The 57,671-nt window shown below is 44.9% G+C and carries 51 protein-coding genes and 1 tRNA gene (2 of these 52 cut by a window edge); 40 read left to right on the forward strand and 12 right to left on the reverse strand.

Annotation, left to right across the window (positions count from 1 at the left end):
* Together sucC and sucD are read left to right on the forward strand one after the other, a co-directional pair.
* Positions 1-49 carry the end of an ADP-forming succinate--CoA ligase subunit beta gene (gene sucC, locus AB4274_RS00540; protein ID WP_010436793.1) on the forward strand. Its footprint begins 1,118 nt before the window's first position, so the window shows 49 of its 1,167 coding nt (coding positions 1,119-1,167); its start codon lies off the left edge, out of view; it ends in the stop codon at positions 47-49.
* Complete coding sequence (gene sucD, locus AB4274_RS00545; RefSeq protein ID WP_017061945.1) at positions 49-921, forward strand: succinate--CoA ligase subunit alpha; 873 nt, start codon at positions 49-51, stop codon at positions 919-921. The genes sucC and sucD overlap by 1 nt, the downstream gene beginning before the upstream one ends.
* A 119-nt stretch (positions 922-1,040) precedes the next feature.
* Here the strand turns inward: sucD and znuB are convergent, their stop codons facing one another.
* Entirely contained in the window at positions 1,041-1,826 is a 786-nt protein-coding gene (znuB, locus tag AB4274_RS00550) for a zinc ABC transporter permease subunit ZnuB (protein WP_372110545.1), read from the reverse strand.
* Positions 1,826-2,605, reverse strand: a complete 780-nt coding sequence (gene znuC / locus AB4274_RS00555; protein ID WP_017061943.1) for a zinc ABC transporter ATP-binding protein ZnuC — start codon at positions 2,603-2,605, stop codon at positions 1,826-1,828. Before znuC ends, znuB begins: the two co-directional genes overlap by 1 nt.
* Positions 2,606-2,688: 83 nt before the next feature.
* On the opposite strand from znuC, the gene znuA reads away from it, so the two are divergent.
* The 5 genes from znuA to AB4274_RS00580 all read left to right on the forward strand — a co-directional run bounded on the left by znuA (position 2,689) and on the right by AB4274_RS00580 (position 10,562).
* Positions 2,689-3,579, forward strand: a complete 891-nt coding sequence (znuA, locus tag AB4274_RS00560; RefSeq protein WP_017067380.1) for a zinc ABC transporter substrate-binding protein ZnuA — start codon at positions 2,689-2,691, stop codon at positions 3,577-3,579.
* Between the two features lie 269 nt (positions 3,580-3,848).
* Positions 3,849-7,211 carry a helix-turn-helix domain-containing protein gene (locus AB4274_RS00565; RefSeq protein WP_372110642.1) on the forward strand — a complete coding sequence of 1,121 codons (3,363 nt, stop codon included), beginning with the start codon at positions 3,849-3,851 and terminating at the stop codon, positions 7,209-7,211.
* Between the two features lie 628 nt (positions 7,212-7,839).
* Positions 7,840-8,061, forward strand: coding sequence for a FeoA family protein (locus tag AB4274_RS00570; RefSeq protein WP_004734203.1), 222 nt, complete (start codon positions 7,840-7,842; stop codon positions 8,059-8,061).
* The gene (feoB, locus tag AB4274_RS00575) at positions 8,062-10,335 is read left to right on the forward strand and encodes a Fe(2+) transporter permease subunit FeoB (RefSeq protein WP_017061939.1); all 2,274 of its coding nucleotides are present in this window, start codon (positions 8,062-8,064) and stop codon (positions 10,333-10,335) included.
* Positions 10,332-10,562 (forward strand): FeoC-like transcriptional regulator, encoded by a 231-nt coding sequence (locus AB4274_RS00580; protein WP_017061938.1) that lies wholly within the window; start codon positions 10,332-10,334, stop codon positions 10,560-10,562. Before feoB ends, AB4274_RS00580 begins: the two co-directional genes overlap by 4 nt.
* Before the next feature lie 132 nt (positions 10,563-10,694).
* Here the strand turns inward: AB4274_RS00580 and AB4274_RS00585 are convergent, their stop codons facing one another.
* Both AB4274_RS00585 and argS read right to left on the reverse strand, forming a co-directional pair.
* Complete coding sequence (locus AB4274_RS00585) at positions 10,695-11,123, reverse strand: HIT domain-containing protein (RefSeq protein WP_017061937.1); 429 nt, start codon at positions 11,121-11,123, stop codon at positions 10,695-10,697.
* Positions 11,124-11,513: 390 nt separating this feature from the next.
* Entirely contained in the window at positions 11,514-13,247 is a 1,734-nt protein-coding gene (argS, locus tag AB4274_RS00590) for an arginine--tRNA ligase (RefSeq protein WP_017070297.1), read from the reverse strand.
* A gap of 347 nt (positions 13,248-13,594) precedes the next feature.
* Here argS and AB4274_RS00595 point away from each other — a divergent pair, with 347 nt between their 5' ends.
* Positions 13,595-14,191 (forward strand): VOC family protein, encoded by a 597-nt coding sequence (locus tag AB4274_RS00595; RefSeq protein WP_017070298.1) that lies wholly within the window; start codon positions 13,595-13,597, stop codon positions 14,189-14,191.
* 315 nt (positions 14,192-14,506) lie between these two features.
* On the opposite strand, the gene purU is transcribed toward AB4274_RS00595, so the two are convergent.
* Complete coding sequence (gene purU / locus AB4274_RS00600; protein WP_372110548.1) at positions 14,507-15,340, reverse strand: formyltetrahydrofolate deformylase; 834 nt, start codon at positions 15,338-15,340, stop codon at positions 14,507-14,509.
* A gap of 301 nt (positions 15,341-15,641) precedes the next feature.
* Here purU and AB4274_RS00605 point away from each other — a divergent pair, with 301 nt between their 5' ends.
* From AB4274_RS00605 to rnd, 8 genes are all read left to right on the forward strand, one after another.
* The gene (locus tag AB4274_RS00605; protein ID WP_372110550.1) at positions 15,642-15,842 is read left to right on the forward strand and encodes a hypothetical protein; all 201 of its coding nucleotides are present in this window, start codon (positions 15,642-15,644) and stop codon (positions 15,840-15,842) included.
* A gap of 160 nt (positions 15,843-16,002) precedes the next feature.
* Positions 16,003-17,931 carry an ATP-dependent DNA helicase gene (locus AB4274_RS00610; RefSeq protein WP_372110552.1) on the forward strand — a complete coding sequence of 643 codons (1,929 nt, stop codon included), beginning with the start codon at positions 16,003-16,005 and terminating at the stop codon, positions 17,929-17,931.
* A gap of 59 nt (positions 17,932-17,990) precedes the next feature.
* On the forward strand, positions 17,991-18,692 hold the full coding sequence (gene tsaB / locus AB4274_RS00615; protein ID WP_017062379.1) for a tRNA (adenosine(37)-N6)-threonylcarbamoyltransferase complex dimerization subunit type 1 TsaB: 702 nt from the start codon (positions 17,991-17,993) through the stop codon (positions 18,690-18,692).
* A 72-nt stretch (positions 18,693-18,764) separates the two neighbouring features.
* Complete coding sequence (locus AB4274_RS00620) at positions 18,765-19,070, forward strand: chromosome partitioning protein ParA (protein WP_372110554.1); 306 nt, start codon at positions 18,765-18,767, stop codon at positions 19,068-19,070.
* A gap of 35 nt (positions 19,071-19,105) precedes the next feature.
* The gene (locus AB4274_RS00625) at positions 19,106-19,666 is read left to right on the forward strand and encodes a Slp family lipoprotein (protein WP_017067373.1); all 561 of its coding nucleotides are present in this window, start codon (positions 19,106-19,108) and stop codon (positions 19,664-19,666) included.
* A gap of 48 nt (positions 19,667-19,714) precedes the next feature.
* Positions 19,715-20,566 carry an alpha/beta fold hydrolase gene (locus tag AB4274_RS00630; RefSeq protein ID WP_372106505.1) on the forward strand — a complete coding sequence of 284 codons (852 nt, stop codon included), beginning with the start codon at positions 19,715-19,717 and terminating at the stop codon, positions 20,564-20,566.
* Between the two features lie 106 nt (positions 20,567-20,672).
* On the forward strand, positions 20,673-22,367 hold the full coding sequence (gene fadD / locus AB4274_RS00635; protein WP_372110556.1) for a long-chain-fatty-acid--CoA ligase FadD: 1,695 nt from the start codon (positions 20,673-20,675) through the stop codon (positions 22,365-22,367).
* 142 nt (positions 22,368-22,509) lie between these two features.
* Positions 22,510-23,628, forward strand: a complete 1,119-nt coding sequence (gene rnd / locus AB4274_RS00640) for a ribonuclease D (RefSeq protein WP_032500282.1) — start codon at positions 22,510-22,512, stop codon at positions 23,626-23,628.
* A 113-nt stretch (positions 23,629-23,741) separates the two neighbouring features.
* Here the strand turns inward: rnd and minE are convergent, their stop codons facing one another.
* From minE to minC, 3 genes are read right to left on the reverse strand one after another with little or no spacing between them, the layout of a single operon-like run.
* Positions 23,742-24,005, reverse strand: a complete 264-nt coding sequence (gene minE, locus AB4274_RS00645) for a cell division topological specificity factor MinE (RefSeq protein ID WP_010436847.1) — start codon at positions 24,003-24,005, stop codon at positions 23,742-23,744.
* A 6-nt stretch (positions 24,006-24,011) separates the two neighbouring features.
* Complete coding sequence (gene minD / locus AB4274_RS00650) at positions 24,012-24,824, reverse strand: septum site-determining protein MinD (protein WP_009848498.1); 813 nt, start codon at positions 24,822-24,824, stop codon at positions 24,012-24,014.
* 21 nt (positions 24,825-24,845) lie between these two features.
* Entirely contained in the window at positions 24,846-25,508 is a 663-nt protein-coding gene (gene minC, locus AB4274_RS00655) for a septum site-determining protein MinC (protein ID WP_017084080.1), read from the reverse strand.
* 219 nt (positions 25,509-25,727) lie between these two features.
* Between minC and AB4274_RS00660 the strand changes: the two genes are divergently transcribed.
* From AB4274_RS00660 to AB4274_RS00680, 5 genes are all read left to right on the forward strand, one after another.
* Positions 25,728-26,018, forward strand: coding sequence for a YcgL domain-containing protein (locus AB4274_RS00660; RefSeq protein WP_017062372.1), 291 nt, complete (start codon positions 25,728-25,730; stop codon positions 26,016-26,018).
* Between the two features lie 30 nt (positions 26,019-26,048).
* Positions 26,049-27,047: a lytic transglycosylase domain-containing protein gene (locus AB4274_RS00665; RefSeq protein ID WP_372110558.1), complete on the forward strand. Its 999-nt coding sequence runs from the start codon at positions 26,049-26,051 to the stop codon at positions 27,045-27,047.
* Between the two features lie 135 nt (positions 27,048-27,182).
* Entirely contained in the window at positions 27,183-28,103 is a 921-nt protein-coding gene (locus tag AB4274_RS00670) for a LysR family transcriptional regulator (protein ID WP_017063421.1), read from the forward strand.
* Positions 28,104-28,308: 205 nt separating this feature from the next.
* Positions 28,309-29,508, forward strand: a complete 1,200-nt coding sequence (locus AB4274_RS00675) for a NupC/NupG family nucleoside CNT transporter (protein WP_017063422.1) — start codon at positions 28,309-28,311, stop codon at positions 29,506-29,508.
* Positions 29,509-29,702: 194 nt separating this feature from the next.
* The gene (locus tag AB4274_RS00680) at positions 29,703-31,517 is read left to right on the forward strand and encodes a cation:proton antiporter (RefSeq protein ID WP_372110561.1); all 1,815 of its coding nucleotides are present in this window, start codon (positions 29,703-29,705) and stop codon (positions 31,515-31,517) included.
* Positions 31,518-31,643: 126 nt separating this feature from the next.
* On the opposite strand, the gene folD is transcribed toward AB4274_RS00680, so the two are convergent.
* Positions 31,644-32,501, reverse strand: a complete 858-nt coding sequence (gene folD, locus AB4274_RS00685) for a bifunctional methylenetetrahydrofolate dehydrogenase/methenyltetrahydrofolate cyclohydrolase FolD (RefSeq protein WP_017062367.1) — start codon at positions 32,499-32,501, stop codon at positions 31,644-31,646.
* A 211-nt stretch (positions 32,502-32,712) separates the two neighbouring features.
* On the opposite strand from folD, the gene AB4274_RS00690 reads away from it, so the two are divergent.
* A tRNA-Arg gene (locus AB4274_RS00690) sits at positions 32,713-32,789 on the forward strand.
* Positions 32,790-33,058: 269 nt separating this feature from the next.
* On the forward strand, positions 33,059-34,144 hold the full coding sequence (gene aroC / locus AB4274_RS00695) for a chorismate synthase (protein WP_029235357.1): 1,086 nt from the start codon (positions 33,059-33,061) through the stop codon (positions 34,142-34,144).
* A gap of 150 nt (positions 34,145-34,294) precedes the next feature.
* On the opposite strand, the gene AB4274_RS00700 is transcribed toward aroC, so the two are convergent.
* Positions 34,295-34,918: a trimeric intracellular cation channel family protein gene (locus AB4274_RS00700; RefSeq protein ID WP_017062358.1), complete on the reverse strand. Its 624-nt coding sequence runs from the start codon at positions 34,916-34,918 to the stop codon at positions 34,295-34,297.
* A 298-nt stretch (positions 34,919-35,216) separates the two neighbouring features.
* Between AB4274_RS00700 and AB4274_RS00705 the strand changes: the two genes are divergently transcribed.
* From AB4274_RS00705 to AB4274_RS00715, 3 genes are all read left to right on the forward strand, one after another.
* Complete coding sequence (locus tag AB4274_RS00705) at positions 35,217-35,747, forward strand: elongation factor P hydroxylase (protein WP_372075010.1); 531 nt, start codon at positions 35,217-35,219, stop codon at positions 35,745-35,747.
* A gap of 9 nt (positions 35,748-35,756) precedes the next feature.
* Entirely contained in the window at positions 35,757-36,020 is a 264-nt protein-coding gene (locus AB4274_RS00710) for a YfcL family protein (protein WP_017063425.1), read from the forward strand.
* Positions 36,021-36,196: 176 nt separating this feature from the next.
* Positions 36,197-36,718: an NADPH-dependent FMN reductase gene (locus AB4274_RS00715; RefSeq protein ID WP_017062355.1), complete on the forward strand. Its 522-nt coding sequence runs from the start codon at positions 36,197-36,199 to the stop codon at positions 36,716-36,718.
* A gap of 116 nt (positions 36,719-36,834) precedes the next feature.
* Here AB4274_RS00715 and mnmC read toward each other — a convergent pair whose 3' ends face one another.
* Entirely contained in the window at positions 36,835-38,913 is a 2,079-nt protein-coding gene (gene mnmC / locus AB4274_RS00720) for a bifunctional tRNA (5-methylaminomethyl-2-thiouridine)(34)-methyltransferase MnmD/FAD-dependent 5-carboxymethylaminomethyl-2-thiouridine(34) oxidoreductase MnmC (protein ID WP_206361185.1), read from the reverse strand.
* Between the two features lie 128 nt (positions 38,914-39,041).
* Between mnmC and fabB the strand changes: the two genes are divergently transcribed.
* From fabB to purF, 10 genes are all read left to right on the forward strand, one after another.
* Positions 39,042-40,253 carry a beta-ketoacyl-ACP synthase I gene (gene fabB, locus AB4274_RS00725; RefSeq protein ID WP_017062353.1) on the forward strand — a complete coding sequence of 404 codons (1,212 nt, stop codon included), beginning with the start codon at positions 39,042-39,044 and terminating at the stop codon, positions 40,251-40,253.
* Between the two features lie 485 nt (positions 40,254-40,738).
* Positions 40,739-41,872, forward strand: coding sequence for a 4-phosphoerythronate dehydrogenase (locus AB4274_RS00730; protein ID WP_017062351.1), 1,134 nt, complete (start codon positions 40,739-40,741; stop codon positions 41,870-41,872).
* Between the two features lie 12 nt (positions 41,873-41,884).
* The gene (locus tag AB4274_RS00735) at positions 41,885-42,898 is read left to right on the forward strand and encodes an aspartate-semialdehyde dehydrogenase (protein ID WP_017062350.1); all 1,014 of its coding nucleotides are present in this window, start codon (positions 41,885-41,887) and stop codon (positions 42,896-42,898) included.
* A gap of 207 nt (positions 42,899-43,105) precedes the next feature.
* A complete protein-coding gene (locus AB4274_RS00740; RefSeq protein WP_372110562.1) occupies positions 43,106-47,971 on the forward strand; it encodes a FimV/HubP family polar landmark protein in 4,866 nt (1,621 codons plus the stop codon).
* A gap of 194 nt (positions 47,972-48,165) precedes the next feature.
* Positions 48,166-48,960: a tRNA pseudouridine(38-40) synthase TruA gene (gene truA / locus AB4274_RS00745; protein WP_004734161.1), complete on the forward strand. Its 795-nt coding sequence runs from the start codon at positions 48,166-48,168 to the stop codon at positions 48,958-48,960.
* Positions 48,961-49,136: 176 nt separating this feature from the next.
* A complete protein-coding gene (gene accD, locus AB4274_RS00750; protein WP_017062348.1) occupies positions 49,137-50,063 on the forward strand; it encodes an acetyl-CoA carboxylase, carboxyltransferase subunit beta in 927 nt (308 codons plus the stop codon).
* A 42-nt stretch (positions 50,064-50,105) separates the two neighbouring features.
* A complete protein-coding gene (gene folC / locus AB4274_RS00755; protein ID WP_372110564.1) occupies positions 50,106-51,368 on the forward strand; it encodes a bifunctional tetrahydrofolate synthase/dihydrofolate synthase in 1,263 nt (420 codons plus the stop codon).
* Positions 51,369-51,944, forward strand: coding sequence for an SPOR domain-containing protein (locus AB4274_RS00760; RefSeq protein ID WP_372110567.1), 576 nt, complete (start codon positions 51,369-51,371; stop codon positions 51,942-51,944). It abuts the gene before it with no gap.
* 61 nt (positions 51,945-52,005) lie between these two features.
* Positions 52,006-52,497 (forward strand): CvpA family protein, encoded by a 492-nt coding sequence (locus AB4274_RS00765; protein ID WP_009848678.1) that lies wholly within the window; start codon positions 52,006-52,008, stop codon positions 52,495-52,497.
* A gap of 34 nt (positions 52,498-52,531) precedes the next feature.
* Positions 52,532-54,046, forward strand: coding sequence for an amidophosphoribosyltransferase (gene purF / locus AB4274_RS00770; RefSeq protein ID WP_017062345.1), 1,515 nt, complete (start codon positions 52,532-52,534; stop codon positions 54,044-54,046).
* A 100-nt stretch (positions 54,047-54,146) separates the two neighbouring features.
* On the opposite strand, the gene AB4274_RS00775 is transcribed toward purF, so the two are convergent.
* The gene (locus AB4274_RS00775) at positions 54,147-55,022 is read right to left on the reverse strand and encodes a LysR family transcriptional regulator (protein WP_017062344.1); all 876 of its coding nucleotides are present in this window, start codon (positions 55,020-55,022) and stop codon (positions 54,147-54,149) included.
* Positions 55,023-55,250: 228 nt separating this feature from the next.
* Here AB4274_RS00775 and AB4274_RS00780 point away from each other — a divergent pair, with 228 nt between their 5' ends.
* The 4 genes from AB4274_RS00780 to apt all read left to right on the forward strand — a co-directional run.
* The gene (locus AB4274_RS00780; protein WP_102332530.1) at positions 55,251-56,354 is read left to right on the forward strand and encodes a response regulator; all 1,104 of its coding nucleotides are present in this window, start codon (positions 55,251-55,253) and stop codon (positions 56,352-56,354) included.
* A 148-nt stretch (positions 56,355-56,502) separates the two neighbouring features.
* Positions 56,503-56,640 carry a hypothetical protein gene (locus AB4274_RS00785; protein ID WP_017067606.1) on the forward strand — a complete coding sequence of 46 codons (138 nt, stop codon included), beginning with the start codon at positions 56,503-56,505 and terminating at the stop codon, positions 56,638-56,640.
* Positions 56,641-56,714: 74 nt separating this feature from the next.
* The gene (locus AB4274_RS00790; RefSeq protein WP_029225617.1) at positions 56,715-57,086 is read left to right on the forward strand and encodes a YbaN family protein; all 372 of its coding nucleotides are present in this window, start codon (positions 56,715-56,717) and stop codon (positions 57,084-57,086) included.
* 161 nt (positions 57,087-57,247) lie between these two features.
* On the forward strand, positions 57,248-57,671 hold the 5' portion of the coding sequence (gene apt, locus AB4274_RS00795; protein ID WP_017062340.1) for an adenine phosphoribosyltransferase. The gene runs 122 nt beyond the window's last position; 424 of the gene's 546 nt are visible here — the first part of the coding sequence; its start codon is at positions 57,248-57,250; its stop codon lies off the right edge, out of view.

Raw genomic sequence — 57,671 nt, forward strand, 5'->3', positions numbered from 1 at the left:
TCTAACAGATGCTGCTCAGAAAGTTGTTGCTGCTGCGGAGGCTAAATAATGTCTGTATTAATTAACAAAGACACTAAAGTAATCTGTCAGGGTTTCACTGGCGGTCAAGGTACATTCCACTCAGACCAAGCTATCGCATACGGTACGCAAATGGTTGGTGGTGTTTCACCTGGTAAAGGTGGTCAAACTCACCTAGGCCTTCCAGTATTCAACACAGTACGTGAAGCGGTAGAAGTAACTGGCGCAACAGCAACAGTTATCTACGTACCAGCTCCTTTCTGTAAAGATGCAATCCTAGAAGCGATTGATGCAGGTATCGAACTGATCGTAACGATCACTGAAGGTATCCCTACAACAGATATGATCGACGTTAAAGTGAAGCTAGAAGAAACTGGCGTTCGCATGATCGGTCCTAACTGTCCAGGTCTTATCACTCCAGACGAGTGTAAGATTGGTATCATGCCTGGTCACATCCACAAGAAGGGTAAAGTAGGTATCGTATCTCGTTCAGGTACTCTGACATACGAAGCAGTTAAGCAAACAACAGATGAAGGCTTTGGTCAGTCTACATGTGTTGGTATCGGTGGTGACCCTATCCCAGGTTCAAACTTCATTGATATCTTGAAACTTTTCCAAGAAGACCCAGAAACTGAAGCAATCGTAATGATTGGTGAAATCGGTGGTACTGCGGAAGAAGAAGCGGCTGATTTCATCAAAGCAAACGTAACTAAGCCAGTTGTATCTTACATCGCTGGTGTTACTGCTCCTCCGGGCAAACGTATGGGCCACGCAGGCGCAATCATCTCTGGCGGTAAAGGTACTGCTGAAGATAAATTCGCAGCACTAGAAGCAGCAGGCGTTAAGACTGTTAAGTCTCTTGCTGACATCGGTAAAGGCCTACGTGAAATCACGGGTTGGTAATCAGCTGGCTTTTATCGATTGAGATAGAAGTTAACTGAACGATATAAAAAAGGCTTGGTCACTGACCAAGCCTTTTTTATGTTCTCGGGATACGAGATTAGAAATCGTCCTGCTAAGTGCTAAGCTCGGCTTCTAACCATTTGAGATAGCATAAACATTGCTGCCGCAATGATAACCACAGACGGGCCAGCAGGCGTATCATAGAACCAAGACAAGCTTAATCCACCGAATACAGCGATAGAGCCAATAATTGATGCAAGGAAGGCCATCTGCTCAGGTGTGCTCGAGAACTTCCTTGCCGTTGCTGCAGGAATAATCAGTAGCGATGTCATGATTAACGCACCAACAAACTTCATACCGACAGCAATCACGATACCGACCAATAGCATCAGAATCAGACGCATTAAATCAATGTTGATGCCATCAACCGCCGCGAGATCTTCGTTAACCGTCGTTGATAGTAGTGGTCGCCAAAAGATAGCAAGTACTAATCCAATCACAGCAGCACCCGCATAGATGAACACTAAATCCGTTGGAGATACTGCCAGCAAGTCACCAAATAGGTAGCTCATTAGGTCAACACGAACGTTATCTAAGAAACTGACAGCAACCAAACCAAGTGATAGCGCACTGTGCGCCAAAATACCGAGTAGGGTATCGGTCGCGACCAGCTTTTGTTTTTGTAAAGTCACTAGCAACACGGCCAGCATCAAACAACAAATCAGCAGCGCGAAATACAAGTTAATGTTGAACAGAAAGCCAAGTGCTAAGCCCATCAAAGAAGCGTGAGCAAGTGTGTCACCAAAGTAAGCCATCTTACGCCACACCACGAATGAACCTAGTGGGCCTGCAATTAGTGCAATACCCAAACCCGCCAAAATAGAGGGAAGAAGAAACTCAAGCATTAGTGGTGTCCGTGTTTATGGTTTGAACATTCATGCACGTCGCCTTCGACAGGCTGGCCTGCGAGATCATGATGGTGATGTTCGTGTTGGTGATGATAAAACGCTAGCGTCTCTTGGGTCGCGGTGCCAAAGAGCGCAATATACGAAGGATGGTGTTTGATGTCTGCAGGTGCGCCTGAGCAACAGATGTGGTGGTGTAAACAGATAACATCGTCTGTTTTTGCCATCACTAAATGCAGATCGTGTGAAACCATAAATACGGCACAACCAAAGCGGTGGCGAATGGTGTCAATCAAGTCATACAGGTCTATTTGCCCTTGAACGTCGACGCCTTGAGCCGGTTCATCGAGAACCAGTAGATCTGGTCTTCTTAGCAATGAACGAGCAATGAGCACACGTTGGTTTTCTCCGCCAGATAGCTGGTGCATGTTACTCTTCTGCAGATGTTCAGCACCAACGAGCTTCAATGCTTCAAGGATCTCTTGCTGACTGAAATTGCCAGTGAGTTTTAGAAAACGCTCTACGTTGAGCGGTAGGGAATCATTGAGCTTTAATTTTTGTGGTACATAGCCAATTTTCAGTTTTTTAGCTTTTGTTATTGTGCCTGAAAATTTGGTCTGTAAACCCAGTACCACTTTTACTAATGTCGACTTTCCTGCACCGTTTGGCCCAATCAGGGTGGTGATTCTGCCGCGCTCTAAATTTAGAGAGATGTTGTCTAGAACTTTTCGACCGTCAAATTCGACGCTCACAGAATCTAGTTGGATTAAGTTATCCATGAATAGAACTCATTTGCAATTCGCTAATGTTATAATGTAACATTTACCTCAAGCCTAAGCTACTTTTCTATTATCGAGGGATTATGTCACGTTCATCTTTTATACTTGCTACTTTGCTTTTAGCGCCAAGTGTCGCAAGTGCCAATACTATTCTAACAAGCTTTAAACCAATTCAAATGATTGTGACAGAATTAACGCAAGGCGTTAGTGAGCCGGATGTGTTGATGAACAGCAATGCTTCGCCGCATGATTATGCGCTTAAGCCATCGGATGTCAAAAAAGTTCATAGTGCCGATATGGTCATCTGGTTCGGCCCTGACCTAGAAGCCTTTCTGACTAAGGTGATTGGTTCAAAAGAAAATGTTATCAAGATCAGTGATATTCCCGGAATCAACTTGCGAGAGTTCGGACACGAAGAGCATGACCACGATGCACATGAAGGGCACCACCACGGTAGCCATGACCCGCATTTTTGGTTAGGTATCGAGCAAGTTGAAGTAGCTGCAAAATACATCTCAGCTAAGTTGATTGAATCTGATCCAGACAACGCAATGGCGTACCAAGAGAATCTCGATTCATTCCTGATTGCATTGAAAGAGAAGCAACAGTCTATTCGAGAGCAACTTGCACCCGTGAAAGACAAAGGTTACTACGTTTTTCATGACGCGTATGGTTACTTTGAGCAAGAGTTTGAGCTAAATAACTTAGGTCACTTTACGGTGAGCCCAGAGCGTAAGCCGGGTGCAAAAAGCCTGATCGCTATTAAGAAAACGATAGTACGTGAAAACGTTCAATGTGTGTTTTCTGAGCCTCAATTCACTCCTGCTGTGATTGAATCAGTGACGCGCGGAAGTAACGCAAAACAAGGTCAGCTTGACCCTATCGGTTCAACAGTTGAAGTGAAGAGTGGAAGCTATTTCGATTTTCTTCAGCAACTTACAGATAGCTATACAAGTTGCTTAGACGAGAAGTAAGTCATAAACGAGTATTCTTTACTCTACTTTGCTCTCGTTAATTTATGAATCATGCCGCTTTTTGCGGCATTTTCGTGACCGCTAAGATAAAACCTCATAACAAATAACAAACCTCCTTTCTCCTTTTCTAATTTCCGCTAAAATGGAAAGATAATAATAAGCACAAAAAAACTCAGTTTTTGGTTTAGCAACGATAAGACGTTGTGGTACCCAAAATTTCATGTGTTGTTGCTGTTCAGGATTAAGAGTTGTATCGAATTATCTTCAAAATGTTCATGTTAATGAGCATTTCATTTAGCGTTCTAGCGGTAAATACCTCGCCCTCCGTTTTCTATCCTTTGCCCGCTCAAGCGCAAGGGAATTTCCTTGCGGCTAAAAACTTGTATTTAGGTGCCGGAGGTGGGCTCTGGGTTCATGATGTGCATGGAAAAGTACTCTTTTACGATGGTCGAACTCTATTCCCTCGCAAGGAAAGCTTACTGCAATTTTCTTCGGAAAGAGTCGCCTTTCTGAACGATGAGTTTTGGACATTTTTCGACAATGAGGTCTATCGACATAACCCTGGAATTGGCAACGAATTGGCGTTTAGCCTAAGTCCCGGCGCTGAAATAGCGAATATCGGTGCATCAGGCGATTATATTTGGGTTACTGACGGCAGTAATTTCTATACCTACAACACTCAATCTTTAGAATTCAACACCTACTCTCTACTTAAACTGTACCGATACAATAACAGCAGTGACATTGCGATTAACGACGCTGAGTGGGTACTATCAAAGTGGGTGCTAGCGACCAGTTCTGGCGTTTACCTTTCAGAGAATCAAGAGTTTACCCATGTCACCGCATCAGACAAAAACCATATTGAGACGGTTTATTTTTCGAATGCTCGACGTGAGTTAGTGATCGGTACTTTAAATGGTGCTGTGATTGTTGATCTCGCGAACCCAGACAAAGAGACCATCGTTAAAGGGTCGCATGTTCTCTCGTTGGCCGAAACTTCGGACCAGTATTGGATTGGTACAGAGCACGGCCTTATTAGCTACAACTTTATTACGGGACAAATTACTCGATTCGAACAAGCCGCTAGTCAAGACTTCTCGTTACCGGGTGAGAAAATATATTCGTTGATAAACGATCATGCTGGTGGTATGTGGGTTGCGACAAACAACGGTATCCGATACTTCTCACTGTTCAGCAAAACCTTCTCGAGAACACCCCTAACTGGAATGGGCATGCATTCGAGTAGTGTGGTGATCAATAAAGTACTGCCTGTCAGTGACCCGTTATCTTGGGTCGCGTCTTCAATGGGGCTCTACTTGGTTGATTCTGAAAGTGAAGAGAACCCAATTCGTGTTTACTCTAACCCTGTTAATGATTTTGAGATCTTTGGCTCTTCCATTTGGTTGGCGACCGAACAAGGTATCATCAGTCTAAATACGGAAACACTACAACCCGAAGCCCTTGATTTACCAAGGCCAATTGAGGGAGTGCGTGTTGAAAACCTTGCGCTTCAAGCCGATAACGTTCTTTGGATGACCTCTGGGCAAAACCTCTATTCCTTATCTATCGAAACCATGAAACTGACGAGTTATGGCACTGACTGGTTAGTCGACAAGTTCTTGCCTGCGAAGATCACCGCTCTCAATGTAGGCTTGCTAGGTCGCATCTATATAGGAACGGATCATGGCTTCTACTCGTTCATTGATAAACGAATTAGCTTTAGTCGTTCCAGCGAACGGTTTGGCAAAGTCGTCGATATTGAAAAAGCGAAGGATGGAGCGCAGTGGTTTGCGAGCAGTTATGGCGTGTATCGAATCCCGGATGACAGCTCTATTATTCAAGAAATCACTCTTGTTGAAGACAATATTAGCCCCAACTGCCTGATAAGCGATGACAATGGTGTTTGGTTAGGCTCTTCGAAAGGCATCAGTTATTACGGATTGGATGGGCAACTGCATAAACACATAGGTTCGCCATTTGGTTTGATCACCAATGAACTGGTGGCAGGAGCGTGTGCTCTTTTTTACAGTCAAGATAGCCAACCTTCGAGGCTTGTTTTCGGCTCAAAGTATGGTGTAGTCAGCGCGTTATCTAACGAGTTACTGGTATCAACTACACCTCATAGCCGTGCCTTGTTGAGTAAGATAAGTGTCGACCAACAAACGGTATCACTTGGCGGGAAAACGGCAGAGCTGGATGAGATTCCTTATGGTTCATCGATGGGGTTTAAGCTAGGTATCTTACCAGCAACGTTCGCACCTGCGATGGAATACCGACTGAGCGACGATGAACCTTGGAGTGAGTTTGAAGGGGGCTTGTTAACGCTCGATCATCTTCTTCCAGGGGATTACACACTTGAAGTGAAGCCGGTTAAAGACTCCCATTATCGCTTTGTGTCAACCAATCAAAGCTTCTCGATTGCGGAGCCTTGGTATCTGACCAATTGGGCTGCAGCAAGCTCTCTGATATTACTGATTGGCGTTGTGACTATCTTAGTCTTTTGGCGTTCGCGTTATGTCACTTTTGCCAACCGGCACTTAAAAGCGCAAGTTGCACTGAAGACAGACCAATTGAGACACCAAAGCCGGATATTACTCGCGACTAATCAACAGCTTAAAAAGCAGCTATCCGTGAAGAATGCGCTTGTGTCTCACACTGCCAATGAACTTTCTTCTGAAGTGAATCATATTGCTGCGATGCTCCCGAATTGGAATGACGAGCTCGGGAAGTCGCCGATTCTAACCTTGAAAAATGGCTTAGCGCAATTGAGCAATACCCCCCAAGGGAAAGGGCAAGTTTGTTACGATATAATTTTAATCTTAGAGGCGGTACTCAAAGCTTGGCAGGATGACTTAACCAAAGCCGGTATTGAATTGGATATTAAAGTCGAAACAAAACAACGATATGTCTCGTTGCTGTATTTTAATCTCGATATTATCTTCAATAGCTTGGTTGCGAGCATCATCAAGAGAAACTTTAAGTCGCAGAGTATGGTGGTTCTGGTTGAAGAGGTTAAGGAGCATCTTGTTGTGACCATTCGAGATCATGGCATGCCTTTCCCTAAACTGGCATCAAGCATGGGTGACAATACCGGAAAGTCGACCGACCTTAACATCGAAAAGCTGCCGCTATTGATGAATCAGAGCGGTGGTGAGCTTAATGCCTTTGTTTCGGAGTCTCAAAATAAGGTTCAGCTTTCGTGGCCAATTGAGTATCAAGTACTCGACAATCTTGAAGCCAGCACAATTGAACAGATTGAAACCATTAAGCTTGCCGCCTCAACACCAGAGCAACAAAAACTGACAGCGGAACAAGAGTGGAAGAACAGAGTGTCGCAGCTTGTGAGTGAAAACTACGCTGATGCCGAGTTCAGTACTGCAACTGCCGCTAAGTATTTGTTTATGTCTGAGAGAAGCTTACAGAGACGCTTTAAATCGGCTTACAACAAGACCTTCAAAGAGCACTTGAATGAAGTACGTCTAGAGCATGCGTGTGAGCGCTTACTCGCTGGAGAGAAGATCTCTGATGTGGCGTTTGATTCGGGGTTCAATGACCCTTCCTATTTCAGTCAAAGGTTTAAGCACCACTTTGGCATGTCACCATCTAAGTTTGCTGAAAACAACGAAGAGTAGCACGCAGCGGATACTCAGCTAGAACATAAATAAAGATACTTTAGCCTCGACATTCGTGTTGGGGCTTTCTTATGCTTCTACGAGATAAGAGATAAGAGATAAGAGATAAGAGATAAGAGATAAGAGATAAGAGATAAGAGATACGAGATAAATGGGGAGTTTAAAAAGGTTGTTGGGATAAAACAAAGGGAAGAAAAAAATATCGTGGCATAGCCGGGGGGACTATACCACGGGTGCCAACGACACCTTCGCTTGCTGCCGGAGTGATATAGCAAAGCCATATCACCTCTGGAATAAAATTAAAGAGAAGTAGTTTCTCTTCGATGGAGTAACTATACGTCCAGCTACTTATTTTACTTATAAAATTAACGACAGATACCTATGAGAAAACCGACATTGTCTCAAGTGATTGATAATTAATGATTTGTTTTTGTTTGGGAGGGTTTGTACTAGTTAGGTAGTTCTCGCTAGTTGTTGAAAGTAACGTTTTTGACGTAAACGTTTTTAACGAAACTTACGAGTATGTATTTTCGAAAACATTGATTTCACACAATAGAATTGTGGGCATGTATGTGTATCATGGCGTTAATAACAATCTTTCTCATTATCAGTCACGAATTGGGTACTTATGAAACTCTCACAACTAGAGCAAGGAAAGGCGGCTTCTATTGTTGCACTAACAGGTTTAACACCAGACGTAAGGAAGAAACTTATGGTCATGGGTATGTTGCCAAAAACCGAGGTGACGCTTATCCGCCGTGCACCTATGGGTGATCCGCTTCAAGTTGAAGTGAGAGGTGTTTCTATCGCCATTCGTGAAAGCATTGCAGAACAAATCGAGGTTATCTAAATGGATTATCAAGTTCTTACCGTTGGTAACCCGAATAGTGGTAAAACAACACTGTTCAACGCACTGACTGGTGCTAAGCAGCACGTTGGTAACTGGGTTGGTGTCACTGTTGAAAAGAAGACGGGTTTATACTCGCACGCTGGTGATCAGTTTCAACTAACGGATTTACCGGGTATCTACGCACTAGACAGTGGTAATGATGCGAACAGCATCGATGAGTCTATCGCGTCTCGCGCTGTTTTAACTCACCCAGCAGATGTGATCATCAATGTTGTCGACGCTAACTGTCTAGAACGAAGCTTATATATGACATTACAGCTGCGTGAGTTGGGTCGCCCAATGATCGTTGTGTTGAACAAAATGGATGTATTAAAGCGCGAACGTCAGGTGATTAACCTTAAAGCACTAGAGAAAGAGCTAGGTTGCCCAGTTCTAAGCTTGTCTGCAAACGATAAAGGTCAAGTGGTTCGCTTTAAAGAGCGTCTGCATAAACTGCTTGTTCAAGGTGTGAGCCTTGACCCTATCTCTATTGATTACGATGCCGCGTTAGAAGCTCTTATCCCTTCTGTTGAGTCACAATTTGATGATGCTGACGTATCTCACCGAGCGCTAGCGATTCGTGCTTTAGAAAATGATTACTTGGTATTGAATGGTTTAGCCCCACAAACTCGCACTCAAATTGATAGCGTGCGTCTTGGTGCCGATTTCGATATTGACCTTGCTGTTGCTGACGCTAAATACACTTTCTTACATGACCTTTGTAAACGTGTTCGTCGCAGCGAAGGCAAACTAAGCCGTAACTTTACAGAGAAAGCAGACCAATTCATTTTGAACAAATGGGTCGGTATTCCTTTCTTCTTCGTTATCATGTACCTAATGTTCATGTTCTCTATCAATATCGGTAGTGCGTTTATCGACTTCTTCGATATTGGTGTTGGAGCAATATTAGTTGATGGTGGACACCACTTATTAGATGGCCATTTACCAGTTTGGTTAGTCACTGTACTTGCTGATGGTATTGGCGGCGGTATCCAAACGGTTGCGACCTTTATTCCTGTTATCGCAGCGCTTTACCTATTCTTAGCGGTACTAGAAAGCTCAGGCTACATGGCTCGTGCTGCATTTGTACTTGATAAAGTGATGCAGAAGATTGGTTTACCGGGTAAAGCATTTGTCCCACTTGTACTGGGCTTTGGTTGTAACGTGCCTTCAATCATGGCAACTCGTACTCTTGACCAAGAGCGCGAACGTAAACTAGCAGCATCAATGGCGCCGTTTATGTCATGTGGTGCTCGTTTACCGGTATACGCACTGTTCGCGGCGGCGTTCTTCCCAGGTGCAGGACAAAACGTAGTATTCGCTCTGTACATCATGGGTATCGTTGCTTCTGTATTTACGGGTTTGTTCCTGAAAAACACGATCTACCCAGGTAGCAGTGATAGCTTAGTGATGGAAATGCCAGATTACGAATTGCCGACAGTGCAAAACGTAATGTTGAAAACTTGGCAGAAGCTGAAGCGTTTCGTACTTGGTGCAGGTAAAACAATCGTGATGGTTGTGGCTATTCTTAGCTTCCTAAACTCTCTAGGTATGGACGGCAGCTTTGGTAACGAAGATAGCGAAAACTCAGTACTGTCTAGAGCAGCTCAAGTTGTAACACCTGTATTCCAACCAATTGGTATTACTGAAGAGAACTGGCCTGCAACGGTTGGTATCATCACAGGTATTTTCGCTAAAGAAGCCGTTGTTGGTACATTAAATAGCCTATATACAACGCCTTCTGATGAAGAAGCAGCTGAGTTTGACTTAGCAGCAAGCCTGCAAGAAGCGGTAATGACGATCCCTGAAAACCTAGCCGGATTGAGCTACTCAGATCCATTAGGTATTGAAGTTGGCGACTTGTCTGACTCTAATTCTGTAGCAGCTGACCAAGAAGTCGATACCTCTATCTTTGGTAACTTGAAAGACAAGTTTGTATCTGGTCATGCGGCATTCGCTTACTTGATTCTTATCCTGCTTTACACGCCTTGTGTGGCCGCGATGGGTGCTTATGTTCGTGAATTTGGTCAGACGTTTGCACGCTTCATCGCGGTTTGGACGATGGCTCTTGGTTACTTTGGTGCGACTTTCTACTACCAAGCGGCAAACTTTGCTGCGCATCCTGTGACAAGTGCAGTATGGATGGTGGCGATTGCTGGTGGTTTTGTGGTGACGTATCGCGTCTTCAAGAAAGTGGGCAGTAAGCAGAAAGCACTAGAGGTGCAAGTAGTATGATTTTAACTGAACTTCATCAATACATTGATAGCCACGGCGTTGCGGCTCGTAAAGAGCTCGCTGCAAAGTTTGGCATGAGTGAAGATGGCGTCGATGCGATGCTGAGTGTTTGGGTCAAGAAAGGGAAAGTTTCTCGCTTGGTCGATACGAATAAGCATGGTCATACAACGCGTATTCGCTACACCATCAGCAAACAAGATGGTTTGTCGCTTAACGTGATGATGTAGTTCGGTTTTCAGACTCTCGTTGAAAAAGGCGAGATTAGAAAATGACAAAGCCGCTTATCTAAGATGAGCGGCTTTTTGTTATGTGTCTTTTCTGAAGTGTTTTGCTTTAAAGCTCAATGAGATGAACTCGAATTATGCTTTCTTGAAGATAGAGCTCAGTGACAGAACGTTTTGGATACGAGTCAGGATAGCGGCTTGATCTTCTTCACTGCGCTGTTCGCCTTTTGTATTACCCCATACTGGGCCGGGCCAAGCAATGTCGTCTTTGAAGCGTGCAATATGGTGGATGTGCAGTTGTGGCACCATATTACCCAGCGCACCAAGGTTCAATTTGTCTGGTTGGAACGTTGCTTCTAATGCTTGGCTTACCGCCTGAGATTCATGTAGGAACTGCTGTTGCTCTTTCATTGGTAAGTGGTGCAACTCTTTTAGGTTGGCACGTTTTGGTACCAAGATAACCCAAGGCACTGCGTTATCTTTGTGTAGCAGGGCTAAGCTCAGTGGAAATTCGCCGATAAGTGTGGTGTCTTTCGCAAGTTGCGGGTGAAGTTCGAAGCTCATGATCTTTCCAATTAATTGTTTTACATGAGTATAAGGTCGGAGTTTGAATGTGGCTAGGGCTTACGTTCTCAATAAGCAGATTCCCTATCACGTTCGTCCCTCACTGTAGGGAATGATGGCGAGAAGAGGGATAACGATTTGGTGTGGTTTGATGGCGCATCATTGATGTTGTCTTGGATTCACTACACCTATTCTCGTCATCTCCTAGAGCGACGAATGAGCGTAATAGGAGATCTCTTGCTGTGTAGGTTAGCTAATCGCTTAAATAATCGAGTAAACAAACCTCCAGACAAAAAAAGGTTGACGCTTTCACGTCAACCTTTCTAATTTTCTCGAATCTCGAATCTCGAATCTCGAATCTCGAATCTCGAATCTCGAATCTCGAATCGCTTACATGCGCTCTAGAGTGTCGATACCTAAAAGCGACAGACCTTGCTTGATCGTCTTCGCTGTTAGTGCAGCAAGCTTCAGACGGCTCTGCTTAACAGCTTTGTCTTCAGCAACTAGGATAGGGCAAGCTTCGTAGAAGCTAGAGAATTGACCAGCTAGTTCGAATAGGTAGCTACACATGATGTGTGGTTGACCTTCACGAGCAACAGACTGTACTGCTTCTTCAAACTGTAGAAGTTTCGCGATAAGCGCTTTCTCTTTCTCTTCAGTGATTTTGATTTCACCTTCAAGCGAGTCCATAGAAATGCCAGCTTTAGCAAATACAGAAGCAACACGAGTGTATGCGTACTGCATGTATGGTGCTGTGTTGCCTTCGAATGCAAGCATGTTGTCCCAATCGAACACGTAGTCAGTAGTGCGGTGCTTAGAAAGGTCTGCGTACTTAACCGCTGCCATAGCAACAGTGTTCGCGATCGCTTTCTTCTCGTCTTCTGCTAGTTCTGGGTTCTTAGATTCGATTAGCTGCGCTGCACGAACTTCGGCTTCATCAAGAAGATCAGCAAGACGAACAGTACCGCCTGCACGAGTCTTGAATGGTTTACCGTCTTTACCTAGCATCATGCCGAATGCGTGGTGCTCAAGAGAAACAGATTCTGGGATGTAACCTGCTTTACGAACGATAGTCCAAGCTTGCATTAGGTGTTGGTGCTGACGTGAGTCGATGAAGTAAAGTACGCGGTCTGCGCCTAGTTCTTCAAAACGGTATTTTGCACAAGCGATATCAGTGGTTGTGTAAAGGAAGCCGCCGTCACGTTTCTGGATGATAACGCCCATTGGGTCGCCATCTTTGTTTTTGTATTCGTCTAGGAATACAACCTGTGCGCCGTCATCTTCTTTAGCAAGACCTTGCTCTTTCAGATCCGCAACAATAGTTGGAAGCATGTGGTTGTACATGCTTTCGCCCATTACGTCATCACGTGTTAGAGACACGTTTAGACGATCGTAGTTGCGTTGGTTTTGAATCATTGTTACGTCAACAAGCTTCTTCCACATCTCTGCGCAGAACTCGTCGCCGCTTTGCAGTTTAACAACGTAGCCACGTGCTTTAACTGCGAACTCTTCGTCTTCATCGTAGAGCTTTTTAGATTCACGGTAGAAGCCTTCAAGGTCAGCAAGTTCCATTGAAACTTCACCAGACTCAGCCTGAACGCGCTCAAGGTTTGCGATAAGCATACCGAATTGAGTACCCCAGTCACCGATGTGGTTAGCGCGGATAACGTTGTGGCCTAGAAATTCGAGAGTACGAACTACTGCATCACCGATGATAGTTGAACGTAGGTGACCAACGTGCATTTCTTTAGCAACGTTTGGCGCAGAGTAATCCGCAACAATAGTTTGCGTTTCAGCAACGGCAACACCAAGGCGAGAGTCAGCCAATGCTGCGTCTGCTTGTTTGGCTAGGAAAGCTTCATCTAGGAAGATGTTAAGGAAACCTGGGCCTGCGATTTCAACTTTAGACGCGATACCGTCTAGGTTTAGAACGTCCAATACTTTTTGAGCAAATTCTCGTGGGTTAGTGCCTAGTCGTTTAGCAACGCCCATAACGCCGTTTGCTTGGTAGTCACCAAACTGTGGTTTTGCAGATTGACGAACAGCAGCAGGAGAGCCTGCAGGTGCGCCAGCGGCTTCTAGAGCCTGAGATACTTTGTCATTAATAAGTGCTTGGATATTCACACGCGTTTCCTTCAATTCAAGGATGATAAGAGTGGCCGTTAATTCTTGGTCATTAAATTGGTTAATTATGCTTCTAGTTAACGATTTAATGCCAAAATCAGCAGCAGACTCTGTTTAAGTTCACAGAAATGGCGGTAATCATACCAATTTTGTGCGGTTTCTTATAGGTCGAATTGATAGAAAATTAACATTTCCTGAGTGGTTTTTGACAATCGACTTTTAGCAAGACGTGTTTGCATGTTTAAGGAGCGAAAAGAACATAGTTATTGAGTGTTTTTTGTAAAAGCAACGCTTGTTGCAAAAGGCAAAACTGATAACATGCAGCCATTATTTGGAGAACACAGACAATGATGATGAGCCTGAAGCAAGCTGAACTAGAACCACAACAAATGATCGCCCGCCTTGATACTTTTATGGCAAAAATCGAGAGCCTAGGAAATACATTAGGTTTGGATCTGAGTTTTGCTCAAGCGGATCATATTGCGCTGCGAATCAATGACACTGAGCTAGCGAAATCTGCCCATCAAGCGTGGTCTGAGTACGGCTCTATGATTTCTGAGGCGATGATTAATGGTCGTCCAATTGTGGTGTTGGCTTTCGATGAACCCTTGCAAAGCCTTGGCTGGAAAATTGAATGTTTGGAGCTGCCATATCCAGCAGAAGGTAAGATTTACCCAAGCCAAGATTGGGAACATGTAGAGTTTGTGATTCCTTCTCATGCCCAAACAGCTGATGAGTATCTAGCGGATCTTAAAGAAACTTACCCGCAGTTCGCTGCTAACTTTGAAACGCTGGGTGAGCAAGGCGTTAAGATCAAACTCTCTAGCCCGAAAGGCGAGGGTGAACGCTTGAATAACCCAACAGTGGCTTTTAAACATCAAGGGATTTGCATCAAGCTGCATCCACACTCTTTGAAGAAGATTGTGGAATCAGAACAGGCTTAATTTGAATAGAGAGTTGCTAGGAAAGAGATTCCTGATCTCGCCTTGGCTCGTCGGAATGACGGGGTGTTCGATGAAATTTTCCAGAGTCTATCTTTGGATACTGACAGACTGAGCGTTCGAGGGCGTATGTTAGAGCCTATAGCTTGAAGATTCATCATCGACTTCGTCACTCCCGATAGCGACGAAGGAGCGTAATTGGGAATCTCGTAAAGCGAGTCTGATCATCAGATACTAAAAACGCGCGATGGGCTGTCCCTATTGCGCGTTTTTTTATTGGGTTTTAACTGGAAGTCTTACCGGAAATCGATATCCGACTTACAGAATCACAGTCTTGTTGCCGTAAACAAACACATGATCATTGATCACCTTGTTTAGCGACTTACTTAATACATTCTTCTCTACGTCACGACCGGCTTGCGCCATGTCTTTCGCGCTGAAGTTGTGATCCACAGGGATAACATCTTGCTTGATGATTGGACCTTCATCCAAATCATTCGTCACAAAGTGTGCCGTTGCGCCAATGATCTTCACGCCGCGCTCATACGCTTGTTGGTATGGCTTCGCGCCAATAAATGCTGGCAAGAAGCTGTGGTGGATATTGATGATCTTGTGGTGGTATTTTTCAACAAAACCTGGTGTCAGCACTCGCATGTACTTAGCCAAAACAAGGTAATCCGCCTCGTACTGGTCAATCACTTCTAGCATCTTCTTCTCATGTTCTTCACGGTTTAGCCCTTCGTGAGAAACATGGTGGTAAGGGATGTCAAAACGCTCGGTTAGGCTTTGTAGAATGTCGTAGTTACCGACAACGGCCGCAATTTCAACGTCTAAGCTGCCATCGAAGTTCTTCATTAGAATGTCGCCAAGGCAGTGTGCTTCCTTGGTCACGAGTATCACAACACGCTTGCGAGACGAATCAACAAGCTTACGTTTCGTATTTGGTGGCAGGGCTTGATCTAAATCGGCAAGTAAGGTTTCGTCATTGAAATACCCTTCAAGCTCGGTGCGCATAAAGAAGTGGCCACTTGTGTTATCTACGAACTCATTGTTGTGCACAATATTGAGTTGGTGTTTGTAACAAATGTTGGTGATCTTCGAGATGAGGCCTGGGGCATCAGTACAATGTGTTAGTAAAGTTTTTCTTTCCATTTGCATCTTACTTCCATGAAATGTTGCACTTATTATATGAAATCGGGATTCTTCAAATTTAATGCAGGCCGTCGAACGGTGAACTGAGCCGCAATATCACCGTTATAATTAATCTATTATCAAGTTGGTTTCAACAAATTCTGCTGCTCATTTATCGCTTTGATAAATTGTTTGATATAGAAATATCAGTTTTTAGATAGAAAAACAGGCAGAAGCTTCATTTTTAAAAGTTTTGACCGTAGTACGCATTTGAACTTCAACCGAGGCATTTACGCCTTGGCCAAAAATAGAGGTGATACTTATGGATAAAGAGTTACTAGCCAAAAAACTGTACTGCAAGCGAGTGAATTCATTGGCGAGAGGTACCGAATTAGATAGTCATGTTCTAGATGAAATGTGGGAAAGTAAGACCTCACCAACCGATGCAGCGAAAGCCATACAGCCTGGTGATAACCATTTTGAAGGTGCTCCTTGGCTATCACGTTATCTCAGTCGAAAATAAAAACGATTCTCTAATTCCTACTTCTTCAATTCTTACCTTCAAGGTAACTTAAGCCACGTCAAGCCAAACCAAACACCTCCGGTGCGAAGTCATTCTTGATTCGCGCCGGCTCACTAAACCTGCCATAATTCTCCTTCTCTTTTTCTAAACTTCGTACTCTATGATATCTAAAACGTTTTCTGCTGATGGCGCTCTGGGCAAAGCTATCCCTGGGTTTCAACCAAGACAAGCTCAGTTAGACATGGCTGAAGCGGTTTCACAAGCTATTGAAAATCAAAGCCAGTTGGTTGTTGAGGCTGGAACAGGTACTGGTAAGACGTTTGCTTACCTAGTGCCTGCGCTGCTTAGTGGCAAGAAAACCATCATTAGTACGGGGTCTAAAAACCTTCAAGAACAGCTGTTTCACCGAGATTTACCCTTGATGGTCGATGCGCTTGGCTTTTATGGTCAAGTTGCGTTGCTCAAAGGACGTTCAAACTATTTGTGTTTGGACAGACTCAGCCGCCAAATGATCGAGAGTCATGGTGCTCATACCGATCCAACGCTGCTGGCTCAGTTAGTCAAAGTTCGTAGTTGGTCGTCATCCACTCAAACGGGTGATTTAGGCGATTGTGATGATATCGCTGAAGACAGCCCGGTTATTCCAACCATTACCTCGACCAATGATAATTGCTTGGGTAAAGAGTGCCCAAGCTATACCGATTGCTTTGTGCTTAAAGCGCGTAAAAAAGCGATGGATTCCGATGTGGTGGTCGTAAACCACCACCTTTTCCTAGCTGATTTGGCGATCAAAGAAACCGGATTTGGCGAATTGATACCTGAAGCTGACGTGTTTATTTTCGATGAAGCACATCAACTTCCTGACATCGCCAGCCAGTACTTCGGACAATCGGTTTCCAGTCGACAGATCCAAGAGTTAGCCAAAGACATTGAAATTGCTTACCGAACTGAAGCCAAAGACATGCGTCAGCTACAGAAAGTAGGGGATAGGCTCGTTCAATCGTCAGCCGATCTGCGTATTGTGCTTGGTGATACCGGCTTTCGTGGTAACTGGCGCGAAGCTTTGAAATCCGAGTCGATTGCACGCGAGTTAGTTCGTTTGCAAGATGCTCTGCAACTTGCTGTTGATGTATTGAAGTTAGCACTTGGGCGAAGCCAGCTGTTAGATACCGCTTTCGAACGCGCAAATATGATTAAGTCGCGTATCGAACGTGTGTGCGATGTGTCGATCACTGGCTATTCGTATTGGTATGACACTACACCGCGCCACTTTGCTCTGCATATCACACCGCTTTCTGTCGCCGATAAATTCCACGAACAGATTAAGCTGAAGCCGGGCGCATGGGTGTTTACCTCAGCAACCTTGGCGGTGTCGGATGATTTCGAACACTTTACTTCTCGATTAGGGTTAAAACCGTCGGCACAGTTTTCACTGCCGAGCCCGTTTGATTATCCGAATCAAGCGCGCTTGTGTGTGCCTCGTTATCTTCCAGAACCGAATAGCCCCGGTCTCGCGGATAAGCTAGTAAGAATGCTGACTCCTGTGATTGAGCAAAACCAAGGCCGCTGTTTCTTCTTGTGTACTTCACACAGCATGATGAAAGAGTTGGGGGAGCGATTCCGTGAAACCCTCTCGGTTCCCGTTCTATTGCAAGGTGAGACAAGTAAGCAAAAAACCTTAGCCGAATTCATGGAATTAGGTAACGCATTGCTGGTGGCTACAGGTGCTTTCTGGGAGGGGATAGATGTTAGGGGCGACGCATTAAGCTGTGTTATCATCGATAAATTGCCCTTTACAGCCCCTGATGACCCTTTACTTAAGGCTCGAATCGAGGACTGTAAGCTAAAAGGGGGTGATCCTTTTGCACAAGTACAGTTGCCAGACGCTGTGATTACCTTGAAACAAGGTGTCGGCCGATTGATACGTGACAAGCGCGATAATGGTGCTTTGATTATTTGCGATAACCGATTGGTGACTCGCGATTACGGTGGCATATTTTTGGCGAGTTTACCGCCTATCCCTCGTACACGTGACTTAGGGGTCATTAAGGAATTCTTAGCTAAAGACCATTCAACCGCTGCTGAGTAATTGGCATTGTTGAGTTTAGCCATTATTTTTAGATTAGATAACGAATATTTGAGACACAAATGAGCGCGAAAATTCTTGCAGTAGATACCGCAACTGAAAACTGTTCAGTTGCATTAGTAATTGGTGACCAGGTGTTCGCACGTAGCGAAGAGGCTCCTCGAGACCATACGAAGAAAATTCTACCTATGGTGGATGAAGTACTGAAAGAAGCGAATGTCGCTTTAACCGATATCGATGCTATCGCGTTTGGCCAAGGCCCAGGCAGTTTCACGGGTGTGCGTATTGGTATTGGTATTGCTCAGGGCTTGGCTTTTGGTGCGGATTTACCAATGATTGGTGTCTCTACACTGGCAGCGATGGCGCAAGGCAGCTACCGTAAATTTGGTGAAACTCATGTAGCAACAGCGATTGATGCGCGTATGAGCGAAGTGTACTGGGCTCGTTACAGCCGCGAACAAGATGGTCGTTGGACTGCGGTTGATGCCGAATGTGTAACGCCACCAAGTGAACTGGCTGCGCAGTTAGAAGCAGATTCTGAAATATGGGCGAAAGTCGGTACCGGCTGGGAAGCTTATGCCGAGCATATGGATACACTTGCGATCAACACCAAAGCGTGTGAAGTGCTATTCCCAGAAGCTCAAGATATGGCGTTCCTTGCTCAATTTGCTTACGCAGAAGGTAAAGCGGTTGCAGCAGAAGAATCTGAGCCAGTTTATCTTCGTGACAAAGTGACTTGGAAGAAACTGCCAGGTCGCGAATAATTTTTACAAGGTTCTGATGCAAATTAGGTCTAAATGCGTATTATTTAGATTTGAGAGGGCAGATATTTAGTCATGTTATCAATTAACAACTTACCTCATTCTTCGATAGGCAGCACGTCTAAGCCGAATCGAATTAAAAAGAAGGAGCAGGCAAAAAAATCTGATGCTAGCACTGCGGTTGGGCAACCGACTAAGGTCGCTAATGCTGTTTCTCACTCTATTCGTCAAGTTAAAGAGTCTGAACTACACAAGGCTCAAATCCAGTATGATCTTCCAGAAGGCCGAGGACGTAAGGCTATGGAAGAGTATATGGATGTAATGAATCAGGCGAAGAAAGAAGAACTTGCAAAGCTTATCGGTGTCGATATCTACATCTAGAGCTTGTTATTAATGCCTGTTTAAGGACCAGAACCATGTCAAATTATCTCTCTAAATTACGCTTAATAGCCCTTTCTCTTGGTGTCTTGGTACTTGCCGGGTGTTCATCACTTCCTAGCGAACTTGAAGCAAAATCAGAGCCTGTAATTAGTGATTACCAACAGTGGGTCGACCAACTACCGGAGGCGAAAAGTGTTCGATTGGGTGGCGTTATCTCTAAAGTAACCAACTTGAAAGATAAGACTCGAATCGAAGTTGCTAATATGCCGATTTCGAGTAGCGGTAAGCCAGACCTAGACGCAGAGCCAAGCGGACGTTTTGTTGGTTATATTGAAGGGTATGTTGAGCCTCTAAGTTTTGCAGAAGGCCGTCTGATTACACTGGTTGGTCAGTCAAGCGGAAGTGAAGATGGAAAAATAGGGGAATACCCTTACATCTTCCCTGTGATGAAAGTGGACAACCAACGACTGTGGAACATCACTGAGCGTGTTGTTGTTAACGATTTTGCACCAACCTACTACTCGTGCAGAAGTTTACATTGTCGCAGTTTTCAAACGATGCCAAGACAAGGTCGAGTGATACAGGACGTAGAGTAATTAACTTTTTAGACGTTGATTGCGCAAACAGATGGAACTAAGTGTTTGATGATTGAAAAGTCATACTCCCTTGCGAGCGGGACGCTTGCAACACAACAGATTGGCAACCCACAAACGACCGCAACGACGGTCGTTTTTATTCATGGGTGGTTGGATAATTCGTCCAGCTTTAATCCGGTTATGCAGCAAGTCGCCAAGTTTGCGCCCAATGCTCACCTTGTTGCTATCGATCTCTTCGGACACGGCTTCTCGTCGCACAAATCGGGAAGTTACTACCCATTTCATGATTATATTGATGACTTGCATCAGTTGGTGACTAAATTATCGCCAAACAGACTGGTACTGGTAGGACATTCACTTGGTGCATTGATCGCAAGTTGCTATAGTGCCGCCTTTCCTGAAAAGGTGTCAGGATTAATTCAAATTGAAGGTCACGGACCTCTTTCAGAAGCTCCCCAAGAAACGGTTTCTCGCTTGAGAGATGGGGTACTCAGTCGTCTTCGACAGCGAAGAAAGCCTTCACGTCCTCTGGCAAGCCTTGAGGATGCTATTAAGCTGAGAGCTCACGCCAATCAAATCAATGCTGAATTAATTGCTCCTATTGTCGAGCGAGGAATTGTCGAGTTAGATAACTCTTGGCAATGGCGATGCGACCCTAACCTAAAATGTGACTCGTTATATCGAATGTCACAGGCGCACGCTGAAGCGATCATGGCGGCTATTGAATGCCCTCAATTAATAGTTTTAGGAAATGATGGATTCCGACATTTGCAGCATAATCGCTACAAATCAGCCCATAGTTCTCTGAATATAGAGACTGTTCCTGGCGGACATCATTGCCATTTAGAGAGCCCGGAGCTAGTTTCAGAGCTAATTCTTGGTGTAGTTAACAAAATTTAAACAAGTGTTTGAGCCTTTTAGTGCTCATGCACTAAAGCTGTGCTGTAATACCGCAATGATAAAAAGCGGCGAAGCAGTCGTCAGCTGATAAACGAGGAGTAACATAGTGGACAAACCTTGGCTTTCACGTTATCCAAGTGACGTACCAGAAACGATCAACCCAGATCAGTACCCATCTCTTGTAGAAATGTTTGAACAGTCGGTACAGAAGTACGCGGACCAACCTGCATTCGAGAACATGGGCTCGATTATGACATTCCGTAAGCTTGAAGAGCGCAGCCGTGCTTTTGCCGCTTACCTACAGAATGACTTGAAACTGAAGAAGGGCGATCGCGTCGCGCTAATGATGCCAAACCTACTGCAATACCCAATTGCACTATTTGGTGTATTGCGTGCAGGTATGATTGCAGTGAACGTCAACCCACTGTACACACCTCGTGAGCTTGAACATCAACTGAACGATTCTGGTGCAAAGGCGATTGTTATCGTATCTAACTTTGCGAGCACGCTAGAGAAAGTCGTTGATAACACGCCGGTTAAACACGTTGTTCTAACTAGCCTAGGTCAAATGCTCCCTCGTGCAAAAGGTACTATTGTCGACTTCGTTGTGAAATACGTGAAAGGCATGGTTCCTAAGTACGATCTACCGGGTGCTATCTCATTCAGAAAAGCGCTGCACAAAGGCCGTCGTCTTCAATATGTGAAGCCGTTTATGGCAGGTGATGACATTGCATTCCTACAGTACACTGGTGGTACAACAGGTGTTGCGAAGGGCGCAATCCTAACGCACCGCAATATGATCGCGAACGTACTTCAAGCGAAAGGGGCGTATGGTCCTGTTCTGCAAGAAGGCAGAGAGTTAGTGGTAACAGCACTGCCGCTTTATCACGTGTTTGCACTGACAGTGAACTGCTTGCTGTTTGTGGAGATGGGTGGTCGTAACCTTCTAATTACTAACCCTCGTGACATTCCTGGCTTTATTAAAGAGCTGCAAAAGGTTCCGTTTACCGCAATTACCGGCGTAAACACCTTGTTTAATGCGCTAGTTAATAACGAAGATTTCCACGAGTTGGATTTCAGTAACCTACGCCTATCTGTTGGCGGCGGCATGGCGGTTCAACGCGCTGTTGCTGAGCAATGGAAGAAAGCGACAGGCATTCACCTATTGGAAGGCTATGGCTTAACTGAGTGTTCACCACTGGTAACGGGTAACCCATACGACCTGAAAGACTACACAGGTGCTATCGGCCTACCAGTACCATCGACAGAAGTTCGTATTGTTGATGATGAAGGTAAGGTTATTGCTAATGACCAAGTAGGCGAGCTACAAGTTCGTGGCCCTCAAGTGATGCAAGGTTACTGGCAGCGCCCTGAAGCGACCAAAGAAGTGATCGATCAAGACGGTTGGTTATCGACAGGTGACATCGTTAAGTTTGATGACGAAGGCTTGTTGTACATCGTTGACCGTAAGAAGGACATGATTCTTGTATCAGGCTTCAACGTTTACCCGAACGAGATTGAAGATGTTGTGGCTCTGCATGGCAAAGTGTTAGAAGTTGCGGCTATCGGCCAACCTCATGAGGTGTCTGGTGAGCTGGTTAAGATTTACGTGGTGAAACGTGACCCTAGCCTAACCAAAGAAGACATTATCGCGCACTGTCGTGAACACCTAACAGGCTACAAGATCCCTAAATTGATTGAGTTCCGTGAAGAACTACCAAAAACCAATGTAGGTAAGATCTTGCGCCGAGTGCTTCGTGAAGAAAACGACGCAGAGCTTGCCAAACGCGCAAGCGAGTAATGCACGGGTTTGCGAGAAATTAGCCCCCGAAACCATTCAGGCGCTTAATCTAAGCGAGCGCTGAAAAATGGTGTTAGAATGCCGACAGTTAATGTCGGCATTTTTGTATCCGGCGATCAAAGTAAAATCAGTGAGAGTTTTTGTGGATTATCAAATCATTACCCAAGTTAAAGACCTTGAGCGAGTTTGCCAACAAGCACGTGAAGCCGATGTTGTTATGCTTGATACAGAGTTCGTTCGTACAAGAACCTATTACCCTCAATTAGGCTTAATTCAGTTATTTGATGGTGAAACGCTGTCACTGATTGATCCTATTGCTCTTGATGAAATGACCCCGTTTGTTGGGCTGTTGAAAGACACTTCAGTACTGAAAGTGTTACATGCGTGTGGCGAAGATCTAGAAGTATTCCAGAACGCATTTGGCTGTACGCCAACACCAATGGTTGATACGCAGATCATGGCAGCCTTCTTAGGTCATGGTCTTTCAACTGGCTTTGCGGCTCTAGTTTCAGAGTTTGTAGGTGTTGACCTAGATAAGAGTGAATCTCGTACTGACTGGCTAGCGCGTCCGCTTTCTCAAAAGCAACTCGACTATGCAGCGGCAGACGTTCACTACTTGATGCCAATGTACAACAAGCTTCTCGAAAAAGTGATGGAAGCAGGCTGGTGGGAAGCGGCGCAACAAGAGTCTGATTTACAAGTGGCTAAGCGCATCCGTAAAGCAAACCCAGACAACGCTTACCTTGATATTAAAGGCGCGTGGCAGCTAAAACCTCAACAGCTAGCTATTTTAAGACCTCTAGCAACTTGGCGTTTAAAAGAAGCGATTAAGCGTGACTTAGCGCTGAACTTTGTCTTTAAAGAGCAAGACTTATGGGCAGTAGCGCGTTTCGCGATGAAAGATCCTAAACATATGGAGCAAGAAGGTTTTGATTACCGCTCTGTACGTCGCCATGGTGCGAAGATCAGCTCAATCGTGAAATTGGCTGAGCATACGCCAGAAGAAGAGTACCCAGCGCCAGTAGAACGTCTAATGGACTACCCAGGTTACAAGCAACTCTTCAAAGTGTTGAAAGATGAAGTGAAAACAGCATCACAGCACAGTGGCTTAGCGACTGAGTTTTTGGCATCGAAGAAGCAACTTAACCAAGTGTTAAGCTGGATTTGGAAGTACGATCGTAACCCAGAGAAGCTGCCTGATGTCATGCAAGGTTGGCGCTTAGACGTGGTTGGTGAGAAGCTAAATAAAGCAATCAAATAACCTTATATCTTCAGTAAGCAACGAATGCTTTAGAGATAAAAGTTTCAGACACAAAAAAGAGAGCCTAGGCTCTCTTTTTTATTGAATATTGATAAGCACAGCTCAGGCTCTAGTTATCGATCTTCTTCTGGAAGCTTAACGTTCAGCTCTAATACGGAGATGTCGTCATCTTTGTGTTCGAAAGTCAGATCAACCATTGATGGATCGACTTCCACATACTTCGCAATACACTTCAAGATGTCTTCTTTCAGTTGCGGTAAGTATGATGGTGCAGGGTCGTCATGGCTGCGTCGTTCGGCAACAATGATCTGCAAACGCTCTTTGGCTAGGTTTGCGGTTGTCTTTTTCTGTGGTCTAAAAAACTCTAATAATGACATTGCGTATTAGCCCCCGAACAGTCTTTTGAAGATGCCTTTCTTCTGTTCCGTTAAGAAACGGAAGTCCACTTGGCTACCCAGTAGTCGCTCTACAGTATCATTGTAAGCCATACCCGCGTCGGTTGCTTCGTCAAAGATAACTGGCACACCCTTGTTCGATGCGTTCAGTACTGCCTGGCTCTCTGGAATCACGCCCAGTAGAGAGATGTGCAGGATTTCTTCAACATCTTCCACACTGAGCATCTCACCTTGAGTTACGCGTGCTGGATTGTAGCGAGTCAGTAGAAGGTGTGTTTTCACTGGCTCTAAGCCGTCTTCTGAACGACGAGATTTAGAGTCAAGAATACCTAGAATACGGTCTGAGTCGCGTACAGAAGAGACTTCAGGGTTAGTCGTCACAATCGCTTCATCAGCGAAATACAACGCCATCAGAGCGCCTTGCTCGATACCCGCAGGAGAATCACAGATGATGAAATCAAAGCCCATTTCATCCAATTCATCAAACACACGACGAACGCCATCTTTTGTTAGTGCGTCTTTATCACGAGTTTGAGAAGCAGGAAGAATGAACAGGTTCTCTGTACGCTTGTCTTTGATCATCGCTTGGTTCAGCGTCGCTTCACCATTGATAACATTAACGAAGTCGTACACAACACGACGCTCACAACCCATGATTAAATCTAGGTTACGCAGACCAATATCAAAGTCGATGACTGCGGTTTTTTTCCCTTTTAAAGCCAGACCTGAGGCAATAGCTGCACTGGAGGTCGTTTTGCCTACCCCGCCTTTACCCGACGTTACAACGATAATGCGTGCCATTCTGTTTTCCTTTTATTTCTCTTATATTGCGAGGACATCAACGTGTAATACATCGTTTGCCATACTGAACATGGTTTTCTTCTGCCAGTACTCGCTTTCAATTTGATCGCTGAGCCAGTAATTTCCTGCAATGGAAACCAGCTCGGCTTGTAAATCATTACAAATTATTTTTGCTTCAGTTTGACCACTTGCACCTGCAATCGCACGGCCACGTAAAGTGCCATGAATATGGATGCTGCCATCGGCAATGACTTCTGCGCCAGCGCTCACATGGCTGAGGATCAATAGATCGCCATCTTTCGCATACACCTGCTGACCAGAACGTATCGGGGTTCTCACCACCTTTATCGGGGCCATCTTCGCCGGAGCTTGAGAAGGAGATTTACTTGCTGTCATCACGGCAAAACCTGCATCTCTGGCTAGGTTTTGCATGCGTTTATCTGAACAGCCAGCCACACCTACCGGGATCATGCCCGCTTGAGATATACCATTTTTCAGTTGCACGAAATCTATATCGCCCGCGACTTTGCTAATGTTGATAACAACAGGCGCAGCTGCGAAAAAAGTGGGTGCCTGGTCTACCTTCTCTTGAAGAAAAGACACTGCATTTTCGACTTGATCATCGGATAAGTGCAAAACAGATAGCGTGAAACTGCTACCTTTTAGATCTGGGTTACTAGACATCGAAAAACTACAGGACCTCAATAGCGGATTGGTACAATTTCTTTATCAATAAAATAAAGGGCATTGCCTGAAACTAGGTTTATCATGTTATATTCCCAAACCAAGCACAGCAAGTAATCTTGTTGTCAAATGGACGTTTTGTTCCCAATATTTCCCTAACATAAACTATTGATCTCGCAAGTGAGAGTTTTGTAGTCATAATCAATTAAAAGGTTTGTCATGCTGTGTTCTATATATAAAAGCTCAAAGAAAGAAGGAACATACCTTTATATCCCTAAGAAGGATGATTTTTCACAAGTTCCTGACGCATTGATGCAAATGTTTGGTAAACCTAGTTTTGTAATGGTAATTAAAATGGATGGCCGTAAACTGGCTCAAGTAAACATCGAAAAAGTGAAAGAATCACTGAATACCGATGGTTTCTTTTTACAGGTTCCGCCACCACCAGTTAACGAACTTGAGCTTCATAAAGAGCGTAAAGCTCAACAGAAATCTCAAGACGAAGAGTGATAGCCACCTCAATTCAAGGAGGAGTGATCGTTGAGTAAATTTTCGAAAACCATATTGGCTGTGTCGGCATTACTATTGGGTAATAGCCTGACCATAAGTTCAATACAAGCTGAAGAACTGAGCTTCGAGCAATATGTAGAAAAACTAAAACAACAAGGCCGTGAAGAAGGCATCTCTGAAGCGATCATTGATGAAGCCTTTGATGGTGTAACGTTTAAGCCAAGAGCGGTAAAAGCCGACAAAAACCAACCTGAGAAAAAACTGACTCTGGATGAATACATTCCACGAGCGGTTCCAGATTGGAAAGTGAAGCAAGCAAGGTCACTCTACAAGGAGCATTACACCGCGTTAAAGCGTATTGGTGATGAATATGGTGTTCAACCAAGATTCATTGTCGCGCTATGGGGCGTTGAGAGTAATTTTGGTAAGTTCACGGGCAATTACAGCGTTATCGACGCCCTAACGACCATGGCTTATGAAGGACGCCGAGAAGCTTTCTTCCGTAGCGAAGCGATGGCGGCATTGAAGATTCTTGATCAAGGCCATATTGCACCAAAAGAGATGAAAGGCTCTTGGGCTGGTGCGATGGGTCAACCTCAGTTTATGCCAAGCTCATTCTTAGCTTACGCCGCTGATGGCAGTGGTGATGGCAAGAAAGACATTTGGGGCACTGAAGAAGACGTATTTGCTTCGGCGGCCAATTATCTCAGCCAATCAGGCTGGGATGATAAGTACACTTGGGGTCGTCAGGTTCATGTTCCGTCAAATGTGTCGATCGATTTACAAGGTCGAGACGAAGACAAAGCGAAATACTTAAAAGAGTGGTCTGAACTCGGTATTAAACGCTATGACGATCGCCCACTGCCAACGCTTGATGAAGACATTAAAGCTTGGTTGATAATGCCGGATGATGAAACCGGACGTTCGTACCTCATTTACAACAACTACAATGTGTTAATGAAGTGGAATCGTTCTTACTACTTTGCTTTGGCAGTAAGCCATCTAGCCGACAGAATTAAGTTTGATTAACAGACCTAAGTCGCTTTGAATAGCATTTGGCCTACCATAGGCAGAACGAACTAAAGGACTCTTCGGAGTCCTTTTTGATTTTATATTTCATAGATTTAATAAGGTGATCTTGTGCTAACAGATAGAGCTGCACAGATGGTGATATTCCATGCGCTGATCAAGCACGAAGGCTTTACCAGTGCTGCAAAAAGCTTGAACGTTTCGGTGTCCCATATCAGTAAGCAAGTCGCTTTGCTTGAAGACTCTATAGGCATCAAGCTGGTGCAAAGGACAACACGAAGCTTAACGCTCACTGAAGCGGGAGACGTGTTCTATCAACATTGTGAGCAGCTGTTTAACACGGTGAAAGCAGCTCAGATGGATATGGACAGCCAGCGCGATGATATCTCTGGAATACTACGCGTCGGTTTGTCGCAGTCATTTGGCACACTCCATATCATTCCGGCGATTGATCAACTCAGACAGCTTTATCCTCAGTTGAGAATCGAGGTCCACTTGTTCGACTATAAGGTGGACATGATTGAAGAGCGCTTGGATCTCTGGATCACCAACAATGAAGATTTGCCTGAAGGTTACATTGCGCAGCGATTAGCCGACAGTCAGTTTGTGGTGGCTGCGTCACCGGATTATCTGATTAAGGCTGGGACGCCACATGTACCTTCCGATTTGATTGACCATAACTGTCTTATCTATCGCAGCCGTGAACGAGATTACACATCGTGGGCGTTTGACAACGGGCAAGAAAACCTCAGCGTCAAAGTCGCGGGCGATTACTCAGTCGATTTGGCTGAGGCAGTACGAGACGCGGCAGTATCAGGGTGGGGCGTTGCTTATTTGGCGACTTACTTAGTGAAAGAAGAGTTTAGAACGGGCAAGCTCATTCAAGTATTGCCAGAGTGGAGAGCCAGTCAGCTGATGCCATTCTATGCCGTTTACCCGAGCCGAAAGAATATGCCGAAGAAGCTTTCGGCAGTGATTGAGTTCATTAAAGATCATATCGGGTCGCCGACGTATTGGGACAAAAACCTCAAAACTTGCGTTGAACTGCATCGCTAACTGTTTCCTAATCTATAAATATAATTTCCATATGGAAAAAGTACGCTTTTTAATCAAAGTTAATTATTAAAATTCAATAACTTAATTATACTCATAGTTAAATCGTGATTACCCCAACATCACATTAACAACCTCAGCTTGCCGCAAACGATTTCCTCTATAGAATGCCTCGCCTTTCCTACCTACAACTTTTAGGTTGACGCACATGGCTTCCCTACTTGGAATTATCACTATTTTAGTTGCCGCTTGGTTACTATCTACGGACAGAAAAAATATTCCACTAAGAACAGTCTCTTTGGCTTTCTTATTACAAATCTCATTCGCGCTATTGGTTCTGTATGTACCAATGGGTAAAGAAGCGTTGAATGCAGCCACGGGTGCGGTATCTAGCTTGATCAACTACGGTCAAGAGGGGATTAACTTCCTATTTGGTGGCCTAACTAATAACGGATTTGTTTTCGCGATTAATGTTCTTGGCATCATTATCTTTTTCTCTGCACTGATTTCAGGCTTGTACCACATCGGCTTTATGCCAAAGGTGATCAACCTTATTGGTGGTGCGCTACAGAAGTTCTTGGGCACAGGTCGTGCGGAATCATTGTCTGCGACTGCCAATATCTTTGTCGGCATGATTGAAGCGCCATTGGTGGTTAAGCCTTACTTAAAACACATGACAGATTCACAACTGTTTGCTGTGATGGTGTGTGGTTTGGCGTCTGTAGCTGGTGGTACGCTAGTGGGTTATGCATCGCTTGGCGTTGACCTAAACTTCCTGATCGCTGCGGCATTCATGTCTGCACCAGCCGGCCTATTGATGGCTAAAATCTTAGTACCTGGCAGCCCAAATGACGCTCAAGAAAATATTGAGTCTGATGTAGAAATTCCACGAGCAACAAACGTAGTTGAGGCGATGGCAGATGGGGCTATGTCTGGACTTCGTATTGCCGTTGCGGTGGGTGCAACACTTCTTGCCTTTATCAGTGTGATTGCAATGCTGAATGGCTTGCTAGGTATCGTTGGCGGCTGGTTTGGCGTAAACCTAAGCTTCGAACTTATCCTAGGTTATGTGTTTGCACCCGTTGCATGGCTGATCGGTGTACCGTGGTCTGAGGCTGTGGTTGCGGGCTCATTGATCGGTAACAAGATTGTCGTGAACGAGTTCGTGGCTTTCATCCAACTAATGGATGCTAAAGAGGCACTAAGTGAGCACTCGCAAGCGATCGTAACTTTCGCTCTATGTGGCTTTGCTAACATCTCTACCATGGCGATTCTTATCGGTGGCTTAGGTAGCTTGGTACCAGAGCGTCGCTCTTTCATCTCACAATACGGCTTTAAAGCGATTTGTGCAGGTGTGTTTGCTAACCTAATGAGTGCCGCGATTGCTGGCGTGGTACTTTCACTGTAAGTACCTAGTTTAATCATTAAGCACCGAGTGGATGAGTCAGTCACTTTATTTCCCCTATAGTAAAGTGACTGATTAATCACAATAATATTCGGTCAGCACGAAAAAGAGAGCCTATAGTTTAATGACGTAGGCTTTCTTGTTTTAGCAAATAGGTTTGTATCACAGGGTGTGGCACAAATTATTTAGGGGCATAAATGGATTTGTCGATTACTTCTTCTTTGGCGCTAATTGGACTCTTGTCTTTAGCCTGTCAGCTTCTGGGCTGGCGTTTGCGTCTTCCCGCTATTCTCCCTCTTCTCATTGTCGGCCTGCTATTGGGCCCCGGTTTAAATGTCCTTAACCCAGATGCCATTTTTGGCGAAGTGCTATTTCCGCTGATTTCATTAGGTGTTGCCATCATTCTGTTTGAAGGCGCATTGACGCTTAATTTCAAGGAGATCAGAGGCCATGGTCGCATGGTGACTCATCTAGTGAGTGTCGGCATGCTGATTACATGGGCGTGTATCGTGGTCGGTGCTTATTACTTTGTTAACTTTAATTGGCCATTAGCGGCGCTATTCGGAGCCTTGGTAGTGGTGACGGGCCCGACAGTGATTGTGCCTATGCTGCGTAGTATTCAGCCCAAAGCTTCTCTTGGCAGCATTTTGCGATGGGAAGGGATAGTAATTGATCCGATTGGCGCTCTGTTTGCGGTTCTCGTCTACGAGTACATTGTTTCTTCTGCCGACCCTACCGGACACGTTCTGTCAGCTCTGGGCCTGACGTTAGTCATAGGTTTAGGCTTAGGGATCATCGGTGGCCATTTGATTGCCAAGATGCTGCAAGGGCATTGGGTACCGCACTATTTACGTAATGTGGCTGTGCTGACGCTAATGTTGGCGGCGTTCTCGTTTTCTAATGATCTGAGTGAAGAATCGGGTTTATTAACCGTGACCATCATGGGGATCTGGCTTGCCAACGTGAAGGGCTTGGATATCGAAGACATCATCGAATTCAAAGAAACCCTGACCGTGTTACTTATTTCTGCGTTGTTTATTCTGTTAGCGAGCAGACTCGACTCCGGAACCTTCCTCTCGATAGGTTGGGGTGGGGTTGGCTTGTTAGCGGTAGTGATGCTGGTGGCGCGTCCTTTGAGTGTGTGGATCAGCGGGATCGGCACGGATCTTACCTCTGCGGATAAATGGTTTTTGAGCTGGATGGCACCGCGCGGGATCGTTGCAGCCGCGGTTTCTTCTCTGTTTGCAATCAAACTTCAAGAGAAGCAATTAATTGAAGGCGCAGATTTACTGGTGCCAATGGTGTTCTTGGTCATCATCGGTACGGTTGTGATTCAGAGCCTTACCGCGAGTTGGTGGGCGAGAAGGCTAGGTGTGACTCAAGAGAAGGCACAAGGCGTTATCTTCTTTGGTGCGACTCAGTTTTCACGCCAGTTTGCCAAAGTGTTGGCGACACACAACATCAACAGTGTGCTTGCCGATACCAACTGGGAAAGCATTCGCTTAGCGCGCATGGAAAACTTGAATGTTTATTTTGGTAACCCAGCTTCGAGCCACGCTGAAAATAATCTGGAATTGGATGGAATAGGGCGTGCGATGATCGTGTCGCCTTATCGTCAAACCAACCCGTTAGTTAGCATGCACTATCAAGACGAGTTTGGTGAGAATAAGGTGTTTGAGCTTGAATCCTCAGAGAATAAACATGAAAGGCACCAAGTGAGCCGCGATGGCAATAGAAGTCTGTTTTCGGAAGGGATCACCTATTCTAAGCTTAACTCGTTGATGGCTCAGGGTAGCCAAATTAAAAGTACAGGTTTGACCGAGGCATTTGATTTAAAAGAGTTTAACGCTTTGTATCCTAAAGCCATTCCTCTTGGGGTGATTAATGGCGGTGATTTCCGTTTAATTACACAAGGATCTGAGTTGGAAAAACTCATATCAACGGAGTGTGAGCTTATTAGTTTATTACCGCCTTCTGAACAGACGGAAAAAGTCGAGACTCCAGATAAGTAGCAACGAGCACTTCATCAAAAGCGAGTCACCCCGTTGTAAAAACGAATAGCTAAGTACCAAAGCATCAAAAAAGCCGCAACGTTCATCACGTTGCGGCTTTCTAATTTTATTTATATGCGCTGCGGACTACTTCGAGTGAAATTGCTCGCAAGCGATCATGGTGTTCTCGATTAGGCTCGCAACCGTCATTGGGCCAACACCACCCGGCACAGGTGTGATGAAGCTTGCGCTTTCTTTCGCTACGTCGTATTCAACGTCGCCCACTAGTTTGCCAGATTCTAAACGGTTGATACCAACATCGACCACAACAGCGCCTTTCTTAATCCAAGCGCCAGGAATGAAGTTAGGCTTACCAACGGCAACTACAACAACGTCTGCTTGACGCACGTGACCTTCAAGGTCTTTGGTGAAGCGGTGACATGTTGTCGTCGTACAACCTGCTAGAAGAAGCTCTAGCGTCATTGGGCGACCTACGATGTTTGATGCGCCAACCACAACCGCGTGCTTACCACGTAAGTCGATGTTGTAACGGTCAAGCAGCGTGATGATGCCTTTTGGCGTGCAAGAGCGAAGCTTAGGCATGCGCTGAGCCAAACGGCCGACATTGTATGGGTGGAAGCCATCAACGTCTTTTTCTGGCGTGATACGCTCAAGAACGTGAGTGCTATCAATGCCAGCTGGTAGAGGCAGTTGAACAAGAATACCGTCGATCTCTGGATCGTCGTTCAGTTGGTCTACCAGTGTTAACAATTCGTCTTCTGTCGCAGTGGCTGGCAAGTCGTAAGATTTAGATACGAAGCCAACTTCTTCACACGCTTTACGCTTACTTCCAACGTAAACCTGAGAAGCAGGGTCTTCACCCACTAAAACAACCGCTAGGCCCGGAGCGCGTAATCCAGCTTCAGTACGAGCTTTTACACGTGCAGCAACTTCGGAGCGAACCGTTTGAGAAATTAGCTTTCCATCAATATTTTGAGCAGTCATGAATTTCCTTAGTATTGATATTCAAGTTAGTGGCTGATGTTTTTGGCGCATTATTCCAGAAAATCTTTTTGATTACCATCAAGCAAACGTTTGCTTTGGTCTGTTTTCCAACACTTATATGTTTGTTGGCCTTTTTTTACCCACTTAGATCAGAATGTTACATAAAGCCGTTGCTTTACTGATTCGAATTCGTATAATTCGTTCCTGTAGCGCGCCCTTAGCTCAGCTGGATAGAGCACCTCCCTTCTAAGGAGGTGGTCGAAGGTTCGAATCCTTCAGGGCGTGCCATTATTTAAAGAAACCCGATAACTCTCCGAGTTGTCGGGTTTTTTGCATTTTACATATCATAAAACACTTCTTTTCAAGCGCGACTCATTTTCTTCTGTTATTCGTTTCATTCGGCTTATGTAATAGAAAGTTAAAATTGTTCGTTTTTTGGGGTTTACATCATTTGGTAATAAAGCCACTATGAATTCACGAAGAATAGACAAGTAAAGCTATTAGCCAGTCGGTTTAGGAATCAAACCTTCTGATTGATGGCTGATTTAGAGGAAGCAATGGCAGGAAACAGTATCGGACAACACTTTCGAGTGACCACATTCGGAGAGAGTCACGGTATCGCACTAGGATGTATCGTAGACGGGTGCCCACCAGGATTAGAAATTACCGAAGAAGATCTGCAGAAAGATCTGGACCGTCGTCGTCCGGGCACTTCTCGCTATACAACGGCTCGTCGTGAAGCGGATGAAGTGAAAATCTTATCAGGTGTATTTGAAGGCCAAACTACGGGTACTTCTATTGGTCTATTGATTGAAAATACAGACCAACGCTCTAAAGACTATTCCGAAATTAAAGACAAGTTCCGCCCTGGCCACGCTGACTATACGTACCATCAAAAGTACGGTGTGCGTGATTACCGAGGTGGTGGTCGTTCTTCAGCTCGTGAAACTGCAATGCGTGTTGCTGCAGGTGCAATTGCGAAGAAATACCTAAAACAAGAATTTGGTGTTGAAATCCAAGCTTACCTTTCTCAAATGGGTGATATCTCAATTGATAAAGTGGATTGGAACGAGATTGAAAACAACGCTTTCTTCTGTCCAGATGCCGACAAAGTACCAGAATTTGATCAACTGATTCGTGACTTGCTAAAAGAAGGCAACTCGATCGGTGCGAAGATTCAAGTGGTTGCGACTAAAGTGCCAGTAGGCCTTGGTGAGCCAATCTTTGATCGTCTAGATGCTGACATCGCGCACGCTCTAATGAGCATTAACGCTGTGAAAGGTGTTGAGATTGGTGATGGCTTCGATGTTGTTAATCAACGCGGTAGTGAACACCGTGACCCATTAACTCCAGAAGGTTTCAGCAGCAATCATGCTGGCGGTATCTTAGGTGGTATCTCTACTGGTCAAGATATTGTGGCAAGCATTGCGCTTAAACCAACATCAAGCATCACTGTACCTGGTGACACAATCACGAAAGATGGTGAAGCAACGCAGCTAATCACGAAAGGTCGTCACGATCCATGTGTTGGCATCCGTGCGGTACCTATTGCAGAAGCAATGCTGGCTATCGTGCTGCTTGACCACTTGCTACGTCATCGTGGTCAAAACTTTGGTGTGACAACTGAAACACCACAAATCTAATTCTGCTTCTTTTTATTTAGAATAGAATTGGTAGAAACAAAAAAGGGTTGCTTCGTAATGAAGTAACCCTTTTTCACATTAGCAGGATTATTCGTCCGGTTAGCGACTATCGTCATTAAAGACAGCTAGCAGCTTAAGGCTCTTAATCCATTAATGCACTGAACTTTCAGGATCAAGCTGGAACGAAGGCAAACTCCATTTGAATCTTACAGCCGCCATGCGCAGCAAGTAACCAACTACAAGCGTCACAATTGTCGCCGTGACGTCGTTGATGCCAAGCTCAAGCAAACCTAGGTACAAACCTGAAGCGACAAGTGCGACAGAGGCATACAGCTCTTCATGTAACACCAATGGTGTTTGACGACAGATAAGGTCACGTAACAAACCACCAAAGACACCTGTCACTAATGCCGATACCATGCAAATCATCGGGTGCAGACCCATGGTCATCGCTACTTTGGTACCAATGATACTGAATACGATTAGGCCTAAGGCATCCAAGCGAATAAACAAACCTTTTAGCTTGATAACCCATTTCGCCAACCCGGTTGTAATAACACCTGCTATACAGGTGATGGCCAGATACTGAGGGTTTTCAACCCAACCTAAAGGGTAATGGCCAAGTAAGATATCGCGTACTGTACCGCCGCCAATTGCCGTTGCGCTCGCAACCAGCATTACACCAAACCAATCCATTTTTTGTTTGCCTGCACTGAGAGCGCCGGTCATGGCTTCTGCCGTGATGCCAATGATATACAAAACACTTAGTAGCATTGCTGTAGCTCTATAATTTAGGTCTATAAACTCGAGTCTTATAGGCCTTAGGGATATAAAATGAAGCGCGAGTGTAGTAGTAAAAATGCTTGTTGACGAATGAATATTTGTACCGTGAATGGGCGTTTCAGATTAGCTAAACTAATCATTCACCTTAAAGTGGTGTAATCTGGGAATGGCAATCGATTGTCACTGCAAAGTATAATGGCGAACCCGATGTCATTACGCTTGATAGGGCTTTACCGAGCGCTTAAAAAAAAGCAAAATGCCCCAGTTATTTTTACTTAAATTTGATTTTATGACACACCAATACTCAGACATTATCGATATCTTCAATCAGACCTTTTTTGAAAGCTTTAATACCAAACTAGAGCTAGGGGCTGATGAGCCGATCTATTCGCCTGCTGATGATACTATCCCACACCATCGAATCGTGTTCGCACGTGGCTTTTACGCCTCTGCACTCCATGAGATCGCACACTGGTGCGTTGCTGGGCCTGAGCGTCGTTTACTGGAAGATTTTGGCTATTGGTATGAACCTGACGGTCGAACGGAATCGGTTCAAGCTGAGTTTGAAAAAGTAGAAATTCGCCCACAAGCGTATGAATGGATCATTGCGATGAGCGCAGGCTTTCCTTTTAATGTCAGCTGTGACAATCTACACGGCGATTTTGAGCCAGATCGTTTGGCCTTTATGAATAAAGTACATAGCGAAGTTATGGGTATCTTTGAAGTAGGCTTTCCGCCTCGCGTGAAAATGCTCTCTGAAGCATTACGCAGCTTCTACGATGTAGAACCTTTATGTGCTAGCCAATTTATTGTGAAATAAGAGAATATTATGATTATCGAATTTGAAGAAAAACTACTTGAAGTAATTGATGCTCGCATTGAAAACGCATCAGACGATGAACTGTTTGCTGGTGGTTACTTACGTGGTCATATTTCTCTTTCAGTGGCTTCATGTGAAGAAGAAGGCATTGAAGATGTGGCTGAAGTAAAAGCTCGTATTGAACAGAGCCTAGACGACGCTCGCTCTGAACTAACACCAGCAGACCGCACTATCGTTAATGACCTTTGGGTTGAGCTACAAAACCAAGCTTAATCTCGATGTATTAATACTATCCGCTCAGTCCCTTCCTTTCCCATTTTGCTGAGCGAACTGGTTTATTTGAGACTCGTTCGAAATTTTTGAATGAGTCCGTTCATTTCTTGTGATGGTTACATTTTCTTACTACGTTATTCTAATCCCACTTAACGGAATTACAGAAAGGTCACATCATGAAAGTTATCGCATTTGGCGCAAGCACAAGTTCTACCTCAATCAACAAAACACTAGCAACTTACGCAGCAAACTTGATTGAAGGTGCTGAAGTTAAAGTCCTAGACATCAACGATTACAATGTTCCTATGTTCAGTGAAGACACTGAAAAAGAGATTGGCCAAGCGGAAGGCGCTCAAGCATTCTTGCGCGACCTAGCTGAAGCTGATGCGTTTGTTATCTCGTTCGCAGAACACAATGGTCACTACCCAGCTGCGTATAAAAACCTATTTGATTGGGCGACACGCATTGAGCGTTCAGTATTTGGCGAGAAGCCGGCGGTTTACCTAGCGACTTCACCAGGCCCTGGCGGCGCACAAACGGTACTTGGCGCAGCGACAGGTTCTGCACCTTACTTCGGTGGAAACGTGCAAGCGTCAGTTTCAGTACCAAGCTTCTACGATAACTTTGATTTTGAATCTGGTTCTATCAGCAACGAAGAGATCGTTCTACAGATTAAAGACGCGGTTGCTAAGCTGTAAATACAGCTTCGTTTAGAACAACACGAATAACAAAAAGCCCGAGCGACACAATGTCGTTCGGGCTTTTTAGCTTTTAACTTATTAGTTTCAGATATTCAGATTAGCTGAACTAGAAACTACGGCTTTGATTTAGAATGCTTGTCAGCAACCCATCCAGCCGTTAATGCCTTACCTTTACGCAGTCTGCGTACCCACATTCGACTTGGGTGAATCGCCTCAAGCACATCAACAGGCAAGGGCAGCGGATCGCCACAGATCTGTGATGCTAATACTTCAGCCAATAATGGTGCAGAGCTCAAACCACGTGAACCCAGTCCGATAAAGCAATAAAGGTTAGGGAAGCTTGTTACCGTTTCTACATCCTCAACCGAGTCACGCTGCGGGTTGAAGTTGTGGAGATCTTGGTACTGCTCCTTAATGGCTTCAAAGTCACCAATGTTTCCGACAAACGGAAGGTGGTCACGGCTTACGCTTCGGATACCTTGGCGCGCTAAGTTGTCACTGGTATCGACATCTTTTGTCCATGCTTGGTCTGGTAGTGACCCATGTAGGCGCTCGCCATTGTGCTGCTGAACCTCAATATCAAATTCTTGGTCGATATTGGTTTTGTCGTAGTTCGCACCAATACAGTGATGACCATTGTTGGGGTTCTGTGGCGTCAAATAGCCATCAAAGCACAACACGGTTTTTAGCTGGCTGAGATTTTCCGTGGTCGGAATATGGCTCACTTGGCCTTTAACCGGAGTCAGTGGTACTGGCTGAGTTTGTTCAAACTGAGTGAACTTGTGTCCATTCGCGACAACCACTTGGTCGTGCTTGGTTTGAATCTCACCTTGAGGTGTATCCATCGTCAGTATCCATTGTTGTTCAGCTTCGAGCCACTCAAGTTGCGTTACTTGATGTTGATAGTGCGCGCTTACTTGGTTGTTCTCTTCTAACTTGCTAATCAAGCCTTGAGTCAGTTGCAGAGGGCTTAGCCAACCACCCAGCGGAAAGTAAACACTCTCTTTATCGACGGGTAAGCCAATCTTTTCGTTGGCTTGCTCTGGCGATAAACGCTGAATCAGGTCGGTGTGGAAGTTGCCTTCCAACATGCGGTTGAGCTTTTTAGTGGAGCCTTGATCCCACATCAAGATGTTCACGCCACACCAACTGTGATCAAATTGAATAGACTGAGCCGCTTGATTAATAAATTGACGAGCAAACAGTAATCCCGGGCCAAACACGCGAGACACGTTCGAGGTCGCTTCGCTTAATAGCGGGTAAATCGCACCTTGGTTGTTACCTGAGGCATTGCCCGCAGCTTGTGGATGTTCACAATAAAGGGTGATATTTTTGCCACGACGGCTTAGCGTTTTGGCTAATGCAGCACTGGCGACACCACCACCAATGATCGCAATGTCTTGGGATTCAGTGTGTTGAGCGAGGCCATACCAAGGTTTGATGTTGGTGTGAGCGTGCTTTTCGCCAAGTCGGCCGGCGATCATTTCTCGCTTAGTACCAAAGCCTTTGACCTTTTTCATTTCAAAGCCAGCTTCAATTAAGCCACGGCGAACAAAGCCAGCAGCGGTGAAGGTGGCGCAGCTACAATCTTGCTTAGCGAGCTTAGCCATGCCGTTGAATAGGTTTTGATTCCACATCTCTGGGTTCTTGCTCGGAGCAAAACCGTCTAAGAACCAAGCATCAACCAAACCTTCACGCGGGGTTGGTACGTTGGGCATGCAATCTTTAATATCGCCAAACCACAAATCAAGCGTGATTGCACCGTCGCCCAGCACAATGCGGTGACATTCAGGTAGAGCAATAGGGTAGTGTTCTTGGAGTTGCGTCGCATACTCGGCTAATTCTGGCCACGATTGGTGTGCTTTGATCAGATCCTCTTTATTTAAAGGATATTTTTCAAAACTGATGAAATGTAACTCTTTGGTCATCGCTTGTGGGTTATCTTTAAGAAAAGCATCGAACCATTGCCAAACTGCAAGAAAGTTCAAACCTGTGCCAAAGCCGGTTTCAGCAATCACAAAGCGGCGTTGTTCATGTTCAAGCCAACGCTCTGGAAGGTGGTTTTGCTTTAAAAAGACGTAGCGAGTTTCTTCTAAACCGTTAACATTGGAGAAGTAAACGTCGTCAAATTGGTCTGAAACTGGCGTGCCAGACTCATTCCATTCCAGTTCTGCATTAGTAATTGAAGTCATAAAATCTATCATTTTGTGATTTGAAGCGATATGTTGGTAGGGATTGTACGAATTTCTAGGAAAGCTGACCACTTTTGTTAGGCTTCTTAGTTATCATCTAGCTGAATTTAGAATTATAGGAATGTCACATGAAACGAGTCGTAATCACCGGTATGGGTATTGTTTCAAGTATCGGTAACAACGTCGAAGAAGTTTTAGCATCACTGAAAGAGGGTAAATCTGGTATTACCGCTTCAGAGCAGTTCAAGGAAAATGGCTTGCGCTCTCAAGTATGGGGTAACCTAAAAATGAACCCTGCTGACCATATCGATCGCAAAAAAATGCGCTTTATGGGTGATGCAGCGGCATTCGCTTATCTTTCAATGGAGCAAGCAATTGCTGATTCTGGCTTAACTGAAGATCAAGTATCTAATGACCGCACGGGTATCGTTGCGGGTTCAGGTGGTGCTTCATCTCTAAACCAAGTAAACGCGGTAGACATCATCCGTGAGAAAGGCGTGAAGCGCGTTGGTCCATACATGGTTCCACGTACAATGGCTTCTACGGTTTCTGCTTGTCTAGCAACTCCTTTCAAAATCCGTGGTGTGAACTACTCTATGAGCTCTGCATGTGCGACATCTGCACACTGTATTGGTCACGCAATGGAGCTTATCCAACTTGGTAAGCAAGACGTTGTATTCGCTGGTGGCGGTGAAGAACTGGATTGGTCTCTGACTATGATGTTCGACGCAATGGGCGCACTTTCTACTAAGTACAACGACACGCCAGAGCTGGCTTCTCGTACCTACGATGCAGACCGTGATGGTTTCGTTATCTCTGGTGGCGGCGGCATGTTAGTTATCGAAGAGCTTGAGCACGCTGTTGCTCGTGGCGCAAAAATCTACGGTGAAATCGTAGGCTACGGCGCAACTTCAGATGGCTACGACATGGTTGCTCCTTCTGGTGAAGGTGCGGTTCGTTGTATGAAGATGGCGATGCAAAACGTTGATGGCGTTGATTACGTGAACACTCACGGTACTTCAACTCCAGTTGGCGACGTTAAAGAGCTAGGCGCTATCCAAGAAGTATTTGGTGGCAACAGCCCAGCAATTTCTGCAACTAAAGCGATGACAGGTCACGCTCTAGGTGCTGCTGGCGTACACGAAGCTATTTACTCAACGCTAATGCTAGATAACGGCTTTATCGCTCCAAGCATTAACGTTTCGAACCTAGACGAAGCTGCTGCTGGCCTAGACATCGTAACTGAAGCTCGTGATCAAGAGCTAACTACAGTTATGTCTAACAGTTTTGGTTTCGGCGGTACGAACGCAACGCTAGTAATCAAAAAGTACCAAGCTTAACTTAAGCTTGAGTTACAGAGACAAGGTTAATCGTTAAAGGGTTGCGCTAGTGCCGATTCAACACGCACAGGTCACCCAGTAATAATGACCATCAGAACAAAGTTTTTAGACGCAGGTTGGTAAACGTGTTTTTTGAACATAGTTTTTAAATCTGGGTTTAGAGATTGAAAGGTTTCCAGAGCTTGACCAGTACTGACTTTGGTTAGTACTGGTTGAACAGACGCAAGACTCTGTCTCCTGGAGAGCGAGATAGGATCCTTTTGTTCTGGATGTTTGCCCGATTGTTTATTCAATCGGGCATTTTTCGTTTTAGCCGTTTGATCTTGGGTGTTCACTCTGGTTTCGGTTCTTGTCTGCCAAGGTTAGGTGATTCAGCCCTTTATTTATAATGTATTCCAATTGCTACTCGACACCGTGTGTGGAATTTTGCACAATCATTTCAATTCACATTTAGGTCGATAGACCCCAACAAAAGTACTCGCCAAATGAAAATCTTAATCGACGAAAATATGCCTTACGCTGAAGCGCTTTTTAGCCAGCTAGGGGAAGTGACAATGAAGTCTGGTCGCACATTAACAGCTGACGACCTAGTTGACGTAGACGCATTGATGATTCGCTCTGTTACCAAGGTAAACGAGTCATTGATCAGCAAAGCCAATAAGCTGAAGTTTGTTGGTACTGCGACGGCTGGCATGGATCACGTTGACCAAGAGTTGATGAAAGAGCGTGGCATTTTCTTTACTGCGGCACCTGGTTGTAACAAGGTGGGTGTTGCTGAGTACGCGTTCAGTGCGATGATGGTGCTTGCGCAGCAACAAGGCTTTTCTGTTTTTGATAAAACGGTTGGTATTATCGGCTGTGGTCAAGTGGGCAGTTACTTAGCGAAGTGCCTTGAAGGTATTGGTATCAAAGTTCTGCTGAACGACCCTCTAAAACAGCAAGAGGGTGATACTCGCGAATTTACTGAGTTAGAGACTTTGCTTGAACAATCAGACGTTATTACATTACACACGCCAATCACTAAGACGGGTGAGTATCCAACGCATCACTTGATCAGTGAGCAAGTGCTGAACAACTTACGTGCTGATCAAATCCTGATTAATGCAGCTCGCGGTCCTGTGGTTGATAACCAAGCGCTAAAAGCTCGCCTGCAAAAAGCCGATGGTTTCACTGCAGTGCTTGATGTGTTTGAGTTTGAACCTGAAGTCGACTTTGAGCTTCTTCCGTTACTCGCTTTTGCAACGCCTCACGTAGCGGGCTACGGTTTAGAAGGTAAAGCGCGTGGTACCACGATGATCTTCAACAGTTATTGTGAATTTTTAGGTACTGAACAGCGTGCGTATGCAAGCGACTTATTGCCGACAGCGCCTGTACCTCAAATGAAATTAGATAGAGCTTGGGATGAAGCAACACTGCACAATTTGACTCAGTTGATCTATGATGTGCGCAAAGACGACGCCTTATTCCGTCGCAATATCGTTACGCCGGGTTCTTTTGACAAGATGCGTAAAGAATATTGGGACCGCAGAGAGTACAGTGCAGTCGAGTTAACGGGCGACGAATCTTGTAATTTAACGCCGTTATCTAAACTCGGTTTTATGGTAAAGCCAACTTTATAAAAGAGAGAAACAATGAGCCAAGAATTTAATATTGCTATTTTAGGTGCGACTGGTGCGGTTGGTGAAACCATTCTTGAAGTACTTAAAGAGCGTAAATTCCCTGTCGGTGAAATGCACTTACTAGCAAGTGAACGTAGTGAAGGCAAAACTTCCCGTTTTAACGGCAAAACAATACAAGTACAAAACGTAGAAGACTTCGATTGGTCTCAAGTACATATTGCGTTTTTCTCTGCAGGTAGCGAGCTTTCAGAGCGTTGGGCTCCAATTGCGGCTGATGAAGGTGTGGTTGTCATCGATAACACATCACGCTTCCGTTACGAATACGATGTTCCTCTGGTTGTGCCTGAAGTGAACCCTGAAGCGATTGCTGAGTTCCGTAACCGTAACATCATCGCGAACCCTAACTGCTCGACTATCCAAATGGTAGTAGCGCTAAAACCAATTCACGATGAAGTGGGCCTTGAGCGTATTAACGTTTCAACTTACCAATCTGTGTCTGGTGCAGGTAAGCCAGGTATCGATGAGCTAGCGGGTCAAACGGCTAAGCTTCTTAACGGTATGCCAGCTGAAAACTCAGCGTTCTCACAACAAATCGCTTTCAACTGTATTCCTCAAATCGATGAATTTACAGAGAACGGCTACACGCGTGAAGAGATGAAGATGGTTTGGGAAACTCAAAAAATCTTTGCTGACTCTTCAATCACAGTGAACCCGACTTGTGTCCGCGTACCAGTATTTTACGGTCACGCAGAATCTCTACACATTGAAACTCGCGCACCAATCGGTGCAGAGCAAGTGGTTCAGCTTCTAGAGAACACAGAAGGTGTTGAAGTATTCCAAGCGCTAGACTTCCCAACTCAAGTTCGTGATGCAGGTGGTAAAGACCACGTAATGGTTGGTCGTATTCGTAACGACATCAGCCATCACAGTGGCGTAAACATGTGGGTTGTCGCTGATAACGTTCGTAAAGGCGCAGCAACAAACGCAGTTCAAATCGCTGAAGTTCTGATTCGCGATTACTTCTAAGCTTTATTGCTTTGATAAAAAAGCCTCACTCTTTAGTGGGGCTTTTTTAATCGATTAAAAATATTGTTAGTCAAATTGTGTGAAATTGCTGCGAATATTGTTGCTGCAACACATTTTTTGTTTTCATCTCTATAGTTTTACGTCATTTATCCGATATATTTAATAGATCATCACTTTTCCGAATTTAAGCACCTAGCTGAGCCTTTTATGTTTCAAATTTTCAAGCCGTGGTTAATGCCTTTTGCCTTTATCATTGCGACTCAGATTTCCGTTGTTCGTGCAGATTCCATTCGAGTTGTAGGGCCTAATGGCCAGATACAATCAGCGCCTACGTTTTCAGAACCACTTCAAAGAGCGCAATCAAATAGCGCTGAGCCTTCACGTTTCTATGGTCCAACTCGCGGCTCAGAAACATTGTGGTCTATTGCCTCAAAGTTACGCCCTGATAACTCCGTTTCAGTCCAACAAACTCTGTTGGCTATTTATCGCTTAAACCCACAAGCGTTTGAAAACCAGAATATCCATAGCCTGCTGCCTGCGAGCAATCTACGCGTGCCTTCTTTAGAGCAAGCACGTGCAAGCTCGACGCAGCAAGCTATCAACATCATGAACTCACATCTTGCTAAGCTTGATGCTCCTGCAAGTAAGCCTGTCGCTTCAAAACCCAAAGCGCCGAGTTCTGATGCAAAAAATGTTACTCCTGCTAAGCAAGTAAGCACTACTGAAACTGCTAAAAAGCCATTGTCTCCAACTCAATCATCTCTAGCTCAATCTGCACCAACCCAAGAGATGAACAAGTTAGAGAAGCAGCTAGAGCTTTCAGAAACTGAACTGCTGTCACTTGAAGAGAAAAATCACCAACTTCGTTTGATGTTATCGAATGTTCAATCGGAAGTGGATGAGCTAAAAACAGAGCTCAGTGATGAAGACCGCATTCGTAGCGAAGTGGAAAAGCTGCTTGATGAAGAGCGCAGAAAGAACGCCGAAATTGAAAAGATGGCACCAAGTGTCATGGACGAACTGTTATCGAATGGTTGGTTAGTGGCGGCTCTTGCGATTATTCCAGGTCTGCTCATTGGTTTGATCGTTGTGATGCTGTTAGGCCGTCGTTCTAAAAATGATGAGCAACAGCAGACGACTCAAGAACAACCGCTCCAGCCAGAACCAAGTACCATTGCACCTATTACATTGGGCGACGAGATGGACGACCTTAACGAGCTGTCTTTAGATGATGACTTGTTTGGTACGGAAGATGACGCCAACAAGCTGTTTGACGATCAAGCGCTAGCCGAAGAGGATGATGTCTTTGCTGGTTTAGATGAATCTGATCTCGATTTCAATCTAGATGGTGAAGACGATGACCCATTTGCCAGCATTGGCGAAAACGGTGATTTAGACACCAACTTCGACGATCTAGATTTAGACAGCAGCAACGGCATTAGTGTTAATGGCGAAGAGAAAGCGCTTGGCCTTGAAGAGATGGAACGTGCGCTAGACAAAACAGCGGAAAGCGCCGTCGATACTGATGATGTCGACTTTGATCTTTCTGATGATAACGCAATGTCTGCTGATGACATTGAAGCTTTACTATCTCAAGAGTCTGAAACTGAAGATCTCGGTTCCAACGAGCTAGACCAATCTTTATTAGATGATCTGTTTGCTCTTGATGACGAAGATGACGACAGCTTCGATATTGATGCTCTGATTTCGGAAGAGCAAAGTGATTCGCCTTCTAGCACTGAAACACCAGCAAGCGATGATTTTGACATCGATGCGCTTATCTCTGAGCAACAAAGTGAGACTAAGCCTGTTGATTTGAGCAATGACGATTTTGATATTGATGCTCTAATCTCTGAACAACAGTCCCCTGAGCCAGCTTCACCGACAGCGAATGATGATATTGATGACATCTTTGCCCAAGTTGCTGCTCAGAACGATCAAGCGAATGACCCTTTCAACCTCGATAGCGACGATGAGATTGCCACTAACCTAAACAGTGGTTTGGCGTCTGATGATGATATCGAAAACATTCTGTCTCAGTTCGATAAGCCCATCGTAAATGAAGAACCTCAAGACAGCGTTGATCTGCTTGATGAGCAACTGGCAGGCGATGACGTAGACCTAAGTAACTCGACAGACCTTCTTGATGAGATGCTAGGGGACGATTCGGATGATGAGTCTGAAAGCGAACCTCTTGGCTTTGATTCTCTGTCTGAGCTTGAAGAGCTTTCTGGTTTATCGACCGATGATGACCTCAACATCGCAGAAGACAGCACGGAAACCTTGGATGAATTAATAGGTGACTCTGACGACGATGATTTCGAACTCGACGCCGAAAGTACCGACTTATTGGATGATTTCCTTGATAGTGAATTGTCAGATGATGAGCTTTTAGCGGATGCATCAAAATCAGAATCTCTAGACCCATTTGATGACTTACTGACAAGTGGCATTGAAGACGAGCTTGAATCTGAAGATAAGACGTTTGATAAAGAGTTAGACGCAGCCTTTGGTTTGGACAACGTCAATGAGGAGCCTGAAAAGGACTCAGACGTTGAGCTTACTCCGTTAACCTCTGAAGGTGAGCCTGAGCAAGATCCGGACATTAGTGAAACACCACAACCTGAAGTCGTTACTGATGAATCGTTAGATTCGGAACTGGCTCAAGAAAGTACTGATGTTAAGCCAGAAAATGATGAAGCCTTTAATCGTGATGGTTTTATCGATGATTTGTTCGGTGTCGCACCGGCAACGGATGCTTTGCTTGATGACTCTCTAGAAACAACAGACGAAGCGTTGATTGATGAGTTAATGACTTCTGATGACAATGATTTGTTTCCAGCGATAGAAGAGCCTGTTGAACCATCAATTGACAATACGGTTGAACCAGAGCAAGCGCCTCTTTCAAGCAGCAACGAAGTATCAGCGCAAGAAACCGCATCATCGGTTGAAGATGATGAATTGGATATCGACTCGCTGTTATCTGAGAATTCTGATTTTGATAAACCAGATTTTGAAGAGCAAGTTCAAGAAGAAACCGCACAACAAGAACCAGAGCCGAAAGAAGCCGACGTCCAAGAACAGCGTGAAGACATTGCTGCTAGCTTTGAAGAACAAACTTCGCCATCCTCTTTAAATGATATCTCTGAAGATGAAGAAGATACGGTTGAAGACTGGTTAGCTGAAGCCATCGACGATGTAGAGTCGCCAGCGAACGTTACCTCTGATTTTGACTTCGAACCGAAAATCCAAGGTAGCGATCAGCTTGAAGATGTCGTTGAATCCTTGCCAGAGCCAGAGCCAGAGCCAGAGCCAGAGCCAGAGCCAGAGCCAGAGCCAGAGCCAGAGCCAATCCGTGCTGCAAACATGCCAGAGATTATTCCGAATGAATTTGGTGTGCCACAAGACGATGATTGGCTGATTGAAGATGAGGCGTCTGAACCAGAAGCATTAGCGGAAGCTGACGTAACACCAGAGCCAGTAACACCTGTCGCTGAACCTCAGTTAGATGAAGAACCGCAAGTTGAAGCTACACCACAAACGGAAGTAGCAGAACAAGCTGAAGTTCTAGGACAAGAAAGCGCAGAAGAATTCTCGTTTGACGACTTCGAGCTACCAGAGTTTGGTGAAGAAGATGCACTAGCGGAAGCTGATGCTGAATCAACAACAGAATCAGTATTGCCTGCTGTTGAGCCTCAAGCTCAAGCTAAAGAGCAAGACGACGAAGAGTTCTCGTTTGATGACTTTGAGCTACCAGAGTTTGGTGAAGAAGACGCACTAGCGGAAGCTGATGCTGAATCAACACCAGAACCAGTAACGCCAGCTATTGATGCTCAACCAAGTGTTGAATCACAACCTACCGCTGAGCCTCAGCTAGATGCCGGACCACAGGCTGATACTGCGCAACCAGAAAGCGAAGAAGAGTTCTCATTCGATGACTTCGAACTTCCAGAGTTTGGTGAAGACGATGCGTTAGCGGAAGTGGTGAGTGAACCAGATGAAGCGCAGCTAGAGCAAGACTTAGCGCCTGACCCCGAGAAGTTCGAGTTCGATGACCTTGATCTTCCTGAGTACGATGAAGAAAGCGCAAAAGCGGACTCTGTTTTAGATGATATTGAGCAAAGCAATGCTGAGCCGGTAGCGGAAGACCAAGGCGTAGAGTTTGATGAGTTTGATTTACCGGAATACGGTGAAGACGAAGCCATCTCCGATGCGTTTGCAGAGAAGCCAACACCACTGACCTCTTTCAGCCCACAAGGCGAAGAGCAAGACGCGTTGCATGATTTGTTCTCAAATCCGCAGAGCTACAGTCAGGCTGATGATTTCTCGAACGCTGAAGACTCTGAACCGGCTGGTTTTTCACGGCCAGAACAATCACTGAGCGCGGCTTCAGAGCCAAACTCAACGCCTGCAGCGGTTCAAGACGAGCCACTAGAAGGCTTTGATGACTTTGATGAGACAGCATTAGCTGAGTTGCTTTCTGAAGATGTTCAAGACACTGTCGATAACATGTTTGATAAGCCATTGGACGCAACTTCGATTGATAGCGCAGGGCTAGATATTGACGCGATGCTTGAAGTTGGCGGCGAAGACTGGAAAGGCTTTAACCTAGCACCAGAGCAACAATCGAGCATGCATAATGATGTGCCTGATGACCAACAAGAGATTTGGGCATCGGCTGAGCAGCAAGCTGAACCGAAAATCAAAGAAGAGAATTGGGCTCAACAAGACAACCTAACCGAATCAGGCAACAGTCGTGATAAACAGTACATGACGATTGATGAACTGATGGCTCAAGTCGAGCAAGAAGGTGAAGAAGTCATTAACCCAGACGATGAAGAGCTTAAACTGGATGTTGGTCTAAACGAATTCCCTGATGTTATCGGTGATATTGGCAATTATGATGTCGACAGCAATGCAGAAGCTGCGGGTAAGCTTGATTTGGCCAAAATTTACATCGAGATGAGTGACTCGCAAGGGGCAATTAAGCTTCTAGAAGAGGCAATCGTTGATGGCAACGATGATATTCGTCGAGAGGCAAAAAATCTTATCGATACGTTAAACGGTCGATAAATTTAAAAATCAGAAAGGGTAGCGTTGGCTACCCTTTATTTTAAGGCAATACAGAGCGCTATAGTTTGATTTGGTTTTTCAACAGTATCGTCTCGGTCGATGCTGATTGTTTATTGAAGTTTTAGCCCCATCCTATTTGGGCTAGCACTGATTTCCGTATATACTTCTCGCCCATTTTCAAAGAGAACAAGAACATGAAAATTGCTTTAGGTATTGAATATAACGGTACCCACTACTTTGGTTGGCAGCGCCAACGAGACGTGAAAAGTGTCCAAGAAGAATTGGAAAAGGCTCTTTCAGTTGTCGCGAATCACCCTGTAGAAGTTATGTGCGCAGGTCGTACAGATGCCGGTGTTCACGGTACGGGACAAGTCGTTCACTTTGAAACTAATGTCGATCGTAAAATGGTGGCATGGACAATGGGCGCGAATGCCAACATGCCGAAAGATATTGCGGTTCGTTGGGCGACAGAAGTGAATGAGGATTTCCATGCTCGTTTCTCGGCAACTGCTCGCCGTTATCGCTACATTATCTTTAACCATGCACTACGCCCAGGCATTTTGAATTCAGGCGTGAGCCATTATCATGGTCACCTTGATGAGAAAAAAATGCATGAAGCGGGTCAGTACTTACTTGGTGAGAATGACTTCACTTCGTTCAGGGCAACACACTGTCAATCTCGTAGCCCATGGAGAAACATGATTCACTTAAACGTGACTCGTCATGGACACTACATTGTGATCGATATTAAAGCGAATGCGTTTGTTCACCACATGGTGAGGAATATTACTGGTAGCCTTATTGCCGTAGGTAAAGGTGAGCAGAAACCAGAGTGGATCCAGTGGCTTTTAGAAGCTAAAGATCGAAAAGTAGCCGGCGCAACTGCAAAAGCGGAAGGTTTGTATCTGGTGGATGTTGATTATCCTGAACATTTTGAGCTACCACGAGAGCCAATTGGTCCTCTATTTTTGCCGGATAATTTGAACTAAATGTGAGACTTAGGTTCAAAAATTATTACGGTTTAGTGCGTAAGATAGTCCCAGAAAATAGGTACAACCAGTTTTTTATCTACAGTCGCTGTTTTATGTGCTTTAATTCCCACGCATAATTCCCAAATTTATTTCTTTCGCAATCAAGCGGAAGAATCGAAACAAAAAGGTCTTCCATGAGTTGGCTTGAAAAGATTTTAGAAAAAAGCAACATCGTAACATCTCGTAAAGCATCTATCCCTGAGGGTGTTTGGACTAAATGTACTTCTTGTGAGCAGGTTCTGTACCATGCTGAACTAGAGCGTAACCTAGAAGTATGTCCAAAATGTGACCATCACATGCGCATGAAAGCACGTCGCCGTCTGGATACATTCCTAGACAAAGGTGAGCGTGTTGAACTAGGTGCTGATCTTGAGCCACAAGACAAGCTGAAGTTTAAAGACTCTAAGCGTTACAAAGAACGTATCTCTGCTGCTCAAAAGAACAGTGGTGAAACAGACGCATTAGTTGCAATGAAAGGCGAACTATTGGGTTTACCTATCGTAGCGTGTGCTTTTGAATTCTCATTCATGGGCGGCTCAATGGGTTCTGTTGTTGGTGCTCGTTTCGTGAAAGCGGTAGATGCTGCTATCGAGAACAACTGTGGTTTAGTGTGTTTCTCTGCAAGTGGTGGTGCTCGTATGCAAGAGGCATTGATGTCTCTAATGCAAATGGCGAAAACCAGTGCTGCGCTTGAGCGTTTATCTGCGAAAGGCCTACCGTTTGTTTCAGTTATGACTGATCCAACAATGGGTGGTGTTTCTGCAAGTTTGGCAATGCTTGGCGATATCAATATTGGTGAACCAAAAGCACTGATCGGTTTTGCTGGACGTCGTGTAATCGAACAAACGGTACGTGAAGACCTTCCTGAAGGTTTCCAACGCAGTGAGTTCCTACTAGACCACGGTGCTATCGACATGATTGTTGACCGTCGTGAGATGCGTCAGCGCGTTGCAAGCCTTGTTGCTAAAATGACCAACCAGCCTTCACCATTAGTAGTTTCTGTGAACGATTCACCGAATGAAGCTACTTATGAAGTACCAGAAGCGCCAGAAAAAGGGTAAAGTACCTTCTAACAAACCAACTTAATTATGGTTATGAGTTAGATGAGTCAACAACCTATTCCTCAAGCCACATCCTCTTTGGAGATGTGGCTTGATTATTTATCAAACATCCACACAAGCGCTATTGATCTTGGATTAGACCGAGTTCAGGCCGTCGCCTCTAAGGCAAACCTCACCAAACCTGCTCAACATGTTATTACTGTTGCCGGAACCAATGGCAAAGGCTCAACATGTGCACTGATGGAAGCGATTCTATTGGACGCTGGTTACTCAGTTGGTGTCTACAGCTCTCCTCACTTAATTCGCTATAACGAACGTGTTCGTATCAACGGCCAAGATCTATCTGATGAAAAGATGGTTCAGTCTTTCGATTTCATTGAGAAAGAGCGTGGCGAAATCAGCCTGAGTTTTTTCGAATATGGCACTTTAGCGGCGTTACGTGCATTTCAAACTGAAGCGGTTGATGTTGTGCTTTTAGAAGTGGGTTTAGGCGGGCGTTTAGACGCGACCAATATCGTTGAGCATGATGTTTCTGTGATTACTAGTTTGGCTGTCGACCATGTTGACTGGCTAGGTGATGACATCAATGTGATTGGTTTTGAGAAAGCGGGCATTTATCGTAGCGGTAAACCCGCTATCTGTGGTCAACCCAAGCCACCGGCTACGGTTGCAGCGCACGCTGATGACATTAAGGCTGAGTTCTACCAAGTCGGTATTCAATACACTTATGATGTTGACGGTGATACGTGGAACTGGCGCAGTGGTGCATTCCAACTAGAATCGCTACCTATTCCAAGCCTGCCGTTACCTAACGCTGCAACAGCGTTGATGGCATTGGGCACATCAGAGCTTAGTATTAGCGACGTGAACGTGGTTAACGGCATGAAGAATGCGCAGCTTCCTGGGCGTATGCAGCAAATTAGCGAACAACCGGTGATTGTGCTTGATGTAGCACACAACCCGCATTCTGCTGAGTACTTTGCGCAGCAAGTCGCGAAGAAGTATGCAGGCAAAAATTTACACGTTGTAGTCGCCATGCTTCATGACAAAGATATCCCCGCGACATTGGAAGTATTAGCTTCAATAACAACACATTGGTACCCAGCTTCGCTGAACGGCCCACGAGCCGCAACAGCCGCTGAATTGTGTCAAAGCTTACCTGAAGGTGTAGAGCGGTATTCAAACCCTGTTGTAGCGTTTGAAGCGGCTTTAGCTTCTGTTAAAGGTGACGATGTTGTGTTGGTTGTCGGTTCTTTCCATACAGTGGGTGAAGTGTTGGAGCATTGGCAGAAAAAAGGAAACTAAATGGCAAGTAAATTCCAAAGCCGGTTAGTCGGCACCATCATTTTAGTGGCCATTGGCGTGATTGTATTGCCCGATGTACTAGATGGTAAGAAGCTCCACTACAAAGAAGAGTTTGCAAGCATTCCAATTAAGCCTGAGCTTGATAGTAATGTTGAAGTGTTTGAAGTACTCGATCCCGTTGAAGATCAGATAGCGCTACCGGATTCTCCGGTTGAGCAAGTGGTTGAAAGTGGTCGTACTGATAATTCAAACACGCAAACCGCGTCTTCTTCTAATGATAAAGAAGCAGACAAACTGGCAGTTGTGGTTAAGCCGGTACCTGAAAAAAATGAATACCAAGACAGTGCTTGGATTATTCAATTGATGGCTTTGAAGAATGCTGACAACGCAAAAAACGTTGTTAAGGATCTGCAAAAGCGCGGTTATCAGGCTCACACCAAGCAAGAAAAAACTTTTACGCGAGTAATTATTGGCCCGGATGTCTCTAAATCCAAACTTGAGCGACAAATTAAGGAATTAGAAAAAATTACGGGTTCAAAAGGCCAGTTGCTCAAATTTAAACCGTTAAATCCATAAGAAAACGTTTGCGTCAGCATTTTTTCTGTTAAAATGCGCGCCAACTTAAGATGAAGAATTCATGAATTGGTTAGATTTTGTCATTTTAGGCGTGATCGGCTTCTCTGCCGTGATCAGTTTAGTTCGTGGTTTCGCTAAAGAAGCCTTGTCACTCGTTATTTGGTTTGGAGCATTTTTTATTGCTAGCCAGTACTACGCTAAATTAGCGATGTACTTCACCAATATCGAAGATGAGATGTTTCGAAACGGAACTGCGATAGCAGCATTGTTTGTTGCAACGTTAGTTGTGGGTGCCTTAGTTAACTATGTCATCGGTCAACTAGTTCAGAAAACAGGCCTGTCAGGTACAGACAGAATCCTCGGTGTCGTCTTTGGTGGCTTACGTGGTGTTTTGATTGTTTCTGCAGTGTTGTTTTTCATGGATGCGTTTACTGCATTCCCAAGTTCTGAGTGGTGGAAGAATTCGCAATTGGTTCCAGAATTTAGTCGAATCATTGCGCCGTTCTTCGAGCATTTACAAGCAACATCTAGTTTCTTATCTGGCGCGCTCTAGCGCCAGTTAATGTCGAAAAATCGAGGATTAGGACATGTGTGGTATTGTTGGAATCGTGGGTTCAACACCTGTAAACCAGTCTATTTATGACGCTTTAACGGTATTGCAGCATCGTGGCCAAGATGCCGCTGGTATTTGTACCATAGAAAGCAATCGTTTCCGTCTGCGTAAGGCGAACGGTTTAGTAAAAGATGTTTTTGAAGCAAAACACATGCAGCGCCTACAAGGTGAAGTTGGTATTGGCCATGTTCGTTATCCTACTGCGGGTAGTTCAAGTGCGTCTGAAGCTCAGCCTTTCTACGTAAACTCTCCTTTTGGCATTACGTTGGCGCACAACGGTAACCTGACGAACGCAAACGAAGTTCGTGAGAAGTTGTTCGAAAAAGACCGTCGTCATGTAAACACAACCTCTGACTCTGAAGTTCTACTGAACGTATTAGCTCATGAGATCGATACTGTTAAAGGTAACGTAACTTCAGATGACGTTTTCCGCGCTGTGGCAAATGTGCATCGTACAATTCGTGGTGCTTACGCCGTAACGGCGATGATCATCGGCCACGGTATGATCGCATTCCGTGACCCACATGGTATTCGTCCATTGTGTCTTGGTAAGCGTGAAGTTCAAGGTAAAACAGAGTACATGGTTGCGTCTGAATCGGTAGCACTCGATGCTGTTGGTTTCGACTTCATGCGCGACGTAGCACCAGGTGAAGCTATCTACGCAACGTTTGACGGTGAGCTTTTCACTAAGCAATGTGCAGACAACCCACAACTAAACCCATGTATCTTTGAGTTTGTATACTTTGCACGCCCAGATTCATTCATCGACAAAATCTCGGTTTACAGCGCACGCGTTGAGATGGGTGAGATGCTTGGTATGCGTATTAAAGAAGAGTACGCAGACTTAGACATTGATGTAGTTATTCCAATCCCTGAAACATCAAACGATATTGCGCTACGAATCGCTCAAGCGATCAATAAACCATACCGTCAAGGTTTCGTGAAAAACCGCTATGTTGGCCGCACATTCATCATGCCAGGTCAGCAACAACGTAAGAAGTCGGTTCGCCGTAAGCTCAACGCAATTCGCTCTGAGTTTAAAGGTAAGAACGTTCTTCTGGTTGACGATTCTATCGTTCGCGGCACAACATCAGAGCAGATCATTGAGATGGCTCGTGATTCTGGCGCAAATAAGGTCTTCATGGTTTCAGCTGCTCCAGAGGTTCGCTTCCCTAACGTTTACGGCATTGATATGCCGAGCGCGACAGAGTTGATTGCTCATGGTCGTGATAACGAAACGATTTGTAAGCAGATTGGCGCAGACGCCTTGATTTTCCAAACGCTACCAGATCTGATTTCTGCAGTGGGCATGGGCAATCAAGACATCTCTCGTTTTGATACTTCTGTATTTAACGGCGAGTATGTAACGGGCGATATCGACCAAGTGTACCTAGATTTCCTAGACTCTTTGCGTAATGACGACTCAAAGGTTCAGCGTGAGATTCAACAAGATCTTGCTAACTTAGAGTTACACAACGAAGGCGCTTAACTAGCGTTTCGTTAGTCATACAGAGTTTCGCTAGCGATACAGAAAATAAAAAACCAGAGCATCGGCTCTGGTTTTTTGTTTATAGAGAAGGGGATTGACCTTAATGAATGTGGTATGCGATCACAAAATCAATAAACAATCTCACTTTCTCTGGTAGATGGTCTTTGTGGTTATAAAGCATGTAAATATCACGAGGGTTAGCGCTCCAGTCTTCTAAGACTTGCACTAAGCTGCCATCTTCAATGTATTCACGAATCATCACGTCAGGCATCAGGGTGATACCTAGGCCTTCTGAGCACGCTTGTCTTACGACATTAAGCGCATTGGCGTTGAAACGGCCTTTCTCGCTATTCACCACCGTCTCTTCATTCGAATTACTCAGCTGCCACTTAATCAGCGGGTAGCCTTTGAGTAGCGAATGGTTCGCTAGCTCTTCAGCATGGCTTGGAGCTGGGTTCTTCGCTAAGTACTCAGGGCTCGCGATAAGAATATCTTTGACTTCACTGATTTTTCGAGCGATTAGGCTTGAATCACGCTGAGGGCCGACTCGGAAAATTACGTCCCACTCCGTTGGATCCAGCTGATCCGCTTGGTTGTTCATCATCAGCTCAATATTGATATCAGGGTATTGAATCATGAATTCACTGAACATTGGCATCATCATGCGCTTGGTCAGGTTTGAGGGTGCCGTAATACGAATCTTACCGGAAGCGCCTTTGCACACGTCAGTTAACTCTTCTGCAGTAGAAGAGAGACGTTGCAACAGCGGAGAGCATTCATTGAAGAAACGTTCGCCTGCCTCTGTTAAAGAAAGTTTACGCGCGTGTCTATTGAGAAGCCTAAGGTTCAAAGAATCTTCTAAGGCTTGGATGCGTCGTGTGATGGTCGCAACCGGAATCATAGTCTTGCGCGATGTTGCGGTGTAGCTCCCATTTTCAACGACGAGTCGAAAGAGGTTTAAATCATCTAATTTCATAAATCCAGACACATTTGTTTACAATCTCATCTAATTTATACGTAACAGTGAGATCAATGTTTGCGTTACGTCAACTCGTTGCACTATTTACAAGTATTCCAACCCTCGTCACGAATTACCAGTAAAGAGTGCAAATTTGTGTATTTAGCATTTTATTACTAAGTTTTATATTAGTTCTTAGAACAGATAACAATAATAATTCGACTTAGTTTTGTGAGGTTATAGATTATGTACAAAACTCACAGTCAGCCAGTAATGACCTCGGCTCAGGAAGTAATTAACCAAAAATGCGTGATGTTGGTTGATGATGATCCTATTTTTCGCCGTATAACCAGCGCGTACCTAGACAAGGTCGGTTATAAAGTGGTTGAGGCTGAAAATGGACTGGACGCTTTGCAGAAACTTAGAGACTCAGCGCCAGATTTAATTGTGTGTGACTTATCAATGCCAATACTTGATGGCATAGAGCTTGTGGAAGAGCTCAGTTTAGAGTACCCGTCACTGCCTATGATCGTTGTGTCTGGCACTGATGATATGTCTGACGTGGCGAAAGCCTTGCGATTTGGTATTAAAGACTTCTTGGCGAAGCCGTTAGAGGATCACCGTCACCTAGGAAGTGCGATTGCGAATACATTGACAGATTCGTTCGATAACATTTCAGACCAACGAGATTTTTCGAGCCAATGGTTCTGTGTGGATGATGGGGGAGAGATCCCTGAAGACCAAGAACTGCATTGGCACCTGAATTACCTTCAAGATAACCCAAGCGCAGCAAAAGACTTACTGCATGCGCTGCTTCCAGAGAAAGATACGCGACAAGGCTCATGGCGTTGCAGTTACCGGTTACTGCAATCAACAGAGATGATGCCACTTGTGTTTGACTATGCGTGGATGATGAACGGGCAGTTTGCTTTTTACCTCGTCGATTCATCGTCGTCTGATAATGGCGGCTCCGCGACAACATTGTTAGTGAGAGCGCTGTTCCACGATTACATAAGAAACAGAAAAGATTTTAATGTTGATCTCAAAGATATTGCTGAAATCTTAGAGAAGGGGATTCGTTGCTCTAAATGCTCCACCCCAGTGAATGCCTTGTTTGGTGTTGCTGACCTTGCCGAGGGAACCATCTCCATTTTGCCTGCGGGTCTAGACGGGCAATGGTCGAATGGTGAATTGAATCAATATATTGCAGCAGGTGAGCGCTTGGGTGAGAACTGCAAGAAGAACTTTATTACGCGGGACCTTCCGATCGAACAGGGCTGCCAACTGTCGTTGAGCCTACTTGGAGCGGCAAGTTTTAGTTTAGACATACACCAAGGGTCTACTGATTAACCCTATATTTCCTCGGTTTTTGTGAATAATTGATTAGGGTATAGTTGCGCAAATGGTGTAGCTATGCCTTTTTTGTTAAATGTCGATTTAGCAAAGCGGGTTTGGTTCGCCGGATACTTACCTTCACTAACAAAAACAAGAAGCAATCATGGCAGATAACAAAGACTTTCAAGACCCGTTTAATGTATTCTACTTTTTAGGATTTTTAGCCGCATTTTTAATGATTCCATTGCTACCAGCAACACTTACGTTGATCCGTGTATTCAATGGTTACGCAACATTCTAGTTAAGCTGTCGTCGCCGATTGGTGATAGCTAACTCAAGGAGGCCACAATTAGCGTTCGAGTTTTAAGCCTCAATATTGCTGGTGGCCTTTGTATATTTCTCGCAGTTCTAGGGATAGTTTTGCCCGTTCTGCCAACCACTCCTTTTCTCCTTCTTGCCAGCGCATGCTTCATGCGAAGCAATCCGAAAGTTCATAAATGGATGCATGAGCACAAAACGCTGGGTCCTTTGCTGAACAATTGGTATCAGCACGGTGCCGTCACCAAACAAGTTAAAACGCGTGGCGTATTCTTTATCTTGTTGAGTTTTGCGTTATCCATCTACTTTGCCCCTATCATTTGGGTCAAGGCTTTCCTAATTTGTGTACTTGTTATTCTTCTCACATGGTTTATGCGACTTCCAACCCATGAGTTGGTTGCTGACAGCAAAGAAAATCACTACCATTAAGCCAGTGTGCCTGCTTGTATAGCGGGCGTTTATTATTTCAGCAATCAGAGTTATGACTCTCGTTGCAATGAATACCAATCGTACCTTTCCTTAATTCCGAGCGTTGATGTTTGATTCGTTAACGAGAGTTTGGAAAGCGGCCTAATGAAGTGCATAAGATTATGAACACAGAAAAAATCTCTCTGATCAAAGCAAGCATCAAAAGCATTCCTGATTACCCTAAAGCGGGTATTTTGTTCCGTGACGTAACAAGCTTGATGGAAGATCCAGTAGCTTACAAAGCGACTATCGACCTGCTAGCGGAAACATACAAGGACATGGGCTTTACTAAGATCGTTGGTACTGAAGCTCGTGGTTTCCTATTTGGTGCGCCTTTGGCACTTGAGCTAGGTGTTGGCTTCATTCCTGTTCGTAAGCCGGGCAAGCTGCCTCGTCAAACTGTGGCACAATCTTATGAGCTTGAGTACGGCACCGACACTCTAGAAATCCATACTGATGCTATCGTTGAAGGCGATAAAGTGTTGATGGTTGATGATTTGCTAGCAACGGGCGGTACGATTGAAGCAACAACAAAGTTGATTCGTC

Origin of the sequence: Vibrio sp. 10N.261.55.A10 (genome assembly GCF_041470825.1) — a bacterium.
GTDB lineage: Bacteria > Pseudomonadota > Gammaproteobacteria > Enterobacterales > Vibrionaceae > Vibrio > Vibrio crassostreae_C.

Bases quoted from the DNA above. Each gene is read 5' to 3' on its own strand.
- sucD (WP_017061945.1), top strand. From the start codon at position 49: ATGTCTGTATTAATTAACAAAGACACTAAAGTAATCTGTCAGGGTTTC.
- znuB (WP_372110545.1), bottom strand. From the start codon at position 1,826: ATGCTTGAGTTTCTTCTTCCCTCTATTTTGGCGGGTTTGGGTATTGCA.
- znuC (WP_017061943.1), bottom strand. From the start codon at position 2,605: ATGGATAACTTAATCCAACTAGATTCTGTGAGCGTCGAATTTGACGGT.
- znuA (WP_017067380.1), top strand. From the start codon at position 2,689: ATGTCACGTTCATCTTTTATACTTGCTACTTTGCTTTTAGCGCCAAGT.
- AB4274_RS00565 (WP_372110642.1), top strand. From the start codon at position 3,849: ATGTTCATGTTAATGAGCATTTCATTTAGCGTTCTAGCGGTAAATACC.
- AB4274_RS00570 (WP_004734203.1), top strand. From the start codon at position 7,840: ATGAAACTCTCACAACTAGAGCAAGGAAAGGCGGCTTCTATTGTTGCA.
- feoB (WP_017061939.1), top strand. From the start codon at position 8,062: ATGGATTATCAAGTTCTTACCGTTGGTAACCCGAATAGTGGTAAAACA.
- AB4274_RS00580 (WP_017061938.1), top strand. From the start codon at position 10,332: ATGATTTTAACTGAACTTCATCAATACATTGATAGCCACGGCGTTGCG.
- AB4274_RS00585 (WP_017061937.1), bottom strand. From the start codon at position 11,123: ATGAGCTTCGAACTTCACCCGCAACTTGCGAAAGACACCACACTTATC.
- AB4274_RS00595 (WP_017070298.1), top strand. From the start codon at position 13,595: ATGATGATGAGCCTGAAGCAAGCTGAACTAGAACCACAACAAATGATC.
- purU (WP_372110548.1), bottom strand. From the start codon at position 15,340: ATGGAAAGAAAAACTTTACTAACACATTGTACTGATGCCCCAGGCCTC.
- AB4274_RS00605 (WP_372110550.1), top strand. From the start codon at position 15,642: ATGGATAAAGAGTTACTAGCCAAAAAACTGTACTGCAAGCGAGTGAAT.
- AB4274_RS00610 (WP_372110552.1), top strand. From the start codon at position 16,003: ATGATATCTAAAACGTTTTCTGCTGATGGCGCTCTGGGCAAAGCTATC.
- tsaB (WP_017062379.1), top strand. From the start codon at position 17,991: ATGAGCGCGAAAATTCTTGCAGTAGATACCGCAACTGAAAACTGTTCA.
- AB4274_RS00620 (WP_372110554.1), top strand. From the start codon at position 18,765: ATGTTATCAATTAACAACTTACCTCATTCTTCGATAGGCAGCACGTCT.
- AB4274_RS00625 (WP_017067373.1), top strand. From the start codon at position 19,106: ATGTCAAATTATCTCTCTAAATTACGCTTAATAGCCCTTTCTCTTGGT.
- AB4274_RS00630 (WP_372106505.1), top strand. From the start codon at position 19,715: ATGATTGAAAAGTCATACTCCCTTGCGAGCGGGACGCTTGCAACACAA.
- minE (WP_010436847.1), bottom strand. From the start codon at position 24,005: ATGTCATTATTAGAGTTTTTTAGACCACAGAAAAAGACAACCGCAAAC.
- minD (WP_009848498.1), bottom strand. From the start codon at position 24,824: ATGGCACGCATTATCGTTGTAACGTCGGGTAAAGGCGGGGTAGGCAAA.
- minC (WP_017084080.1), bottom strand. From the start codon at position 25,508: ATGTCTAGTAACCCAGATCTAAAAGGTAGCAGTTTCACGCTATCTGTT.
- AB4274_RS00660 (WP_017062372.1), top strand. From the start codon at position 25,728: ATGCTGTGTTCTATATATAAAAGCTCAAAGAAAGAAGGAACATACCTT.
- AB4274_RS00670 (WP_017063421.1), top strand. From the start codon at position 27,183: ATGGTGATATTCCATGCGCTGATCAAGCACGAAGGCTTTACCAGTGCT.
- AB4274_RS00675 (WP_017063422.1), top strand. From the start codon at position 28,309: ATGGCTTCCCTACTTGGAATTATCACTATTTTAGTTGCCGCTTGGTTA.
- AB4274_RS00680 (WP_372110561.1), top strand. From the start codon at position 29,703: ATGGATTTGTCGATTACTTCTTCTTTGGCGCTAATTGGACTCTTGTCT.
- folD (WP_017062367.1), bottom strand. From the start codon at position 32,501: ATGACTGCTCAAAATATTGATGGAAAGCTAATTTCTCAAACGGTTCGC.
- aroC (WP_029235357.1), top strand. From the start codon at position 33,059: ATGGCAGGAAACAGTATCGGACAACACTTTCGAGTGACCACATTCGGA.
- AB4274_RS00700 (WP_017062358.1), bottom strand. From the start codon at position 34,918: ATGCTACTAAGTGTTTTGTATATCATTGGCATCACGGCAGAAGCCATG.
- AB4274_RS00705 (WP_372075010.1), top strand. From the start codon at position 35,217: ATGACACACCAATACTCAGACATTATCGATATCTTCAATCAGACCTTT.
- AB4274_RS00710 (WP_017063425.1), top strand. From the start codon at position 35,757: ATGATTATCGAATTTGAAGAAAAACTACTTGAAGTAATTGATGCTCGC.
- AB4274_RS00715 (WP_017062355.1), top strand. From the start codon at position 36,197: ATGAAAGTTATCGCATTTGGCGCAAGCACAAGTTCTACCTCAATCAAC.
- mnmC (WP_206361185.1), bottom strand. From the start codon at position 38,913: ATGACTTCAATTACTAATGCAGAACTGGAATGGAATGAGTCTGGCACG.
- fabB (WP_017062353.1), top strand. From the start codon at position 39,042: ATGAAACGAGTCGTAATCACCGGTATGGGTATTGTTTCAAGTATCGGT.
- AB4274_RS00730 (WP_017062351.1), top strand. From the start codon at position 40,739: ATGAAAATCTTAATCGACGAAAATATGCCTTACGCTGAAGCGCTTTTT.
- AB4274_RS00735 (WP_017062350.1), top strand. From the start codon at position 41,885: ATGAGCCAAGAATTTAATATTGCTATTTTAGGTGCGACTGGTGCGGTT.
- AB4274_RS00740 (WP_372110562.1), top strand. From the start codon at position 43,106: ATGTTTCAAATTTTCAAGCCGTGGTTAATGCCTTTTGCCTTTATCATT.
- truA (WP_004734161.1), top strand. From the start codon at position 48,166: ATGAAAATTGCTTTAGGTATTGAATATAACGGTACCCACTACTTTGGT.
- accD (WP_017062348.1), top strand. From the start codon at position 49,137: ATGAGTTGGCTTGAAAAGATTTTAGAAAAAAGCAACATCGTAACATCT.
- folC (WP_372110564.1), top strand. From the start codon at position 50,106: ATGAGTCAACAACCTATTCCTCAAGCCACATCCTCTTTGGAGATGTGG.
- AB4274_RS00760 (WP_372110567.1), top strand. From the start codon at position 51,369: ATGGCAAGTAAATTCCAAAGCCGGTTAGTCGGCACCATCATTTTAGTG.
- AB4274_RS00765 (WP_009848678.1), top strand. From the start codon at position 52,006: ATGAATTGGTTAGATTTTGTCATTTTAGGCGTGATCGGCTTCTCTGCC.
- purF (WP_017062345.1), top strand. From the start codon at position 52,532: ATGTGTGGTATTGTTGGAATCGTGGGTTCAACACCTGTAAACCAGTCT.
- AB4274_RS00775 (WP_017062344.1), bottom strand. From the start codon at position 55,022: ATGAAATTAGATGATTTAAACCTCTTTCGACTCGTCGTTGAAAATGGG.
- AB4274_RS00780 (WP_102332530.1), top strand. From the start codon at position 55,251: ATGTACAAAACTCACAGTCAGCCAGTAATGACCTCGGCTCAGGAAGTA.
- AB4274_RS00785 (WP_017067606.1), top strand. From the start codon at position 56,503: ATGGCAGATAACAAAGACTTTCAAGACCCGTTTAATGTATTCTACTTT.